At 57.7% G+C, this 54,955-nt stretch carries 60 protein-coding genes, 1 tRNA gene and 1 pseudogene (2 of these 62 running past the window's edge); 33 read left to right on the top strand and 29 right to left on the bottom strand.

Translation table 11 applies throughout. The features are described from left to right. On the bottom strand, positions 1-234 hold the 5' portion of the coding sequence (gene ndk / locus DHN10_RS14460; RefSeq protein ID WP_108816037.1) for a nucleoside-diphosphate kinase. 189 nt of this gene lie to the left of the window's left edge; 234 of the gene's 423 nt are visible here — the first part of the coding sequence; its start codon is at positions 232-234; the stop codon falls past the left edge of the window. A gap of 92 nt (positions 235-326) precedes the next feature. Beyond that, entirely contained in the window at positions 327-1,547 is a 1,221-nt protein-coding gene (locus DHN10_RS14455) for an MFS transporter (RefSeq protein ID WP_108816036.1), read from the bottom strand. A gap of 103 nt (positions 1,548-1,650) precedes the next feature. Here DHN10_RS14455 and DHN10_RS14450 point away from each other — a divergent pair, with 103 nt between their 5' ends. The 3 genes from DHN10_RS14450 (at position 1,651) to DHN10_RS14440 (ending at position 4,816) form a co-directional block, all read left to right on the top strand. Further along, on the top strand, positions 1,651-3,504 hold the full coding sequence (locus DHN10_RS14450; RefSeq protein ID WP_108816035.1) for an ABC-F family ATP-binding cassette domain-containing protein: 1,854 nt from the start codon (positions 1,651-1,653) through the stop codon (positions 3,502-3,504). An 87-nt stretch (positions 3,505-3,591) separates the two neighbouring features. Continuing rightward, positions 3,592-4,221 (top strand): MarC family protein, encoded by a 630-nt coding sequence (locus tag DHN10_RS14445; protein ID WP_108816034.1) that lies wholly within the window; start codon positions 3,592-3,594, stop codon positions 4,219-4,221. A 16-nt stretch (positions 4,222-4,237) separates the two neighbouring features. Next, positions 4,238-4,816 carry a retropepsin-like aspartic protease family protein gene (locus DHN10_RS14440; protein ID WP_108816091.1) on the top strand — a complete coding sequence of 193 codons (579 nt, stop codon included), beginning with the start codon at positions 4,238-4,240 and terminating at the stop codon, positions 4,814-4,816. 104 nt (positions 4,817-4,920) lie between these two features. Here the strand turns inward: DHN10_RS14440 and DHN10_RS14430 are convergent, their stop codons facing one another. Continuing rightward, on the bottom strand, positions 4,921-5,775 hold the full coding sequence (locus DHN10_RS14430) for an alpha/beta hydrolase family protein (protein WP_108816032.1): 855 nt from the start codon (positions 5,773-5,775) through the stop codon (positions 4,921-4,923). An 89-nt stretch (positions 5,776-5,864) separates the two neighbouring features. On the opposite strand from DHN10_RS14430, the gene DHN10_RS14425 reads away from it, so the two are divergent. Continuing rightward, entirely contained in the window at positions 5,865-6,398 is a 534-nt protein-coding gene (locus DHN10_RS14425; protein ID WP_234417145.1) for a TetR/AcrR family transcriptional regulator, read from the top strand. A gap of 5 nt (positions 6,399-6,403) precedes the next feature. Here the strand turns inward: DHN10_RS14425 and DHN10_RS14420 are convergent, their stop codons facing one another. Beyond that, positions 6,404-6,856 carry a DNA polymerase III subunit chi gene (locus DHN10_RS14420; protein ID WP_108816030.1) on the bottom strand — a complete coding sequence of 151 codons (453 nt, stop codon included), beginning with the start codon at positions 6,854-6,856 and terminating at the stop codon, positions 6,404-6,406. Positions 6,857-6,858: 2 nt separating this feature from the next. After that, positions 6,859-8,325: a leucyl aminopeptidase gene (locus DHN10_RS14415; RefSeq protein ID WP_108816090.1), complete on the bottom strand. Its 1,467-nt coding sequence runs from the start codon at positions 8,323-8,325 to the stop codon at positions 6,859-6,861. Positions 8,326-8,466: 141 nt separating this feature from the next. Between DHN10_RS14415 and lptF the strand changes: the two genes are divergently transcribed. The 6 genes from lptF to rsmA are packed head-to-tail and all read left to right on the top strand — an operon-like array spanning position 8,467 to position 15,814. Further along, a complete protein-coding gene (gene lptF / locus DHN10_RS14410; RefSeq protein WP_267895721.1) occupies positions 8,467-9,597 on the top strand; it encodes an LPS export ABC transporter permease LptF in 1,131 nt (376 codons plus the stop codon). Continuing rightward, the gene (gene lptG / locus DHN10_RS14405) at positions 9,594-10,688 is read left to right on the top strand and encodes an LPS export ABC transporter permease LptG (RefSeq protein WP_108816029.1); all 1,095 of its coding nucleotides are present in this window, start codon (positions 9,594-9,596) and stop codon (positions 10,686-10,688) included. Before lptF ends, lptG begins: the two co-directional genes overlap by 4 nt. Continuing rightward, positions 10,688-12,787 (top strand): LPS-assembly protein LptD, encoded by a 2,100-nt coding sequence (locus DHN10_RS14400; RefSeq protein WP_108816088.1) that lies wholly within the window; start codon positions 10,688-10,690, stop codon positions 12,785-12,787. The genes lptG and DHN10_RS14400 overlap by 1 nt, the downstream gene beginning before the upstream one ends. A 2-nt stretch (positions 12,788-12,789) precedes the next feature. Further along, the gene (locus DHN10_RS14395; protein WP_234417144.1) at positions 12,790-14,016 is read left to right on the top strand and encodes a peptidylprolyl isomerase; all 1,227 of its coding nucleotides are present in this window, start codon (positions 12,790-12,792) and stop codon (positions 14,014-14,016) included. Then, positions 14,016-14,978: a 4-hydroxythreonine-4-phosphate dehydrogenase PdxA gene (gene pdxA, locus DHN10_RS14390; protein WP_108816028.1), complete on the top strand. Its 963-nt coding sequence runs from the start codon at positions 14,016-14,018 to the stop codon at positions 14,976-14,978. Before DHN10_RS14395 ends, pdxA begins: the two co-directional genes overlap by 1 nt. Beyond that, positions 14,975-15,814, top strand: coding sequence for a 16S rRNA (adenine(1518)-N(6)/adenine(1519)-N(6))-dimethyltransferase RsmA (rsmA, locus tag DHN10_RS14385; RefSeq protein ID WP_108816027.1), 840 nt, complete (start codon positions 14,975-14,977; stop codon positions 15,812-15,814). Before pdxA ends, rsmA begins: the two co-directional genes overlap by 4 nt. A 48-nt stretch (positions 15,815-15,862) precedes the next feature. Here rsmA and DHN10_RS14380 read toward each other — a convergent pair whose 3' ends face one another. The 8 genes from DHN10_RS14380 to DHN10_RS14345 all read right to left on the bottom strand — a co-directional run bounded on the left by DHN10_RS14380 (position 15,863) and on the right by DHN10_RS14345 (position 22,545). Then, positions 15,863-16,408 carry a DUF4167 domain-containing protein gene (locus tag DHN10_RS14380; RefSeq protein WP_108816086.1) on the bottom strand — a complete coding sequence of 182 codons (546 nt, stop codon included), beginning with the start codon at positions 16,406-16,408 and terminating at the stop codon, positions 15,863-15,865. A 206-nt stretch (positions 16,409-16,614) separates the two neighbouring features. Next, the gene (gene prmC / locus DHN10_RS14375) at positions 16,615-17,484 is read right to left on the bottom strand and encodes a peptide chain release factor N(5)-glutamine methyltransferase (protein WP_234417143.1); all 870 of its coding nucleotides are present in this window, start codon (positions 17,482-17,484) and stop codon (positions 16,615-16,617) included. A gap of 33 nt (positions 17,485-17,517) precedes the next feature. Then, complete coding sequence (prfA, locus tag DHN10_RS14370) at positions 17,518-18,573, bottom strand: peptide chain release factor 1 (protein ID WP_108816026.1); 1,056 nt, start codon at positions 18,571-18,573, stop codon at positions 17,518-17,520. A gap of 19 nt (positions 18,574-18,592) precedes the next feature. Next, positions 18,593-19,030 (bottom strand): DUF1499 domain-containing protein, encoded by a 438-nt coding sequence (locus DHN10_RS14365; RefSeq protein ID WP_108816025.1) that lies wholly within the window; start codon positions 19,028-19,030, stop codon positions 18,593-18,595. Positions 19,031-19,090: 60 nt separating this feature from the next. Next, entirely contained in the window at positions 19,091-20,032 is a 942-nt protein-coding gene (gene speB / locus DHN10_RS14360) for an agmatinase (protein ID WP_108816024.1), read from the bottom strand. Continuing rightward, positions 20,025-20,369 carry a hypothetical protein gene (locus DHN10_RS14355; protein WP_108816023.1) on the bottom strand — a complete coding sequence of 115 codons (345 nt, stop codon included), beginning with the start codon at positions 20,367-20,369 and terminating at the stop codon, positions 20,025-20,027. Before DHN10_RS14355 ends, speB (DHN10_RS14360) begins: the two co-directional genes overlap by 8 nt. Beyond that, positions 20,369-21,337, bottom strand: a complete 969-nt coding sequence (speB, locus tag DHN10_RS14350; protein WP_108816022.1) for an agmatinase — start codon at positions 21,335-21,337, stop codon at positions 20,369-20,371. The genes DHN10_RS14355 and speB (DHN10_RS14350) overlap by 1 nt, the downstream gene beginning before the upstream one ends. A gap of 50 nt (positions 21,338-21,387) precedes the next feature. Beyond that, positions 21,388-22,545: a M20 aminoacylase family protein gene (locus DHN10_RS14345; RefSeq protein ID WP_108816021.1), complete on the bottom strand. Its 1,158-nt coding sequence runs from the start codon at positions 22,543-22,545 to the stop codon at positions 21,388-21,390. A gap of 63 nt (positions 22,546-22,608) precedes the next feature. On the opposite strand from DHN10_RS14345, the gene mazG reads away from it, so the two are divergent. Then, positions 22,609-23,439: a nucleoside triphosphate pyrophosphohydrolase gene (gene mazG / locus DHN10_RS14340; protein WP_108816020.1), complete on the top strand. Its 831-nt coding sequence runs from the start codon at positions 22,609-22,611 to the stop codon at positions 23,437-23,439. Positions 23,440-23,508: 69 nt separating this feature from the next. Next, positions 23,509-24,225: an SDR family NAD(P)-dependent oxidoreductase gene (locus tag DHN10_RS14335; protein ID WP_108816019.1), complete on the top strand. Its 717-nt coding sequence runs from the start codon at positions 23,509-23,511 to the stop codon at positions 24,223-24,225. Here the strand turns inward: DHN10_RS14335 and DHN10_RS14330 are convergent. Next, entirely contained in the window at positions 24,222-26,033 is a 1,812-nt protein-coding gene (locus DHN10_RS14330; RefSeq protein ID WP_108816018.1) for an ABC-F family ATP-binding cassette domain-containing protein, read from the bottom strand. The two genes, DHN10_RS14335 and DHN10_RS14330, sit on opposite strands and share 4 nt — an antisense overlap. Before the next feature lie 146 nt (positions 26,034-26,179). Here DHN10_RS14330 and msrB point away from each other — a divergent pair, with 146 nt between their 5' ends. Continuing rightward, complete coding sequence (gene msrB / locus DHN10_RS14325; protein ID WP_108816017.1) at positions 26,180-26,572, top strand: peptide-methionine (R)-S-oxide reductase MsrB; 393 nt, start codon at positions 26,180-26,182, stop codon at positions 26,570-26,572. Positions 26,573-26,659: 87 nt separating this feature from the next. Here the strand turns inward: msrB and DHN10_RS14320 are convergent, their stop codons facing one another. After that, positions 26,660-27,274 carry a LysE family translocator gene (locus tag DHN10_RS14320; protein ID WP_108816016.1) on the bottom strand — a complete coding sequence of 205 codons (615 nt, stop codon included), beginning with the start codon at positions 27,272-27,274 and terminating at the stop codon, positions 26,660-26,662. A 1-nt stretch (position 27,275) separates the two neighbouring features. Next, positions 27,276-27,533 (bottom strand): hypothetical protein, encoded by a 258-nt coding sequence (locus tag DHN10_RS14315; RefSeq protein ID WP_108816015.1) that lies wholly within the window; start codon positions 27,531-27,533, stop codon positions 27,276-27,278. 81 nt (positions 27,534-27,614) lie between these two features. On the opposite strand from DHN10_RS14315, the gene DHN10_RS14310 reads away from it, so the two are divergent. Beyond that, positions 27,615-28,478, top strand: a complete 864-nt coding sequence (locus DHN10_RS14310; protein WP_108816014.1) for a DMT family transporter — start codon at positions 27,615-27,617, stop codon at positions 28,476-28,478. A gap of 117 nt (positions 28,479-28,595) precedes the next feature. Here DHN10_RS14310 and DHN10_RS14305 read toward each other — a convergent pair whose 3' ends face one another. Continuing rightward, on the bottom strand, positions 28,596-29,072 hold the full coding sequence (locus tag DHN10_RS14305) for an outer membrane protein assembly factor BamE (protein WP_108816013.1): 477 nt from the start codon (positions 29,070-29,072) through the stop codon (positions 28,596-28,598). Positions 29,073-29,185: 113 nt separating this feature from the next. On the opposite strand from DHN10_RS14305, the gene DHN10_RS14300 reads away from it, so the two are divergent. The 8 genes from DHN10_RS14300 (at position 29,186) to DHN10_RS14265 (ending at position 34,426) form a co-directional block, all read left to right on the top strand. Continuing rightward, positions 29,186-29,701, top strand: a complete 516-nt coding sequence (locus tag DHN10_RS14300; RefSeq protein WP_234417142.1) for a YceD family protein — start codon at positions 29,186-29,188, stop codon at positions 29,699-29,701. A gap of 164 nt (positions 29,702-29,865) precedes the next feature. Further along, positions 29,866-30,072: a 50S ribosomal protein L32 gene (gene rpmF / locus DHN10_RS14295; RefSeq protein ID WP_108816011.1), complete on the top strand. Its 207-nt coding sequence runs from the start codon at positions 29,866-29,868 to the stop codon at positions 30,070-30,072. A gap of 20 nt (positions 30,073-30,092) precedes the next feature. After that, entirely contained in the window at positions 30,093-31,217 is a 1,125-nt protein-coding gene (gene plsX, locus DHN10_RS14290) for a phosphate acyltransferase PlsX (protein ID WP_108816010.1), read from the top strand. 2 nt (positions 31,218-31,219) lie between these two features. Beyond that, the gene (locus tag DHN10_RS14285; RefSeq protein ID WP_108816009.1) at positions 31,220-32,191 is read left to right on the top strand and encodes a beta-ketoacyl-ACP synthase III; all 972 of its coding nucleotides are present in this window, start codon (positions 31,220-31,222) and stop codon (positions 32,189-32,191) included. A gap of 100 nt (positions 32,192-32,291) precedes the next feature. Further along, the gene (ihfA, locus tag DHN10_RS14280; protein ID WP_108816008.1) at positions 32,292-32,594 is read left to right on the top strand and encodes an integration host factor subunit alpha; all 303 of its coding nucleotides are present in this window, start codon (positions 32,292-32,294) and stop codon (positions 32,592-32,594) included. A 3-nt stretch (positions 32,595-32,597) separates the two neighbouring features. After that, positions 32,598-33,152, top strand: coding sequence for a MerR family transcriptional regulator (locus tag DHN10_RS14275; protein ID WP_108816007.1), 555 nt, complete (start codon positions 32,598-32,600; stop codon positions 33,150-33,152). A gap of 55 nt (positions 33,153-33,207) precedes the next feature. Then, positions 33,208-33,284 (top strand) — tRNA-Pro (locus DHN10_RS14270). Between the two features lie 62 nt (positions 33,285-33,346). Next, positions 33,347-34,426, top strand: a complete 1,080-nt coding sequence (locus DHN10_RS14265; RefSeq protein WP_108816006.1) for a 2'-deoxycytidine 5'-triphosphate deaminase — start codon at positions 33,347-33,349, stop codon at positions 34,424-34,426. A gap of 26 nt (positions 34,427-34,452) precedes the next feature. On the opposite strand, the gene DHN10_RS14260 is transcribed toward DHN10_RS14265, so the two are convergent. The 9 genes from DHN10_RS14260 to DHN10_RS14220 form a co-directional block, all read right to left on the bottom strand. Beyond that, complete coding sequence (locus DHN10_RS14260; RefSeq protein WP_108816005.1) at positions 34,453-34,767, bottom strand: hypothetical protein; 315 nt, start codon at positions 34,765-34,767, stop codon at positions 34,453-34,455. A 126-nt stretch (positions 34,768-34,893) separates the two neighbouring features. Further along, positions 34,894-35,094 (bottom strand): hypothetical protein, encoded by a 201-nt coding sequence (locus DHN10_RS14255; RefSeq protein WP_159087007.1) that lies wholly within the window; start codon positions 35,092-35,094, stop codon positions 34,894-34,896. 38 nt (positions 35,095-35,132) lie between these two features. Next, entirely contained in the window at positions 35,133-35,780 is a 648-nt protein-coding gene (gene scpB / locus DHN10_RS14250) for an SMC-Scp complex subunit ScpB (protein ID WP_108816003.1), read from the bottom strand. Continuing rightward, the gene (locus tag DHN10_RS14245) at positions 35,773-36,567 is read right to left on the bottom strand and encodes a segregation and condensation protein A (RefSeq protein WP_108816002.1); all 795 of its coding nucleotides are present in this window, start codon (positions 36,565-36,567) and stop codon (positions 35,773-35,775) included. Before DHN10_RS14245 ends, scpB begins: the two co-directional genes overlap by 8 nt. A 6-nt stretch (positions 36,568-36,573) precedes the next feature. Beyond that, positions 36,574-37,557, bottom strand: a complete 984-nt coding sequence (locus tag DHN10_RS14240; RefSeq protein ID WP_108816001.1) for a glycoside hydrolase family 3 N-terminal domain-containing protein — start codon at positions 37,555-37,557, stop codon at positions 36,574-36,576. A 6-nt stretch (positions 37,558-37,563) separates the two neighbouring features. Beyond that, a complete protein-coding gene (locus DHN10_RS14235; RefSeq protein WP_108816000.1) occupies positions 37,564-38,424 on the bottom strand; it encodes an SPOR domain-containing protein in 861 nt (286 codons plus the stop codon). Between the two features lie 60 nt (positions 38,425-38,484). Then, positions 38,485-40,224, bottom strand: a complete 1,740-nt coding sequence (argS, locus tag DHN10_RS14230) for an arginine--tRNA ligase (RefSeq protein ID WP_108815999.1) — start codon at positions 40,222-40,224, stop codon at positions 38,485-38,487. A 65-nt stretch (positions 40,225-40,289) separates the two neighbouring features. After that, positions 40,290-42,122 (bottom strand): cation:proton antiporter, encoded by a 1,833-nt coding sequence (locus DHN10_RS14225; RefSeq protein WP_108815998.1) that lies wholly within the window; start codon positions 42,120-42,122, stop codon positions 40,290-40,292. Next, the gene (locus DHN10_RS14220; protein ID WP_108815997.1) at positions 42,112-43,284 is read right to left on the bottom strand and encodes a deoxyguanosinetriphosphate triphosphohydrolase; all 1,173 of its coding nucleotides are present in this window, start codon (positions 43,282-43,284) and stop codon (positions 42,112-42,114) included. Before DHN10_RS14220 ends, DHN10_RS14225 begins: the two co-directional genes overlap by 11 nt. A gap of 76 nt (positions 43,285-43,360) precedes the next feature. On the opposite strand from DHN10_RS14220, the gene DHN10_RS14215 reads away from it, so the two are divergent. The 5 genes and pseudogenes from DHN10_RS14215 to DHN10_RS14185 all read left to right on the top strand — a co-directional run bounded on the left by DHN10_RS14215 (position 43,361) and on the right by DHN10_RS14185 (position 48,349). Then, on the top strand, positions 43,361-43,687 hold the full coding sequence (locus DHN10_RS14215) for a HesB/IscA family protein (protein WP_108815996.1): 327 nt from the start codon (positions 43,361-43,363) through the stop codon (positions 43,685-43,687). Between the two features lie 289 nt (positions 43,688-43,976). Next, on the top strand, positions 43,977-45,092 hold the full coding sequence (locus tag DHN10_RS14210; protein ID WP_234417141.1) for a Hint domain-containing protein: 1,116 nt from the start codon (positions 43,977-43,979) through the stop codon (positions 45,090-45,092). Positions 45,093-45,542: 450 nt separating this feature from the next. Continuing rightward, the gene (gene xth / locus DHN10_RS14200) at positions 45,543-46,343 is read left to right on the top strand and encodes an exodeoxyribonuclease III (protein WP_108816083.1); all 801 of its coding nucleotides are present in this window, start codon (positions 45,543-45,545) and stop codon (positions 46,341-46,343) included. A gap of 57 nt (positions 46,344-46,400) precedes the next feature. Continuing rightward, the gene (locus DHN10_RS14195; protein ID WP_108815995.1) at positions 46,401-46,721 is read left to right on the top strand and encodes a hypothetical protein; all 321 of its coding nucleotides are present in this window, start codon (positions 46,401-46,403) and stop codon (positions 46,719-46,721) included. Positions 46,722-47,044: 323 nt separating this feature from the next. After that, positions 47,045-48,349, top strand: a pseudogene (locus DHN10_RS14185) (PepSY-associated TM helix domain-containing protein). A gap of 177 nt (positions 48,350-48,526) precedes the next feature. Here DHN10_RS14185 and DHN10_RS14180 read toward each other — a convergent pair. Beyond that, on the bottom strand, positions 48,527-49,696 hold the full coding sequence (locus DHN10_RS14180; protein ID WP_108815992.1) for an FAD-dependent monooxygenase: 1,170 nt from the start codon (positions 49,694-49,696) through the stop codon (positions 48,527-48,529). After that, a complete protein-coding gene (dksA, locus tag DHN10_RS14175; RefSeq protein ID WP_108815991.1) occupies positions 49,671-50,093 on the bottom strand; it encodes an RNA polymerase-binding protein DksA in 423 nt (140 codons plus the stop codon). Before dksA ends, DHN10_RS14180 begins: the two co-directional genes overlap by 26 nt. Before the next feature lie 180 nt (positions 50,094-50,273). Between dksA and DHN10_RS14170 the strand changes: the two genes are divergently transcribed. Further along, complete coding sequence (locus DHN10_RS14170) at positions 50,274-51,113, top strand: AAA family ATPase (protein WP_108815990.1); 840 nt, start codon at positions 50,274-50,276, stop codon at positions 51,111-51,113. Here the strand turns inward: DHN10_RS14170 and DHN10_RS14165 are convergent. Next, positions 51,110-51,316, bottom strand: a complete 207-nt coding sequence (locus tag DHN10_RS14165) for a hypothetical protein (protein ID WP_159087006.1) — start codon at positions 51,314-51,316, stop codon at positions 51,110-51,112. The genes DHN10_RS14170 and DHN10_RS14165 overlap by 4 nt on opposite strands. Positions 51,317-51,485: 169 nt before the next feature. Here DHN10_RS14165 and DHN10_RS14160 point away from each other — a divergent pair, with 169 nt between their 5' ends. The 5 genes from DHN10_RS14160 to DHN10_RS14145 form a co-directional block, all read left to right on the top strand. Further along, positions 51,486-51,713 (top strand): hypothetical protein, encoded by a 228-nt coding sequence (locus DHN10_RS14160; protein WP_108815988.1) that lies wholly within the window; start codon positions 51,486-51,488, stop codon positions 51,711-51,713. 156 nt (positions 51,714-51,869) lie between these two features. Then, entirely contained in the window at positions 51,870-52,328 is a 459-nt protein-coding gene (locus DHN10_RS14155) for a GNAT family N-acetyltransferase (RefSeq protein WP_108815987.1), read from the top strand. Continuing rightward, positions 52,325-53,668, top strand: coding sequence for a DUF2927 domain-containing protein (locus DHN10_RS14150; RefSeq protein ID WP_108815986.1), 1,344 nt, complete (start codon positions 52,325-52,327; stop codon positions 53,666-53,668). Before DHN10_RS14155 ends, DHN10_RS14150 begins: the two co-directional genes overlap by 4 nt. 14 nt (positions 53,669-53,682) lie before the next feature. Next, positions 53,683-53,853, top strand: a complete 171-nt coding sequence (locus tag DHN10_RS19760) for a hypothetical protein (protein WP_159087005.1) — start codon at positions 53,683-53,685, stop codon at positions 53,851-53,853. 4 nt (positions 53,854-53,857) lie between these two features. After that, on the top strand, positions 53,858-54,955 hold the 5' portion of the coding sequence (locus tag DHN10_RS14145; RefSeq protein WP_108815985.1) for a vWA domain-containing protein. The gene runs 90 nt beyond the window's last position; the window shows 1,098 of its 1,188 coding nt (coding positions 1-1,098); it begins with the start codon at positions 53,858-53,860; its stop codon lies beyond the right edge, outside the window.

Below are 54,955 nucleotides of genomic sequence, written 5' to 3'. Positions count from 1 at the left end.
TTCCAGAACCTGTACAACGATCGGCTCAGAGATCATGAATTCGCACAGCTCACCAAAGAACGGGCGCTCGGCGTGTACGCCGTAGAATTGCTGCGCTTGCGCCAGTGTCAGCTGGATGCGCTTTGATGCAACGATACGCAGGCCTGCTTCTTCGAATTTAGCCACGATCTGGCCGGTCAGGTTACGCTTGGTTGCGTCGGGTTTGATGATAGAGAATGTACGCTGAATAGCCATGTGGAGCCTCTTGGATATGACGGGCCTTTGGCCCCGTGAAATGATGGCTGCGCCCTACCATGCCGCCCCAAACATGAAAAGCGATGATTTGATCACTCTTGGATGGGCAGGCGGCGGGCAAAGAACGCCAGCAAAGTGATGGCAATCACACCAGCCGCGACATAACCGCCAAGGACCATCTGAATATCGGCATATGGCATCGTGTCCGCGCTTTGCGTGGCACCCGAGGCAACAAAGAGCGTCGCCGCAAACAGGACCCGCCCACACAGGCTTTGCAGTGACAGATAGGTCGCCCGTGCTTCATCTCGCAACAATGGTTGGATACGGGCGGTGACAAAGGGCTTCGACAGGGCGTCCGGCACCATGCGCAATAGCAAAACAGCAATGACAATCGGCGCATTGGTCAGCGCCAGCACACCTGACAGCGTGATCTGCATCCCAAACGCCAGCAGCAGGATCGCCACCAGCCCGACGCGATGCCGCAACCGCGTGGCAAAGAACGAGGCCACAACAGACAACAGCATCATAACGGTGGTCACCAACCCGCTGAACATCGGCGCATCCTGCGCCAGCCCAACGGATGCCAGCGCCTCTTGAATGAAGGGTTGACCAAAGACAAAGGGGATATGGCTGAACCCATACATCAGCACCGCCAGCGCAAAGAGCCAGATCAGCACTGGATTGCGCAGCGCATCACCCAAGGCACCCAACCGCATGACCTCGCCTGCTTGCGGGGCGGTGTCCTGTCGGGGTGGTTCAACAAACCGCAAGCTGATGATGATCCCCGCAAAAAGCGCCACAGCCGACAGAACGAAGGTCAACGGGAAAGAATAAAGCGCAACCGCGCCCCCAGTGACAGCCGACATGGCAAGGGCCGCAAAGGTAAAGCGCCAGGCTTTGACCTCTTGTGCTTCGACATCATCCGCACGTCCGGCGGCAGAGAGGGATTCGTACAAAAACGCGCTATCGGTGCCCGACAAAAAGGCACCCCCTGCCCCCATCATGATCTGCCCTGCCGCAAAAATTGCAAAACTGTCACCCACCGCCAAAAGGCCTGCACCAATCGTGCTGCAACACCCTGCAATGATCAGCGTCACCCGCCGCCCGAACCGGTCAGAGGCATAGCCCGATGGCACCTCCAGAACGGTTGTTGCAAGATCTGCGATGGCATAAAGCATGATCGCTTCTGCCGCCGACAATTTGGCCTGAAAATACAAGAACCACACGGCCTGCGCAAAGATCAGACTCTGTAACAGTTTGAACCAAGGGTAGAGGGCAATATTGCGGTTTGCCGTGGCGATCTGGCTAGACATGCGGTGATGCTATGGGCTTTGTTGCGGGCTGACCAGACTTGTCCAACAAAACGCAGCGCATCCCCCCATTGACCCCGCACCAGCGATCAATCATAGCCGCCCCATGCTCAAGATTTCAGACATCACATACTCTGTCGATGGCCGTACGTTGGTCGAACATGCGACAGTCACCATTCCCACCGGTCACAAGGTAGGGTTAGTCGGACGCAACGGATCCGGCAAGACGACGCTATTCCGGGTGATCCGGGGCGAGATGGTGCTGGACACCGGCAGTGTGAGCATCCCCAAAGGCTGGAAAATCGGTGGCGTCAGCCAGGAAGTGCCCGGCAATGAGGTGTCGCTGATCAACACAGTTCTGCGCGCTGATACAGAACGCGAGGCGCTGCTGGCCGAGGCCGAAACCGCCACTGACCCCGCGCGCATCGCCGAGGTGCAAACCCGCCTTGCCGATATCGAAGCATGGTCCGCCGAAGCCCGCGCTGCCACTATCCTGCGTGGTCTGGGCTTTACCCATGAAGAACAACAGATGCCATGCTCTGCGTTTTCTGGCGGCTGGCGTATGCGTGTGGCTTTGGCTGCGGTCCTGTTCAGTGAACCTGACCTGTTGCTGCTGGACGAACCGACCAACTATCTGGACCTTGAAGGTGCGCTTTGGCTTGAGAATTATTTGGTCAAATATCCGCACACGGTGCTGATCGTCAGCCACGACCGCGAACTACTGAACCGCTCTGTCGGGGGCATCCTGCACCTCGAAGACAAAGGGCTGATCTATTACACTGGCCCCTACGATACATTCGCCAAACAACGTGCCGCCAACCGGGCGGTTCAAGCGGCAGCGGCCAAAAAGCAAGACGCGCAGCGCCAGCATTTGCAGGCCTTTGTGGACCGTTTCAAAGCGAAAGCATCGAAAGCCAAACAAGCGCAATCGCGCGTCAAGATGCTGGAAAAGATGGAAACCATCCGCGCGCCCGAAGATGCGGCACGCACTGTCTTTACCTTCCCCGAACCTGAAGAGCTTTCACCGCCCATCATCGCCACCGAAGGGGCGGCTGTGGGTTACGGGAACACCATCGTTTTGCACGACTTGAACCTGCGGATTGATCAGGACGACCGCATCGCCTTGCTGGGGCGCAACGGCGAAGGCAAATCGACGCTGTCGAAAATGCTGTCCAACCGTCTGCCCATATCACGCGGCAAAATGGTGACCTCGAACAAACTGCGCATCGGTTTCTTTGCGCAGCACCAAGTGGACGAATTACGCATCGAAGAAACCCCGCTTGACCATCTGTTCCGCGAACGGCCAAAGGAAGGGCAAGCCAGATTGCGCGCCCGCCTTGCTGGTTTCGGTCTGGGTGCGGACCAAGCTGATACCGAAGTCGGGCGTCTGTCGGGTGGGCAAAAGGCACGTCTTTCACTGTTGCTGGCCACCCTGCCCGCGCCGCATTTGCTGATCCTTGATGAGCCGACAAACCACCTTGATATTGAAAGCCGCGAAGCGTTGGTCGAAGCGCTGACCGCCTATTCGGGTGCGGTGATCCTCGTCAGCCACGACATGCACCTGCTGTCGATGGTGGCCGACCGGTTGTGGCTGGTCAAAGACGGGCATGTGAAACCTTACGATGATGATCTGCCCGCCTATCGCAAAATGCTGCTGACCCCGGAAAAACCGCGCGAAAAGGAAAAACCAGCGGCACCAAAACCGGTCAAAGCTTCGCGGGAAACCGTGATGGCGCTCCGCTCTGATGCTCGCAAGGCCGAAGAACGAGTCAATAAAATCAATGACATGCGCGACAAACTTGCCAAGAAACTTGCTGATCCGATCCTTTACGAGGACGGCAAAGCAGGCGAACTGGCCACATGGAACAAGAAATACGCCGAAGTCATGGACGGGCTGGAGCGGGCAGAAACCATGTGGATGGCGGCATTGGAGAAGCTGGAAAAGGCCCAAGGCAAATAACCGAGATCTTTTCAGCTTGGCCAAAAATTTGACGCAGGCGGCGGCAAACCCTTCTCATTTGCACCAGAGCCTGCCAAACAGAATACCATGACCGAACTCCCTGCCCTGATCGCCGCCTTCACCACGATGTTTATTATTCTGGACCCGCCGGGGCTTGCGCCTGTGTTCATTGCCCTGACCCAGGGAATGACCGCCGCACAACGTCGCACCATCGCGGTCCGTGCATGCATCGTTTCAGCCGTTCTGATGATCCTGTTTCTGTTTCTGGGCGAGGCGGTGCTGGGCTTTATCGGCATCTCGATGGACGCGTTCCGCATTGCCGGTGGTATTCTGCTGTTCCTGACAGCGCTCGACATGTTGTTTCAGCGGCGACAGGCCCGACGCGAGGATAGCGCCGCAGAGGGACAGGCCGAACACCATGACGACCCATCCGTTTTCCCACTTGCCCTGCCGCTGATCGTGGGGCCCGGTGCGATCACCACGATTATCCTGCTGGCAGGCGAAGCACAGGGTGCGGCGGATGTCGGGGCCATCGCTGCCGTCTTGATGGCGGTGCTGTTAATCACCTTTCTATCATTTCTTGCGGCCCCCGCGATTGAACGGATCTTGGGCAAAACTGGCCTCAACATCGTCACCCGCGTGTTGGGCATGCTGCTGGCTGCTTTGGCCGTGCAATTTGTGCTCGACGGGTTGCGGGGTTTTGGGATCGGCACCTAGTGCCTATATCAATGCCATGACAACAGACCAAATCATGCGACTTACATATCTGGTACTGCTGGGGGTCGCGATTGGCGGCTCTGCCATTCTAGCAGGCCGCACTAATATGGGAAAAATGGCGCAACAGGCGGCGATCTGGGCGCTGATCTTTATTGGTGTGATCGGGGCTTATGGGCTGTGGGAGGACATCAGCAAGGATGTGAACCCGCGCCAATCCTTCGTAGACGCCACTACCGTCCAAGTCCCACGCGGCCCTGATGGGCACTATTACCTGACGCTCCAGATCAACAATACGCCCGTCGATTTCGTGGTGGACACAGGCGCCAGCCAAATCGTGCTGTCACAGCAAGATGCCAAAAGGATCGGGATCGACCCTGCCGGCCTGCGCTATTCGGGGTCGGCAAATACCGCCAACGGCGTTGTGCGCACGGCCCCGGTTGTGCTGGATCAAACAGTGCTGGGCGAGATGGTAGAACGGGGACTGCCCGCAGTGGTCAATGGCGGTGCCATGGACGCATCCTTGCTGGGTATGACCTATCTGGGACTTTTTGACCGAATCGAGATTTCAAACGGCATGTTGGTGTTGAACAGATGATCAGAGCATTCGCCTTACTTGTGCTTCTGGCAGCTTGCAGCCCCCCTGCCGACTTGCCCGAGGATTTCGATCCAACCTTCCAGTTTTTCTTACCGGTCGAGTAATCAGGCTATCAGCGCAGGCCAAATCGCTCGGTTGCGAGCCGCAAATGGTGCGATGTGCCCAATATGGTCCAGCCCAAAGTCTGCCGGAACAATTGTCAGCTGTGATTTGGATGCACGGCGGTGAAACTCCATCACCCGCCAGACGCAATGCGGCGGCACCAGCGTATCATCGGCAATGGCGACCAGCTTCAAGGGTGCTTTCAGCCCACCAAAATCAGGGACCGGTAGCGGATCACCCATGTCGGCCATAAACGCCCCGCGATTGCTGCACCAGCGCCGCCACTGCCAGTAGACGCCAGCGGGGATATCTTCACCAAGGCGCAGACGCTTGCCGGGCATATAGCCTGCCAGCCATGTGGCCAGTGGCCCGACAGCAAACCAATAGGCAGCGGCAGTCAGCCGGTAGGGAAACGGATGGTCCGACAGGTTCACTGGGCCAGAAGCCACGGTGATCACGCGATCAATCTGGTCAAGGTCGCGTTGAAAGGCCAGCATCAGCCCGCCCAACGAATGCCCAATGACCCAAAGTGGTAGATCGGGGAACATCTGTGACAGGTGATCCCGCGCCGCTTGCTGATCGTGTACACCCCAATCCGCCATAGTCGCATCGGACGATTTCACCGTCTTTGTCGAGGCACCGAAATCACGGTAGTCATAGGTCATGCAGATGATGTCCTGTGTGTCTGCCAACCATTGAGCGAAAGCGGTGTAGTAGCCCTGAGGTACACCGGTTGCCCCGTTTAACAAAACGACTGCCTTGGCAGGCAGCTTGGTTAGATACAGCCTCGCGCGCAGACGCCGCCCCCCGGAATAGAACCGCTGATCACGAAATTCGGCTTGCGCATGCATATTCATGGTGCTCTCCCAATATAATAGACCGGTCGGTCTACTGGCAGTGCTAGACCAACTGGTCTATTTCTGCAATATCTATTTTCATGACGGACATGCGCACCAAATTGGCTATCGAGGCAGGCTACCTTTTTCAGAAAAAGGGTTACAACGGGACAGGAATTTCGGAAATTCTTGCAAAGGTAGGCGTGCCAAAGGGTTCGCTTTACCACTACTTCCCCAATGGAAAATCTGACCTCGCCCTCGCCGCCGCCGAGATTGCGACAGCCGAGGTGTTGCGTATCATCGATGCCTCATTTGCGAACGCAAAAGACTACAGCGACGGCGTGACAACCTTTTGTTACAAGCTAGCCAAATACTTCGACATCCATAAAGGCGATATCGGTTGCCCTGTCTCGGCCACATTGCACGGCGGGCCAGACAATGCCATTTTCAAATCTGCACTCGACAAGACATTTACCCAATGGATGGATCGACTGGCCGCCTACGCCACCCAACTTGGGCAAAACGAAAAAGACGCGATGTTCAACGCGCAGCGTCTGTTCTTGTCGTTAGAGGGCGCATGGACGTTGGCCCGTGCACGTCGCGATTCCGATGTCATCAGAGAATTACCAGCCTTTGTGACCTGATCTGCCTACTTCTCTGCCTTCTTCACCCAGCGCCCGTCCTCTTGCGCCCAGTATTGCGCGGCACAGCCCGCGTCGGTCAGCGTTTTCCATTGCCCTCGAGCATGATCCAGCGCTGCCCCGTCATGTCCATCAAACAGGATACAGGTCCGCTCTGTCGCGGTCACCTCATCTGCCGTCACATCGGCCCCGGCCACGCTTATCACGCAGGCGAACCCGTCGCTTGGCACGTTGCCCAGCAGTACGGGTTGATCCGCGTCATGCGCCCCGCCAGCCAGCCCGTGCGGCACGAACCCATCGTCGGGGCCCTGCCACAGCACATCATCAAGCCGTTTCAGCAAAGCCGCGTCTGTTCCGCGCACCAGCACCCGCCACCCGGCCCCTTGCGCCTTACCGATCAACATCGGCAGGGTCGCCTCAAGCGGGCTTTCGGTCAGGTGATAGAAAAACGCAGCCCCCATGCTCAGCTCTCGTATTGATCGGCAATCAATCGGTTAAGCGCCATCACGCCCCAGCCGGTTGCGCCTGCTGGCGCAAGCGCTGTTTCTTTCTTCACGCTGGCCGTGCCTGCGATATCCAGATGCGCCCACGGCACATCGTCCTTTACAAACCGTTTGAGGAACTGCGCCGCCGTAATCGACCCCGCCATGCGCCCGCCGACGTTTTTCATGTCAGCGATCCGCGATTTGAGCAGATCATCATAGGCCGGGCCCATCGGCATCCGCCATGCGCCCTCGCCTTCGGCACTGGCGGCCTTGATAAACGCATCGCTCAGATCATCGGAGTTTGAGAACACGCCGGCGTTCTCATGCCCCAAGGCCACCAGTACGGCGCCAGTCAGGGTGGCCAGATTGATCATGCCGACGGGCTTGAACCGCTCTTGCGCATACCAAAGCACATCAGCCAGTACCAAACGCCCTTCGGCGTCAGTGTTGATGATCTCGACCGTGTCACCTTTCATCGATTTGATCACGTCGCCGGGACGCGTCGCCGTGCCAGACGGCATGTTTTCCACCAGACCAACAAGGCCCACCACATTGGCCTTGGCCTTGCGCAGCGCCAGCGTACGCATCACCCCGGACACAACGCCTGCACCGCCCATATCCATGGTCATATCTTCCATGCCACCAGCAGGTTTGAGGCTGATACCGCCAGTGTCAAAAACAACCCCCTTGCCGACCAGTGCAAAGGGGGCTTCGTCACCGCCGCCATTCCATGTCATGACAACAACTTTGGATGGGCTGGCTGATCCCTGCCCGACGCTAAGCAAGGTCCGCATGCCCAGTTTGGCCAGTTCATCCTCTTCAAGGATTTCAACATCAAGGCCAAGGTCCTGCATCGCGGCCAGCCGTGCGGCAAAGTCATCCGTGGTCAGCACATTGGCCGGTTCATTGGTCAGATCACGGGTAAAGAACACACCTTCGGCAATGGCGGCCATCGGGGCGGCCGATTTGGCAACCTCTTCGGGTTTTGAGACCATAAAGGCGATCTTGCCTGCTGGTTTGGCATCTGCCGTTTTATGGGCATCGAATGTGTAGCCGCGCAGGGCAAGGCCCAGGGCAATCTCATCCGCACGCGCGATGGTACCGCCAAGGATCAATAAATCCTTACCGCCCTGTGCCTTGGCCAGTTGCGCGCCCGCCTTGCGGGCCTCTTGGTTGCTGGGGCGACGGCCCAGTTTGACCACACAGACGGCCTCTGCCACCAATCCCGCGGGATAACCCAGCGATGCCAGATCACCTGCGGCCATCTTTTCAAACGCTGCACTTTCCACAAACCGCGCCAACGCCTTGCGTGTCAGCGTGTTCACCTTGCGCGCGCCTGCGTCCAGCTTGCCGTCATCGCCGATAAAAACAACAACCTTGCCCGGCGCATCAGCGACAGCATCAAGATCAACGGATTTGAACTGGATTTCAGCAGGCGTCGTCATCAGCATTCCTTTAGTAAATAAAAGCGTTGCGCCAGTCCTAGCCTGCCGCCACGACAATGACCAGATAGCGGTTCAATCCACGCCGCGCATGCGCTAGTTTGCCCCAAGACAGGCAGGCAGCCATCACCGAAGGAAAGCGTATTGGCACGATTTGACAGATATCTGCTGTCGCAATTGATGGTGCTCTTTGGCTTTTTCAGCCTTGTGCTGGTGCTGATCTATTGGATCAACCGGGCCGTTGTGCTGTTTGATCAACTGATTGCGGACGGCCAATCAGCGGGTGTTTTCCTAGAGTTTACTGCGCTTTCGTTGCCGTCTGTGATCCGCCTTGCCCTGCCGCTCGCAGCCTTTGCCGCGGCCGTCTATGTCACCAACCGCATGTCCACGGAATCAGAGCTGACCGTGGTACAGGCCACTGGATTTTCCCCGTTTCGGCTGGCCCGCCCTGTGGCCTATTTTGGGCTGATCGTGGCGGCGATCATGTCGATCCTGATGCATATCCTTGTGCCGCTCAGCAGTGCTCGTCTGGACGCCCGCGAAGCGGACATCGCCCAGAACATCACAGCCCGCTTATTGACCGAAGGGCAATTCATTGAGCCGGTCAACGGCGTCACCTTCTATATCCGCGAAATCACCCCCGCGGGCGAGCTGCTTGATATCTTTCTGGCCGACAGCCGAAACCTGCGCGACGAAGTCACTTATACCGCTGCCAAAGCCTTTTTGATCCGCGAAAACGACACCACGCAATTGGTGATGATTGATGGCATGGTGCAGACCCTGCGCAATGAAGATCAAAAGCTGTTCACGACTACCTTTGCCGATTTCGCCTACAACATCAGCAACCTGATTGGCGAACGCAGCACAACCCGCAGGCGCGACTCGCATGTATTTACATGGGAAATGCTGAACCCGACGCCAGAGTTGATCGCGGAAACGCGCCGTTCCAAAGCGCAGCTTTTGGCCAAAGCGCATGACCGGTTCAGCCAATCGATCCTTGGCATGGTTGCGGCATTGCTAGGTTTTTCCGCCCTGATGGTCGGTGGCTACAGCCGCTTTGGCGTCTGGAAACAGATCATGGCCGCCATTGCCCTGATCATCGTCGTCAAAGCTTTTGAGACAACCGGCCTGCGGATCGCCCGCAACAATGAGGCCCTTTGGTTTGCCACCTATCTGCCCAGTTTTGTGGGCTTTCTTATTATCTGGTTCCTGTTGTTTTGGGCAGGCCGCCCCACCCTGTTCAAACGCCAGATCAGCGGGGCGGCCTTGTCATGATCCTGCACCGTTACTTTGCCCGCCGTTTCCTTGTGACCTTTCTCGGGGTGGCGACGATCTTTTTCCTGATCATGCTTTTCATTGATCTGATCGAGCAATTGCGGCGCTATGCCAGTGCCGAGGCAAGTTTTCTCAATATCCTTGCGCTCAGCTTGCTGAATATTCCCAAAGGGATTTATCAGATCATGCCACTGATCATGATCCTTGCAGCGATTGCCCTGTTCCTCAGCCTTGCGCGATCATCCGAGATGGTTGTGACCCGCGCCGCCGGGCGGTCCGCGATGCGCTCGCTCATGGCTCCGCTCGTGGTGGCCTTGATAATTGGCCTTGTCGCCGTGGCCATTTTGAACCCAATTGTGGCCAGCACGTCCAAGCAATTCGAGGCCCGCAGTGACGCACTGCGCGGCAATGCCTCTGTCCTGTCCATTGGGTCGACGGGTCTTTGGTTACGGCAAGGTAGCGACGCCGGGCAAACAGTGATCCGGGCGCAGGGCGCCAATTTGGATGGCACATTGCTGGCAGACGTGACCTTTCTGACGTTCGGGCCTGACGGAAACCCTGCACAGCGCATTAATGCAGCATCTGCGGAACTGACAACCGGTGCTTGGCTTTTGCGCGATGCCAAATCATGGGCACTGGGCGATGAAACCACGCCCGAGGCGTCGGCGGTCACCCAAGCAGAGTTATCCGTGCCCTCCACTCTTACCCCGGATCAAATCCGCGACAGTTTCGGCACCCCGTCCTCGATCCCGATTTGGGAACTCCCCGCCTTTATCGAGCGGCTGCGCGATGCAGGATTTTCGGCGCAGCGCCATCTGGTCTGGTTCCACGGTGAACTGGCGGTGCCGTTCTTTCTGATGGCAATGGTCCTGATTGCGGCCAGTTTTACACTGCGCCACCAGCGTGGTGGGCGCACGGGGCTGATGGTGACAAGCGCGGTTCTGCTGGCCTTTGTGATCTATTTCATCCGCAACTTTGCCTTGGTTCTGGGCGAAAACGGGCAATTGCCTGCACTACTGGCCGCATGGGCACCGCCTCTTGCCGCGATCAGCCTGTCGCTGGGCATCCTGCTGCATAACGAGGACGGATGATGCGCGCGCTGTTCCTTTGTCTGCTGTTGCTTTTGCCGGGCATGCTTGCCGCCCAAGGGGCCGCGACGCTTGTGGCTGACACCGTGGAACTCAACGGTGAAGATCAACTGGTTGCATCCGGCAATGTCGAAGTACTGTTTGATGGCAGTCGTCTTACCGCAAGCCAGATCATCTTTGATCAGCCAAGCGACACCCTGCAGATCACCGGCCCGATCTTCATTCGATCCGCAGACGGCACGATCCTGACTGCGACCGCGGCCACTCTCGACCCGCGCCTTGAAAACGGCATCCTGCAAGGCGCGCGCATTGTGCTGGACCAGCAGCTGCAACTGGCCGCCAATCAGATCGACCGGCGCGACGGGCGCTATTCCCAGCTTTACAAGGTTGCGGCGACCTCTTGCCGGGTCTGTGGCACCGGTCCCGCACTTTGGGATATTCGGGCAGAACGGGTCGTTCACGACACGCAGGAACGCCAGCTTTACTTTGAAAATGCAACTTTTCGCCTGCGTGGCGTGCCGGTGATCTGGCTTCCCCGTATGCGCCTACCCGATCCGACGCTGGAACGTGCGACAGGTTTTCTGATCCCGGAACAACGCAATACCAACCGGCTGGGCACTGGTATCAAGGTTCCTTATTTCGTGACATTGGGTGACCATCGCGACGTCACCCTCACCCCCTATTTGTCTGCGGAAACAACCACGCTTGAAATCATCTACCGCCAAGCTTTTACCAATGGCGACCTTAGGATTGACGGAGCCATCAGCAACGACACGCTTCAACCGGGCAGCCGGTCTTACATCTTTGCCGAAGGCAATTTTGAGCTCAGCAATGACTATCAGCTGAGTTTCGATATCGAAGCGGTGAGCGATGACGCATATCTGGTGGATTATGATTATGCCGATAAAGACCGCCTTGATAGCGCAGTAACCTTGCTACGGGTTATGGATACATCGCTTTATCAGGCGCGGTTCACCTACTATCAGACCCTGCGTGATGATGAATCGAACGCCTCGCTCCCTCCCATCATCGCTGACCTCAGCTATGAACAGCGTTTGCGTCCGGGGTTCGGCGGCACGCTCAGCTATGGCGCTGATATAGACGCTGCCCATCGCTATAGCGATGTGGATGGTGATCGGGGCCGAGACGTCACACGGGCGGGTGCCAATGGCACTTGGCAGGACAGTTGGATCCTGCCTGCCGGTTTCCTAGCTGAGGCGCAATTTGGCGCGCGTGCGGACCTCTATGTGATTGGCGATGACAGTGCTTTTGAACAAGAAGACCTGCGGTTCATCCCCTACGGCGGTGCTGTGCTGCGCTGGCCCTTGGGGATGCAAGGACCATGGGATGCCACGCATCTGCTTGAGCCCGTGATCAGTGTCTCTTGGGCCGAAGCCTTTGGTGGCACGCCACCCAATGAGGACAGCACCCGTACCGAGTTGGACGCGGCAAATCTTTTTGCCCTGTCGCGCTTTGCAGGCGAAGATGCATTTGAAACCGGGGCGCAGCTCGCGGCCGGATTGGTCTGGACCCGCAGCGGTGCTGCGGGCGGGTCATCGACGCTGGGGTTTGGGCGTGTGGTACGGCAGGAGGCACCAAGCGGGTTCACCCGATCATCTGGTCTGGATAATGCGCGATCTGATTGGCTTCTGGCCGGGCAGTTGACGCTGCCGGATGGGTTTCTCTTTGATGCGCGCAGCCTTTGGGATGATACCGACGGGCTGACGGTGGCCGACAGCCGCCTTGCATGGAGCAGTGACCGGTTTTCGCTGGGGGCCAACTATATCTGGCAACGGCGCGATGCCGCCGAAAACCGCCCCAATACAGTGTCAGAATGGTCCTTTGACAGCGCCTTTGAACTGAGTGATGCATGGACGCTTTCGCTTGACGGGCGCTATGACGTGGCCGCTGACAGACCTGTGCGCGGCGACATCGGGCTGAAATGGCGAAACGAATGCGTGACCATCGACGTTTCGGCCTCGCGCCGCTACGCGTCTTCCGATACGGTTGCGCCAACAACAACTTTTGGCTTAAGCGGCTCTATCAGCGGCTTTTCAACAGGACGGGCTGCAGGCGGCATCGGTACGGGTTGCAGGAATTGATGATGACAAGATTTTTCAAGATTGGTCAGGCTTTGATGGTGGCTGTGGCGCTTGTCGCTACGGCAGGCACGCAGGGTGTCGCACAAGGCCAACTGGCCCCCGCAATCACAGTCGATGACCGCGTGATCACCCAATATGAATTGAACCAGCGCGCCCGCCTTTTGCAGGTCTTCCGCACGCCGGGCGATGTGACAGAGGCCGCGCGCGAGGCGCTGATAAATGATCGCCTGAAGGAAAAGGAAATGGCGCGGTTCGGCGTCGAGCTGTCAGATTCTGCGTTGCAACAAGAGCTTGAGGCCTTCGCAGGCCGCGCGAACATGACCTTGCCTGAATTCACCCGCATGCTGAACCAGAATGCGGTAGATATCAGCGCTCTAGAGGATTTTGTGCGGATCGGCGTGCTGTGGCGCAATTTCATCCGTGGCCGTTTTGGCCGTGAAGTACGAATTTCGGATACGGACGTTGAACGCGCCTTGGCCCGTCAGGGGGCATCCCCGACGCAGCTTGAGGTGCTGTTGAACGAAATCATCATCGCAGCTCCGCCTGATCGAGCCGCGCGCGCGGCTCAGGTCGCAGCTCAGATCGCGCGGCTCCGCACGTTTGCTGAATTCGAAGACGCCGCTCGTCAGGTCTCTGCCTTGCCGTCACGCGAAAATGGTGGGCGTCTGGACTGGTTGCCAGTGGACAACTATCCACCACAGCTGCGCCAGCTTTTGCTTGATCTTGAAACAGGCGAGATCACGGAACCCATCGAGATCCCCAACGGCATCGCGCTTTTTCAAAAACGTGGCCAACGCGAGGCGCGCCGCCCGGTGCAGGCCCCGGTGAGCATCGACTATGCTGCCTATTATATTCCCGGCGGTCAAACCGACGAGGGCCGCACCTTGGCCACAGAGGTGCGTGATCAGGTGGACACCTGTGACGACCTATATGGGGTCGCCCGCAATCAACCCCAAGAGGTTTTGGATCGCCAGACGCTGGCGCCATCCGAGATTTCACAGGACATCGCATTGGAACTGGCGCGGCTGGACCCCGGTGAGATCTCCACCAACCTTACCCGGAACAACGGGCAGACGTTGGTGTTTTTGATGCTTTGCGCACGCAACAACGTTGATACCGGCACAACCAACCGGGAAGCCATTCGCGGGCAAATTCGCAGTCGGCGTCTTGCGGCACTGGCAGACGCTCTGCTGGAAGATCTGCGTGCCTCGGCCATCATCCGGCCCTGATGAAACCGATTGCGATCAGCTGCGGTGAACCGGCAGGGATCGGGCCTGAAATTGCTGTCGCCGCATGGGCAGCGCTCAAATCCGAAATCCCGCTGTTGTGGATCGGCGACCCGCGCCACCTGCCCGATGGCACACCTGTGCATCAGGCAGTGGATCCCAGCGATATTCACCTTGCCAAACTGACCGTGCTGGCACGCGATTTTGGCGCGCCCGCCGTGGCAGGCACACCCAACCCCTTGCATGCTCAAGGGGTCATCGACGCCATCCGCGACGGGGTTGATCTGGTCCGTGCTGGGGCCGCTCGGGCGCTTTGCACCGCCCCCATTCACAAGGCCGCGCTGATTGATGGGGCTGATTTTGCCTACCCCGGCCATACTGAATATCTCGCTGCCTTGGCAGGCACCTCGCAGGTTGTGATGATGCTGGCGTGCCGCGCTTTGCGCGTTGTCCCGACCACGATCCATATTCCACTGGCCGCCGTGCCCAATACGCTCACGGCCAGCCTGCTGACCGATACGCTATTGATCACCCATGCCGCGTTGCGCCGGGATTTTGGCATCGCAAATCCACGTATCGCTGTGGCTGGCCTGAACCCCCATGCGGGCGAAGACGGCAAGATGGGCGGCGAAGAAGGCGAGATGATCGGCCCGGTTCTGGACGCCCTGCGCGCGCAGGGTATGGACATTGCGGGGCCGCTGTCAGCGGACACGATGTTCCACGCCGGTGCGCGCCAGCACTATGATGTGGCAGTCTGCATGTACCATGATCAGGCACTGATCCCGATCAAGACGCTGGATTTCTCTGGCGGGGTCAATGTCACGCTTGGCCTGCCTTTCATCCGTACCTCGCCCGATCACGGCACGGCCTTCGATATCGCAGGCAAGGGCATCGCCGATGCCACCTCGATGATCGCCGCAATCCGCATGGCCGCCCAAATGGCCGATGCGCACGAGGGCACATGAGCATCGACGCCCTGCCCCCCTTACGCGAGGTGATCGCGACGCATGATCTTGCGGCCAAGAAATCCCTTGGGCAGAACTTTCTGCTTGATCTGAACCTGACTGCGAAGATCGCGCGCCTGGCCGGAGATCTGACGCAAGCGGATGTGCTTGAGATTGGCCCCGGCCCCGGTGGGCTGACGCGCGGATTGCTGGCAGAGGGCGCGCGCCGGGTGCTGGCGATTGAGAAAGACCCGCGCTGCATGGCCGCACTGGCCGAGATTGCGGGCGCTTATCCGGGACGGCTGCAAACGATCAACGGTGACGCGCTTGACGTGAACCCGCTTGAACACCTTTCAGCCCCGATCAAGATCGCTGCCAATCTGCCCTACAATGTGGGCACTGAACTGCTGGTGCGCTGGCTGACCCCGCCCGCATGGCCACCTTTCTGGGACAGCTTGACGCTGATGTTCCAACGCGAAGTCGCGCAACGGATTGTGGCGCAACCGGGCAGCAAAGCCTACGGGCGGCTGGCCCTGCTCGCGCAGTGGCGAACGGACGCGCGGATTGTGCTTGAGCTGCCACCAGAGGCCTTCAGCCCACCGCCCAAAGTCAATTCTGCCGTTGTGCATCTGACGGCCCTGCCCGCACCGCGCTATCCGGCCAATCCGGGTACATTGAACAAAGTCGTGGCTGCGGCCTTTAACCAAAGGCGCAAGATGCTGCGGTCTGCGTTGAAATCGGTCAGCCCGGATATCGAGGATCACTTGACCGGTGCGGGGATCAAACCAACCGAACGGGCCGAACAGGTAGGGCTAGAGGCATTCTGTGCGCTGGCGCGTAGCCTTGATGGTGGCTAAAGCCACTTAGGCAAAAACAAAGCCCTTCGTAATCGAAGGGCTTTGTGATTATTCAGCGGCCTCTGGGGTGTTGCCTTTATCGGGCGCGTTGCCTTCATCAGCGTTGGCGCGCGGCTTGCGTGGGGCACGTTGTCTGCGCGGGCGCTGGGGTTTTTCCTCGGGTGTTTCCACCAGACCGGACCCCTGATCATCACTGCGGGCATCCTGACCGCTATCCGGTTGATCCATGCTGGCAGGATCATTCGCTGCGGCCTCTTGCGCTTTCAGGCGCTCCTGACGCTCGCGGTCACGCTCTGCTTGGCGTGCGCGGTTTTGCTCTTCTTGCTCTTCGCGCTTGGCGTCAACTTCACGCTGCGCTTCGGCCAGCAGGCGGGTGTAGTGCTCTGCGTGTTGCGCAAAGTTTTCGGCATCCACGCGGTCGCCCGACAAAACGGCGTCACGATGAAGCTGATTGTATTTCTCGATAATTTGCTGCGGCGTGCCGCGCACTTTGCCATCAGGACCGGAGCTGTCAAAAACCCGATTGATGATGTTGCCGCCCGAGGGTCGGTTGTTGCGGTTCTTATTCCGCGACCGTGACTTCGATGATCTCATTGATATGCTTTCAAGCCTTTGGCTGTCGTTGCGCTGGCCGCTCTCGCGCATGTTTCGCGCGTCTGTTGTCTATGGCCTTGCGATGTTTTGGCGACTGATCGGGGGGACATCCAAACCGGGCCTCACCCTTCCGATACGCATGATAAAACACGCAGGGGGCGTCAAAACAAGACCAAATCGCCAAATCACCGCGTTTTTGAGCCTGATCAGCGGGGGATGGCCTGAATTCGGGGCATCTGCCCAACCACAACCCTGTCGCGACCATCAAGGTCGGGGATCACGCGAATCTGCGTCAGCCCCACATTTTGCATCATAGTGACGACCGCCTGCGCTTGCGTGGGGCCAATCTCGACGATCAGACGCCCACCAGCGCTAAGGTGTTCCGGCGCGCCCGCGGTGATCTTGCGATAGGCAGACAGGCCATCGGCCTCGTCTGTCAGTGCAACGCGGGGTTCATAAAGGCGGACCTCGGGTTGGAGGCCATCCATTTCATTGACGGCGATATAGGGGGGGTTTGAGACTATGAGGTCAAATTTACCGCCAATTGCCGCATACCAATCAGAAACCTCCAAATGCAGGCGAGCTGTCACACCAAGCGTCGCTGCATTTTTGGCCGCTACAAGCAGAGCCGTTTCCGATACATCGCCAGCAATCCCAGTTGCTTTGGTTCGTTCTGCGAGCAGTGTGACGATGATCGCCCCTGACCCGGTTCCTAAATCAAGCACCTTTCCGAAAGGAGCTGACAGCGCCTCTTGCACAAGCATTTCGGTTTCAGGGCGTGGATCAAGGACCGTTTCATCAACCGAAAAACGTCTGCCAAAAAACTCGCGATAGCCAAGAATATGGCTCGTGGGTTCTCCAAAAGCCCGTCTCCGGGCGAGGCAGAGCGCCTGATCAAAGGTTTCTTCGTCGATCTCATCATAGGCAAGTAGCGTCAGCCTATCGACCGCAACCTTCATTGCGTGGGCAAGCAGCAGCCTTGCTTCGCGCGCAGGGTTGGGTACGAACACGTTTCCAAATTCGACATTGGGTTCCTGCTTTAGGTATTCAACAAGGTCGCTGATTGCCTTTTGCACAGTTTTCTTAGCGTGGCCTCGAAAACCCAAAACTCACGCGCCCATCTCTGCCAGCAACGTCGCCTGCGCATCGGCCTGCAAAGCGCCAACCACCTCTTCCAGATCGCCCTGCATCACCTGCCCCAGAGAATAAAGCGTCAGGTTAATCCGGTGATCCGTCATGCGCCCCTGCGGGAAATTATAGGTACGGATGCGTTCAGACCGATCCCCCGACCCCACCTGAGACTTGCGATCAGCTGAACGTTCATCATCCACCCGCTGCCGTTCCAGATCAAACAGGCGTGTTTTCAGCACCTGCATCGCGATCTCGCGGTTGCGGTGCTGCGATTTTTCGGAACTGACAACGATAATCCCGGTGGGTTCATGCAGGATACGCACGGCGGAATCAGTTGTGTTCACGTGCTGCCCACCGGACCCTGACGCGCGCATCGTATCAATGCGAATATCGGCTGGATTAATCTCGATATCGACGTCTTCGGCCTCGGGCAGCACCGCAACCGTGGCGGCAGAAGTATGAATACGCCCGCCGCTTTCGGTTTCCGGCACGCGTTGCACCCGGTGTACGCCGCTTTCGTATTTCATCTTGGCAAAGACGCCCTCGCCCGCGATGCGTGCAACAACTTCTTTGATGCCGCCCAATTCGCTTTGGGTTTCTTCCAGAATCTCGAACCGCCAGCCCTGCGCATCAGCGTAACGTTGGTACATGCGCAGCAGATCGGCAGCAAACAGACCGGCCTCATCGCCCCCGGTACCGGGGCGGATTTCCAGCAAGGCTGGCCGCCCATCCGCTGCATCCTTAGGTAGCAAGGCAAGCTGCACGTCATGTTCAGAGGCCGCAACCTGTGCCCGCAGTCCGGGCAATTCAGCTTCTGCCAGTTCTTTCATCTCGGGATCAGACAGCATCGCCTCGGCCTCGGCAATCTGATCAACCAGCGCCTTATAGGCCGTGACAGTCTCGACCACCGGGCGCAGGTCGGCATACTCTTTACCTAGCTTGGCAATATCGCTGCCCACACTGCCGTCCGCCATTTTCGCTTCCAGAAACTGAAACCGATCAATCAACTGTGCTATTTTATCTGGAGCAATCATGGTTAACGGCTGTGGCCGATCACAGCGGTTCGGTCAAGGGGCCAAGTGCTACGAGCCACGCCTGAATGCGGGCTTTGTTGACGCCTAAGTCAGACTGGCCAAAACGCAAGCGGCCATGAATAATCAGCAAATCTCCCTGCGTGCCGATGGTGGTATGGTCAGGAAACCCCCACAGCTTTGACCGCGTCTGATAGGTGATTAGTCCCTCGGCGATGCTGCCTGCCATCACATCGGTGCGTGGCGTTGCACCTGCGACACTATCCAGCGCCGCGAGGACCTCTTGGCGGGGCACTGTCATCTTGCGAACGGCGAGAAAGCCACCTGTGGTTGACGTGTCGCCGGGGCCTTCGACGTTGGGCAGACGGTGCCACTGTGCCACGGTCTGCGGCGCAAACCGCACAAAAAGCCACAACCCCAGCGTGATCACGATAAGAATAAGGAAAATGCGATTGATCATGTTGAACCTTGCCACGTTGCTGCATGGCTTTATTTAAAGGGTATGTCCGGTATGTGTACCTTAACGGTACGGCACCCCCGGCAGAATTGAGAGCATCTCGAACATCAGGTTGGCACCCGTTAGCGCAGTATTGCCGGACGTGTCATAGGGAGGTGAGACCTCCACCAGATCACAGCCCACAATGTTCAGCCCGCGCAGACCCCGGATCAACTCCATCGCTTGCGGTGTCGTCAGCCCGCCAATTTCCGGCGTACCAGTGCCGGGGGCATAGGCGGGATCAAGACTGTCGATGTCATAGGTGATGTAACAGGGCTGATCACCGATCTTGGCTTTGATATCAGCGGCCAATGGCGTCAGTGATTTGTGCCAAAGGTCCGGGGCAAGATACTGGTTGAAGCCCCATCCTGCGGCTTCGGTAAAGTCATCTGCCGTATAGCCAGTGCCACGCAACCCGATCTGAAACACCTTGTCAGCGGTGATGATCCCCTCTTCATAAGCCCGGCGAAACACCGTGCCGTGGGTTTCACGCTCGCCGAACATCTCGTCATTCACATCTGCATGGGCATCCACATGCACCAATGCGACAGGCCCATGTTTCGCCGCCACCGCCCGCAGCACGGGTAAGGTCAATGTGTGGTCGCCACCCAGCGTCATTGGGATGATGTCATGCTTGAGGTGTGAAGTGTAAGTTTCTGTAATTAAACGAATACTGTCACTCAGGGAAAACGTATTGATTGCCACATCGCCAAGGTCGGCGCATTGCAAAGCATCAAAGGGTGCCGCCCCTGTCTGGATATTATAGGGCCGGATCATCGCTGATTGTTCGCGCAACTGCTTCGGCCCCATCCGTGTGCCCGATCGCCAAGAGGTGCCGATATCCATCGGAATGCCAATAAAGCCCACATCAAGGCCCGCCGCATTGGGAACTTCAGGCAAACGCATGAAGCTCTGCGGCCCAGAAAACCGGGCAAGATCATTGCCGGAGATTGGTTGATTAGGCATCGTGTGTCTCTATCTCCACAATCTTTGCAACGACTATCAACAGGCTTCCAATCGCAAAAATTGCAAATCTGACATTTGTGGCCCAAGCCAAGTCTTCGTGAATATTCTCAGCAGAGCGGTAAGCATCGAAAAAGGGTCCGCTATTTTCCGCTCGGAACTCGACTACATCAACAGCGCCGAGTGATGACCAAATAAGGTACAGTTGCTCTTTAACCCCATAAAACTCACCCCGTATCGCCGCGCCACTAACCGTGCCCTCTATGAACACTTCCCAACCGACAGCCACAAGAATCAGAAATAGGCCCACCGGCTCAAAATAGCGGATACGATTTAGCATCAATTAGCCCTCCGGTTCCACAGTGCCAGACAGCACAATTCCATTGCCACATGCGCACCAGCAATCGCAGTGGCACCTGTTGTATCATAAGGCGGCGACACCTCAACGATATCGCCACCCACCATATTGATGCCTGCCATATCGCGCAGGATCGCCGCTGCTTGCCATGATGCCAACCCACCCCACACAGGCGTTCCGGTGCCGGGGGCAAAGGCGGGATCAAGCGCGTCGATATCAAACGTCACATAGGTTGGGTGGTCGCCCACCCGCTCCTTAATCTGCCCGGTCACCCAAGCGGTGCCCTTCTCGTGGCATGTCCGCGCATCAATGTAGGGCATGCCCAGATAGTCCGCGCATTCCGTGCGAATCCCCACCTGAACAGAACGGGTGACATCCACCAACCCAAGTTTCACTGCCTTATACATCATGGTGCCGTGGTCGATCCGGGCCATATCATCGTCGGGCCACAGATCGGAATGGGCGTCAAACTGGACCACGGACATCGGCCCGTATTTTTCAGCATAGGCCCGCAGGATCGGCAGCGTGATAAAGTGATCACCACCCAAGGTGATCGCCGGACAGCCCTGCCCCAAAATTCCTGCGATATGCGCCTGCACCAGCGCAGGGACTCCGGGCACATCGGCATAGTCAAAGGCCAGATCGCCAAAATCAGCAATGGCGAATTCGCTTAGCGGGTCAAAGCCATCCCAACCATAAGGCGGGTCATAGGGTTGCAAGCTTGACGCCTCGCGAATGGCGCGCGGTCCAAACCGTGTTCCGGGGCGATGTGTGACCGCCTGATCAAAAGGCACGCCGGTGACGGCCAGATCAAACCCGCTCAGATCCTTGGTATAGGTCCGGCGCAAAAACGAGGTGGCCCCACCAAAGGCGTTCTCATATGCCAACCCACGCCGGTCCTTGCCCGCAAAGGCCCCATCCACCGCTTCTTTCGCTTTATCGAGTGTCACCAGACCCTCTCTTTCTATGTCCAATCAAACTTCACGCGGCCGTGGCAACCTTAGCCGACAGGTAAGGCCCGTTCGACAAGCCGGGCAAAAAACGATGCCCCCGCTGGGGCTGCATTATCATCAAAATCGTAACCCGGATGATGTAGACCGGGCGTATCACCGTTGCCGACAAACAGGTATGCGCCGGGGCGTTCCTCTAGCATATAAGCGAAATCTTCGGCCCCCATGTCGCGTTGACGGTCCGGGTCAACGTTGTCGGAAACCTCGCCTGCCACACTGGCCGCAAACGCGGATTTCTTAGGATCATTGATCGTCGCGGGATAGCCCACGTCATAGTCCAGCTTGGCTTTGACACCAAAGGCCGCCGCCTGCCCCGCCACGATATCTGTCAGGCGTTTACGCACCATGTCTTGGGTTCTGGATTTGAACGTGCGCACGGTGCCGTTGATATAGGCCTTTTCGGGGATGATGTTGTCGGCGGTGCCTGTGTGGATCTGGGTGACCGAAACAACCAAGTCGTCTTGGGCAAAGTGATTGCGGCTAACAATCGTCTGAATTGCGTTGGCCATGCCAACAGCCGCCACCACCGGGTCAACCGTTTCATGGGGGTATGCTCCGTGACCGCCTTCGCCAGTGATATGGATATGAAACGTATCAACCGCGGCCAGAATCGGCCCCGACGTGGTGTAGAAATCGCCCACCGGCGTGCCCGGCGCGCTGTGCAGCGCATAGACCTCTGCGATGTTAAACCGGTCTAACACACCTTCCTGCACCATCACCTGTGCGCCGCCGCCGCCTTCTTCGGCGGGTTGAAAGATAAAGGCCACGCGGCCCGCAAAGTTCCGGGTTTCCGCCAGATAACGCGCCGCACCCAACAGCATGGTCGTATGCCCGTCGTGCCCGCACGCATGCATCTTGCCCGGAATAGTCGAGGCATAGTCTAGGCCTGTTTCCTCATCCATGGGCAGCGCGTCCATATCAGCGCGCAGACCAATTGTGGGGCCCTCTGCCGCACCATTGAGGATGGCCACCACACCAGAGGTCGCTATCCCTTCGTGGATTTCATCCACGCCAAATTCGCGCAAACGCGCCACGACAAACTTCGCAGTCTGATGGCAGTCGAACTGCAATTCTGGGTGTGCATGCAGATGCCTGCGCCACCCGGTCATATCCTGGGCAAAATCGGCGATACGGTTGATGACGGGCATCTCTGGCGCTCCGGGCTGTCTATCCTTAAGTTCGCAGTTGACCGTAACAAGGGGCCCTGTGCAATGGCTGATAACACATTGATTCTTGATCCCAATGGCGGGATGCCGCGCCTGCTGGAGATCATGCGCCGCCTGCGCGATCCCGATACCGGCTGCCCCTGGGACATCGAACAGGATTTTGACAGCATCGCCCCTTACACCATCGAAGAGGCCTATGAGGTTGCCGATGCCGTCGCCCGCAGCGACTGGACCGAGTTGGAAGGTGAGTTGGGTGATCTGCTGCTCCAGACCGTTTATCATACTCAAATGGGCGCAGAGGCCGGGCATTTCACCTTTGAAAGCGTCGTCAAAGCGATCAGTGACAAAATGGTGGCGCGCCATCCGCATGTGTTTGGCAGCGAATCCCGCGACAAATCCGCCCAACAGCAGACCGCCGATTGGGAAAAGATCAAAGCCGCAGAGCGTGCAGGCAAGGCCCAGACCCGCACGCTTGACGGTGTGGCAACGGGACTGCCCGCATTGACCCGCGCTGTGAAACTGCAAAAGCGCGCAGCGCGGGTTGGCTTTGACTGGCCTGATACGTCCCATGTCATTGACAAGATTGTCGAAGAGGCTGGTGAACTGGTCGAAGCACGCGATCAGCTGTCGCAGGTTGAGGTCGAAGAGGAATTTGGCGATCTGCTGTTTGTAGTGGCCAATCTGGCCCGGCATCTGGAGATCGATCCCGAAGCAGCTCTGCGTGGCACCAACGCCAAATTCACCCGCCGGTTTGAGGCAGTGGAAGATGCCCTTGCGGCACGTGACAAGACCCCTGCAATGAGTGATCTGGTCGAAATGGATGGCTTGTGGGATCAGGTGAAAGCCGCAGAGAAACATGGGCAAAACGGATGTTGAGGGGGCTGTCTGCCCCCGGCCTGACGCCCCCCCCGAAGATATTTCAGAACAAAAGAAGATGAGGGTGAGATGCAGATAAGCGATGGTGTTGCAGTGGTGACAGGTGGCGCGTCGGGCTTGGGGGCCGCGACGGCGCGTGCTTTTGCGGCGGCGGGCGCGCAGGTAACGATCTTTGATCGTGATCCGGCGGGTGCTGCATTTGCAGCCGAGATTGGTGCCGGGTTTGCCGTGGTCGATGTGACCGATGAGGCCAGCGTGGCCGCCGGATTTGATGGGGTCACCGGGTTGAATGTGGTGGTCAACTGCGCCGGTATCGCCACCACTGAAAAGACACTGGGCCGCGATGGTCCGCATGATCAGGCCAGCTTTGCGCGGACGATTGGCATCAACCTCTCTGGTACTTTCAATGTGGGCCGTCTGGCTGCGGCCCGCATGCAGGACGGGGGTGTGATCATCAATACCGCCTCTGTGGCGGCTTTTGACGGGCAGAAGGGTCAGGCGGCCTATGCCGCCTCAAAGGCGGGCATCGCTGGATTGTCCTTGCCCATGGCCCGCGATCTGGCCCGCAATGGCATCCGCGTTATGGCCATCGCACCGGGAATTTTCCGCACGCCGATGTTGGAAGGTCTGGGCGAAGAGGTCATGGCGGGGTTGGCCAAGGACGTGATCTATCCGGCCCGTTTGGGTGATCCGGCAGAATTTGCCGCATTGGCACAGTTCATTGTGGAATGTGACTACTTGAACGGCACGACCATCCGGTTGGATGGGGCGTTGCGGATGCCTTAGCCTGCTGCTTTCTCTTCCAGCATCAACCACTCGTCTTCGGCGTCGGACAATGTGTTTTGCCGTGCCACCAGCGCGTCGCTCGCCTTTTGGAATTTCACTGGGTTTTCGGTGAAAAGTGCGGGGTCGGCCAACAATTGTTCCAGCTTCCCGATCTCGGCTGTGATCTTGTCGATCACGCCGGGTAATTCTTCCAGGCGGTGCTTTTCAGTAAAGGACAGGCCCGTAGTGGCGGCCTTCCTTGCCTCTTGCTTTGCCTTCTTGGCCAAAGGCTTGCTCGCGGTTTTTGCCTCGACAAAATCGCCACCGCGTTGCGTCCGGTAGTCCGTCCAGCCACCGGCATAGACCACCGCCTGCCCGTTGCCTTCCATCGCGATGGTTGTCGTTGCAACCCGGTCCAGAAAATCCCGATCGTGGCTGACCAATAGCACCGTGCCGTCGTAGTCACCCAGAATATCCTGCAAGAGATCCAGCGTTTCGATGTCCAGATCGTTGGTCGGTTCGTCCAGCACCAGCAGATTGCTTTCCCGTGCCATCAGACGGGCCAGCAGCAGCCGCGCTTTTTCACCGCCGGACAGCGCGCGAACCGGTGCCCGCGCCTGCGCTTCGTCAAAGAGGAAGTCCTTGAGATACCCCACCACATGTTTCGGAGTGCCCCGCACCATGACCTGATCAGACTTGCCCGACACCCCTAGTTCGGGATCATTGGCAAGGTTTTCCCATAGCGACATATCAAGGTTCAGTGCTGCACGGGTCTGGTCAAAGACAGCGATATCAAGGTTTGTGCCCAGTTTCACGGATCCCGCGTCAGGCACCACCTGCCCCAGCAACATGTTGATCAGGGTTGTTTTGCCTACCCCGTTGGGGCCGACAAAGGCAATGCGGTCACCGCGTTGCACGGTCAGGTCAAAGTTCTTGACGATGGACTTGCCATCAAAGGATTTGGACAGACCAAAGGCCTCCATCACCTTCTTGCCGGATGTTGAGCCCCCGTCAAAGGCCATGGCGGCAGTGCCTTGCCGCGTGATCTGTGCGGCCCGTTGCGCCCGTAATTCTTGCAACGCCCGCACCCGGCCTTGGTTACGCTTGCGGCGGGCCGAGATGCCCTCGACCGCCCAGCGTGCCTCGGCCTTGATCTTGCGGTTCAGCTTGTGGCGTTGCTGGTCTTCTTCATCCCAGATCTTGTCGCGCCATTCTTCGAACCGTTCAAAGCCCTGTTCGGCCCGACGCACCTGCCCCCGGTCGATCCAAAGCGTGGCACGGGTGAGCGCACGCAGAAATGCCCGATCGTGGCTGATCAGGACAAAGGCCGCGCGGGTTTGTTTCAGCTCTGCCTCAAGCCATGCAATCGCTTCGATATCTAGGTGGTTTGTCGGCTCATCCAGCAACATCAGTTCCGGCGCTTCGGCCATCAGCTTGGCCAGGGCAGCACGGCGGCGTTCCCCGCCAGAGGCGGTATTCACATCACCTGAGGGGTCAAATTTCAGGCCCTCTGCTACCATCTCGACCTTATAGGCCTCTTCTGGGTCCAGCCCGCTGGCGGCATAGTCACCCAAGGTCGCATAGCCGGCCATCGACGGGTCTTGTTCCATGTAACCGACTTGCACGCCCGGTGTGGCCACACGCGTGCCGCTGTCAGCCTGCACCAGCCCCGCCATGACCTTCATCAGGGTCGATTTGCCCGATCCGTTACGCCCCACAAGGGCCACACGGTCGCCAGGCTGAATGACCAACGAGAGGTCCTCGAACACAGGGTCGCCGCCGAATGTCAGGGCAATATCAGAGAGCTGGAGTAAGGGTGCTTTGGCCATATCCGCCTGCTATGGCAGTGCGCCGATGTGTGCAAGAGTGTCAAATGCTTCAACAGCGTCGCGGGAATGTCATGGCAGCTTCTCTTGGAGAATAGGCCACGCTGCCCTATTTCTGGATAGAGCACTTAGAAAGGACACCACGACCCATGGATAAGATCATCAAAACAGATGCCGAATGGCGCGCGCAGCTTTCCGATATGGCCTATAAGGTCACGCGCAAACATGGGACCGAACGGGCCGGCACGCATGAGGATTTCCCAAAGGAACCAGGCACTTACATGTGTGTGTGCTGTGGTGCACCCTTATTCGATCAAGGGGCAAAGTTCGAAAGCGGCACCGGATGGCCGTCTTTCTATCAGCCTGTCGATGCCGAACAAGTCGGCGAAACCGTGGACCGCAGTTTTTTCATGAAACGGACCGAGGTGCATTGTAACCGCTGCGAGGCGCATCTGGGACATGTTTTCCCTGATGGGCCACAGCCGACAGGGTTACGGTATTGCATCAATGGGGTGGCGTTGGAATTTGAGGCGGAGGAGTAGTTACAGCGGTTTGCGCGCGTGTACTGTGGTGGGAATGGTTGGTTTGAATCCATCATGCCCGAATGCTGCGTGACGCACGAATGTCAGCTATCTGGTGGCGATCCAGGCCGCAGCACCGCCCAAAGCTGTCCCTGTAATGCGGTTAAAGGTTTTGATCGACTGACTGCTGGTCATCGCACTCCTCGCTTTATCAGCGGCATATAGGTAAACCGCCAACACGGTGCCGAGGACAATGATCACAGCCACAGACAAAGCCGCCACCATTTGAGCATCCAAGCTTTCGGGCGTCACAATGCTCGGCAACAGCGCCAGATAGAATAGCATGGCCTTAGGATTGCCCATTGTAATCGAAAGCCCAGATAAAACCCGTGCGAATGCACCTCGTTCCCTTGATCTTGTTGAAATTTGAGCAGCATCTTTCGTGTTCATCCACAAACCAATTGCCAGATAGACCAGATAGATTACGCCTGCCCACTTGATGACAGAAAACACAAACGGCATCTGTTGCGCGATCATGGCTAACCCACTGAGTGATAGGGCGAGCCAAATCAGATCACCAAAAACGATACCAACGCAAAACCAAACAGACTTGCGCGCACCATTTGCAAGGACCGTTGCGACCAACGCGGCAAGACCGGGTCCGGGCGAAAATGCGGCGATACTAAGTGCGCCTACAAATACGACAAAACTCCAATCAAACATCTCATTCTTCCTCGGACAGCAAATGACTATCCTCCGCTGTAAGCTCTAAGTTGTAAGCCGTTCTCATCTGAGAAATAAAATCCATTGTCTCAGCGTCAAAGGGTGGTTTGCCTTCAAAGCTATGCAGCACGACCCCTTCAATCAGATCACCCAGACCCATTTCGTTGCGAGCCGCGATGGATTTGAGCACCTTGAGCACGCGCTTTTCAATTCGAACCCCCGTTTGAACTCGCTCGACCTTTTTCGTGGATTTGGTCATTTTTTGACTCCAATTGTTGGCCTTTACATCGAATTGGTACTTTGGTACCGGCGCACCTTACCTAATTCAAGGGCCGTCTTCATGTCAGACAACACCAAAGGAATTCTCTGGGCGCTACTCGCTGCCGCGCTTTTTGCAGTGGTGATCGCAATGGCGAAGATGGCTGTGGTTGACTACCATGTTCTGCAAATCCTTTTTTTCAGGCAGATGGTCGTCTTCCTGTCTTCGCTGCCTGACATATCAAAATCGTTCCCCGAGAGCCTAAAGACTCAGCGACCGGGCATACATGCAGCGCGTTTGATCGGTGCATTCACAGCACTATCCTGCGGAATTTGGGCCGTTTCTGTTCTTCCTTTATCTATGGCAACCACGCTTGGGTTCGCACAGGTGTTGTTTGTTGCACTCTTGGCATTGGTTTTCCTGAAGGAACCAGTCGGAGCGCACAGGATTGGAGCAGTCATTGTCGGCTTCATCGGTGTGATCGTGGTGATGCGTCCGGGCGTAGAAGGCCTAATCGACGTTAATACTCTTATCCCCTTGCTTGGTGCGGCAGGTGCAGCGGTCGCAGTAACTTCGGTTCGGAAACTCTCGCAGACTGAATCCACAGCAACCTTACTGGTGTATCAATCTGTGTTTGTCGGTGCTCTGGCGGGCATCCCATTGATGTGGCTATGGGTAACACCGGATTTCTTTGGGTGGGTTTTCCTGCTTGCGATGGGTGTTCTCGCAACATTGGGGCAGTGGGTCGGTGTTCTTGCTTTGCGGCTTGGGGAAGCAAGCGTTGTCGGCAATATCGAGTACAGCAAATTGATTTACGCAGCCGTCTTGGGGTTTGTTCTCTTCAATGAACGACCCGACAGCTATACGATTCTCGGAGCTTGCATCATCATCGGGTCATCCATCTACATATTCCGACGTGAGCAACTGCGGCCGTCTGCTCACTAAGACCTAAAACGGACATTGAATGTCACAGTTCAGACGGCAGTTTTGTTCGCACAAAAGACCCTTAACCCGACCAAAGTGAACCTCAGCGAGCCCTACCTTTTCCGCGGCAGCATCACTTTACCCGTCTTCACCCAGCAACTGACCTGCATCAATCCGGCCCAGTGATCCCAAAAGCTGGCTCAGGAAAGTCACGTCGTTGATGCCGTCTTCGGTCACCCGGCGGTCAAGTACCACCACACGCCCGTCGTCCAGCGTGTAGCTGGCGACGTTGCGCAGCCGATCGTTTGCATCGAAATCAATCGCCAGAACTTCGCGGCTCACTTCCTCGGGCGCATAGGGGCCGAAGTTGCGGAAGTGGCTGGCGGCATAGTAGATCGTGTTGTTCTGCAGACCGCGATCGGCAATCGGCGTGCCAAACAGCGCGATCACTTCATCCTTGCTGGATTGCCCGACCTGTAGCGTCTCGATCTCTTCTGTGGGTGGGATAAAACCGTGAAAACGGTCAATCGGGGTGCAGGCGGTTGTTGCGCCGACAAGGGCGACCATCCCCAACATACGCAGGGTATTTTGCCAATGGCCTGTCTTCACACTCATTCCTGCGCCCTCTTGCCTTGGCGCCGCGCGCCTTTTATCCCCGATACAGCACCCCCCGCCCCGGTTCAAGAATGGAAGCTGCTTTGCCTCAACTACCCAAATCACAGTTACGTTTGTCTGATCTTGCCACACGAAAGGCGACCACATTCGCGGTTGAGCCCACGGCCGATGAACGCAAGGCCGTTGCGGCGGAACTTGGGATCATTGGCATCAAGAAGCTGCGCTTTGTCGGCACGCTCGCACCGCAGGGCAAAACCGATTGGCAGTTGCAGGCCATCCTTGGGGCAACTGTGGTTCAGGCCTGCGTGGTCACCCTTGACCCGGTCACGACCCGGATCGATGAGCCGCTCAACCGTGCCTATATCGCAGAAGTAGAAGAACCAGATGCGTCAGAGGTTGAAATGACCGCGGATGAAAATCGCGAACCGCTGCCCGCCACGCTTGATCTGGCGCAGGTCATGATCGAGGCGCTGGCGCTTGCCCTGCCGCTTTATCCACGCGCCGCAAATGCCAATCTGGGTGAGGCAGTGTTCGCCGCCCCCGGTGTGGCCCCGATGCGTGATGAGGATGCAAAGCCCTTTGCAGGGCTGCAATCACTGCGCGAAAGCCTTGAAAAGAAAGGCGAATGACGGCGCGTTCAACGCAGGCGAAAAAGGGTTGCACATCAAGGGAATCGCAGTATGTTCGCGGCCTCTTTTACATCGTGTCTCGACAGGGCTGCCACAATGGCGTAGGACCCCGCCAGACACGAAAGAAATCTGGGCCACGGCCCTTTATATCATAGGGTTGAGACATGGCTGTCCAGCAGAACAAAGTATCCAAATCCCGCCGCAACAACCGGCGCGCACATGACGCACTGGTCGCGGCAAACCCCAACGAGTGTGACAACTGTGGTGAGCTGAAGCGCCCTCACCACATGTGCCCCTCCTGCGGGCATTATGCGACACGCGAAGTGATCGCAGACACTACCGAAATCGACCTCGACGACGACGCTGCTTAAGCACTGAAGGCCCTGTTGGCATGACAACACCCCAGACGGACACCGCTCCGATGCAGGGACATGCTGCCAGTCAAGTGCTTTCCGTTGACGCCATGGGCGGAGATCAGGGGCCTGCAACTGTTGTTGCGGGCCTTTCGAAGTTTCTGAGTGACAAACCTGACGCCCACGCGATTCTGCACGGCCCTCAGACAGAGCTTGCACCGCTTGTCGCCAAACAGGGCATCACTGATCGTGTGACGATTCACGACGCCGCCGAAGTCGTCAAAATGACCGACAAGCCCAGCCATGTGCTGCGCAACGGCAAGAAAACCTCAATGTGGTCCGCGATCGAGGCCGTCCGCGCCAATCAGGCAGCGGTTGCGGTCAGTTGCGGCAACACTGGCGGGCTGATGGCCATGTCAATGCTGCGCCTGCGCAAGGCCGAAGGTGTGAACCGCCCCGCCATTGCCTGCCTCTGGCCCTCGCGCAACCCCTCCGGCTTTAACGTAATGCTGGACGCGGGCGCTGACATCCGCGCCGATCAGGATGATTTGCTGACCTATGCGCTGATGGGTGCGTCTTACGCCCGCAACGGCCTTGATATCGCCCGTCCCCGCGTTGGCCTGCTGAATGTTGGCACAGAAGAACACAAAGGCCGCGCCGAATTGAAGGTCGCCCACGAAATGATCGCCGATGCGGCTGTCATTGGTGATTTTGAGTATGTCGGTTTTGTCGAAGGCGGCGATCTGCCTTCGGATATGGTGGATGTGATCGTGACCGACGGCTTTACCGGAAATGTCGCGCTGAAGACCGGCGAAGGCACCGCCACGCTGATCAGCGAATTTCTGCGCGGCGCCTTGCTCAAGAACCCTTGGTCCATGCTGGGTGCCCTGCTCGCCCGTGGATCATTGCGCAGTCTGCGCAAGCGGATTGATCCGCGTCGGGTCAATGGCGGTGTGTTCTTGGGGCTGAACCAAACCGTGATCAAAAGCCATGGATCGGCTGACGCCACAGGCGTGGCAGCGGCATTGCATTTGGCGTATCGCCTCGCGCAAAGCGGATTTTCCGATAAACTCGCCGCACGGGTTGCATCGGCCGCTTCGCTTGCCCAAGATGCGGGACAAGAAAGCGAGACAGCGGGTCTCAAAACAAAAACGGGCAAATAGGCATGATGCGTCGCGCAGTCGTCAAAGGGGTTGGTCATTACCTGCCCGAACGTGTAGTTCCAAACGCCGAATTCGAAAAAACGCTTGAAACGTCAGACGAGTGGATCAAAGCCCGCTCTGGCATTGAGCGTCGGCATTTCGCGGCACCGGGTCAGACAACATCGGACCTTGCCACCAACGCCGCCAAGGCGGCCCTTGCCATGGCAAGCATGGAAGGCGAAGACATCGATGCGATTGTCCTTGCGACCTCTACTGCTGACCTGACATTCCCTTCTGCGGCCACCATGGTGCAGCACAATATCGGCAACACCAGCGGCTATGCCTTTGATGTGCAAGCGGTTTGTGCTGGCTTCGTCTACGCCCTGTCCAATGCCAACGCACTGATCATGTCCGGTCAGGCTGACCGCGTGATGGTCATCGGTGCCGAGACATTCAGCCGGATCATGGATTGGACGGACCGGTCGACCTGCGTGCTTTTTGGGGATGGCGCGGGCGCGCTGATTCTCGAAGCCGAAGAAGGCGATGGTGATACCTCAGATCGGGGGATTCTTTCGACCGATCTGAACTCGGACGGGCGCTATAGGGACCTGCTTTATGTGGATGGCGGTGTCTCGACACAGAACACCGGCATGCTGCGTATGGAAGGCAAAGAGGTATTCCGTCACGCTGTCGAAAAGCTGGCGAAAACTGCCGATACCGCGCTGGAAAAGGTCGGGCTGGGCCCTGACGATGTGACATGGGTTGTGCCCCATCAGGCCAATATCCGCATCATCCAATCAACCGCGAAAAAGCTTGGGGTTGAGATGGAGCGCGTCATCGTGACCGTGCAAGATCACGGCAATACGTCGGCCGCATCGATTCCCTTGGCGCTCTCAACGGGGGTCGCAAACGGGCAGATCAAGCAAGGGGATCTTGTCGTGACCGAGGCAATCGGCGGTGGATTGGCCTGGGGGGCCGTGGTAATCCGCTGGTAATCGCTGGAAACGGATTGTTAACGTCATTGGCCAAGCCGTTGTTATTGACTCTGAATTTGGCTGGCGCATATGCTCTGCGCTAATTGTGAGGGGTTTTTTGATGACTGATAAGACTTTAACGCGGATGGACCTGGCAGATGCGGTTCATTCGCAAGTTGGGCTTTCCAGAAACGATAGTGCAGATCTGGTGGAAAGTGTGCTCAGTCATGTGTCTGACGCGCTGGTTGCTGGAGAGGCCGTAAAAGTTTCATCATTTGGCACCTTCTCGGTGCGCGAAAAGGCGGCCCGCGTGGGCCGTAACCCCAAAACCGGCGAGGAGGTCCCAATTCACCCCCGCCGCGTGCTGACGTTCCGCCCGTCGCACTTGATGAAAGAACGCGTGGCGGCGGGGAACAAACGCTAGGTCATGGCCAAAGCCAAAGACGCTTTTCGTACCATCAGTGAAGTCGCAGAGTGGTTGGACACCCCAACCCATGTGCTGCGCTTTTGGGAAAGCAAGTTCACCCAGATCAAACCCGTCAAAGGCGCTGGCGGCCGCCGCTACTATCGCCCTACCGACATGGATTTGTTGGGCGGAATCAAAAAGTTGCTGCACGAAGATGGTCTGACCATCAAAGGCACCCAAAAGCTGTTGCGCGAAAAAGGCGTCAAACATGTGGCGGGGCTTGGCCCTTCGATGACCGGTGACGCGGACCTGTCGCCCATCGAAATAGCCGTCAAAGCCAAGCCGCAACCCGCACCTGTCGTCCCCTCTCAGGCTGATCTTCCGCTGGACGGCCCACCGGTTGAGCCCAAGATCAAGATCGACCTGCCCCTGCCCCCCGCAGGCCTGCCCAATCTGCCTGCCCGTCTGATCGGCCGTGCGCCGATTGATCCCGCAGCCCTGCAAGACCGCGCTGCCCAGATCGCGCCGCTTCTGGCGCGCCTTGAAAACCTGCGCACCCGGATGCAGGAGGCCTAAATCAGTGCTTTTCGGGCTTGCCCTTGCGCGCATTTGGGGTATGAACGCGGCCAGTCGGGCTATGGCGCAGCCTGGTAGCGCGTCCGTCTGGGGGACGGAAGGTCGCAGGTTCGAGTCCTGCTAGCCCGACCAAACATAACCGCCCGTCAGTGCAACCGCACGACGGGCGTTTTTGTATCCCAAGGGGGGATGAGATGAACACAACAGGCGTCCTGGCCGACCACCAGATCCGCGAGATGATCGCAGAGGGGCGCATTGCGTCGGATCAGCCTGTCACCGACGGTCAGGTTCAACCCGCGTCACTTGACCTACGCCTTGGTGATGTGGCCTACCGCGTGCGTGCATCCTTCCTTGCCGGACGTCAGCGCACCGTCAAAGACCGCCTGGATGACTTCAAAATGCACGAGGTACCGCTAGAAGGCGGTGCAGTCCTTGAAAAGGGCTGCGTCTACGTCGCGCCCTTGATGGAACGGCTGTCCCTGCCCCAAGGCATGACCGCTGCTGCCAGTGCGAAATCCTCTATCGGGCGTCTTGACCTGCTGACCCGTATTATCACCGATCATGGCGTCGAATTCGACCGCGTGCCCGAAGGGTACGACGGCCCGCTTTATGTCGAGATTTGCCCACGCTCTTTCTCTGTTGTGGCGCAGCCCGGCCAGATGCTGAACCAGATCATCTTTCGCCAAGGCAAGACCCTGATGTCGGACGAGGAATTGGCCGCCCTGCACGCGCAAAACCCCATCGTGTCGGGCGATCCTGTGATCTCTGACGGATTGGGTTTCTCTGTCGATCTGCGCCCAGCCAAGGGCACCTTGGTTGGCTACCGGGCCAAGCCGCACACCGGCGTTGTCGATCTGTCCAAACTGGATCACTACGACCCGACCGAGTTTTGGGAAGAAGTGCATGCCAAGGACGGTTGGATCATCCTTGATCCGGGTGCCTTCTATATTTTGGTCAGTCGCGAAGCGATTGTGATCCCCCCCATGCAAGCCGCCGAAATGGCCCCCTATCTGGCGATGGTCGGTGAATTCCGGGTGCATTATGCGGGGTTCTTTGACCCCGGCTTTGGCTATGCCGAGGCAGGCGGCGCCGGATCACGCGGTGTGCTAGAGGTGCGCTGCCACGAAGCCCCCTTTGTGCTGGAGCACGGGCAAGTCGTGGGCCGTTTGGTATATGAACATATGGCGGCCATGCCAGCAGCGCTTTATGGGCGCGAGATCAAGTCGAATTATCAGGGGCAAGGGTTGAAGCTGTCCAAGCACTTTCGGGGGTGAATGGCTGGTTTGAGCCCAGAGTGGCGTCACTGATTTTCTACCAAAAGCACAATTACCAACCAAATCGGAAATACAATGAAGGCCGCCAAGCAAACTTTCTTTGAGCCTACATAGTACTCTGCGGATATCACTAGCAGCGAGCAGATTGCCCAAATGAGCGTTATGAAGAGCGGAAATTCAAAAGAGCCGAACACATTCAGAAAGCTAGCGATGGAGACCAAAACGCCTGTAAAAGCGACAGTCCGAACGCTATTTCTCCATATTGGGTGCTTTGGTTTTTCTTCGGTGCCGTAGATGGCAACAGCCACAAACGCCAAGATGAGTTCAAGTATTTCAGCCATATCACTTCTCGGTTCTGAGAAATTTGTCTGTAGCAACGTAGTTTGTGCGTGTGGCTGAATATTGGCGGAAACTAGCGACGGCAGCAAAGTCCTGCGCAGCTGGCAAACCCCTGCGCAAATGTGCCTCTACCGCAAAAACCGACGCGCGGCTCGCATCCCCTTTTGCGCCTTCTGCGCGGTCTGCTTGGCGGATTTCGCCTGCTCACGCTCTTGTGGTGTCATGTCCTCGGGCGCTTTGCCCTGACGTGCGGCCAGATCAATGCCTTTGTTGATCCCGCTGCGCATCAGCTTGCGCATCATCATCTGGATCAGTCTGTCAACGTTCATGCGATCCTCTCCTTGTTCTGCGACATGATGACAGAACACTATTCTTCAAACATCTCGCTTTGGTTTTCATCGTCGTCCTCTTCGGCATCGCCCAGAGCATTGGCCCCCGGCGGTGGGCGGCTTTCCAGCAGGCCGGCAGAACGCAATTCTTTCAGCCCCGGCAGGTCGCGGGCATTCTCTAGCCCGAAGTGATCAAGGAACCCCGATGTGACCACAAAGGTCACAGGCCGCCCCGGTGTCATCTTGCGACGGCCAAAGCGAATCCATTCCAGCTCGATCAACTGATCAATTGTACCACGGCTGACGCTGACGCCCCTGATTTCTTCAATCTCGGCGCGCGTCACCGGCTGGTGATAGGCCACGATGGCCAATGTTTCGATCGCCGCACGGGATAGTTTGCGGGTCTCGACGGTTTCCTTTTGCATCAGGAACCCCAGATCGCCCGCCGTGCGGATCGCCCAAGCATCACCCACCTTGACGATATTCACCCCGCGCCCTTCATAGCGCTTGCGCAGGTTTGCCAGCGCCTCTGCTGGGTCACAGCCGTGGGGCATGCGCCCGGTCAGTTCGGTGATCGACACCGGGTCAGCAGTGGCAAAAAGAATCGCCTCAACCATGCGTTCCTGCTCGCCCATGGGGGGTGCTTCGAACAGGCTGTCGTTGGCGGGTGTTTGCGGTTTACTCATCACCGGGGACTTTCTTGCGAATTTGGATGGGGGCGAAACTTTCACCCTGCCTGATTTCAATCTTGCCCTCTTTGGCCAGTTCCAGAGACGCGGCAAAGGTCGAGGCCGTCGTTGAACGGCGGCGTTGCGGGTCAGCGTCCCAGCCATCGGGCAGATAGGTGTGGATATCGGTCCAATCACCGGCAAAGCCGATCAGCCCGCGCATCCGTTCCAGCGCCTGCTCCATCGTCATGACGTGCTGACGGTCCATCACGAAGGGGCGGAAATCATCGCGGGTACGAATACGGGCATAACCCTGCATCAGATCCAGCAATGTGGCGGTGTAAGTCACCTTGCGCACGCGCTGCACGTCTTCGGTGATCCCACGGGCAAAGAAATCACGGCCCAGCTGGTCGCGCGCCATCAGTTTGGCTGCGGAATTGCGCATCGCCTCCAACCGTTCCAGTTGGAACGCCAGATGTGCGGCGAGTTCTTCGCCTGAAGGGCCTTCCTCGGATGGATCGGGCGGCAGCAACAGGCGGGATTTGAGAAACGCCAGCCATGCAGCCATCACCAGATAATCAGCCGCCAATTCCAGCCGCAAACGCTTGGCCTGTTCGACAAAGGCCAGATATTGTTCGGCCAGTGCCAGAATGGAAATTTGCCGCAGATCGACCTTCTGCGTGCGTGACAAGGTCAGCAACAGATCAAGCGGGCCTTCATAAGCCCCCACATCCACGATCAAAGCCTCAGCGGCCACGCGCGCGCTGACACTGGTCGTGTCTTCTTGGAATTCTTCGCCTTGCATCTGCCCTCAGCCTAGTAGCGCTTCAAACTCTGCTTCCAGACGCGGGATGTCAATATTTTCAGGGGGTTTTCGCATGGCAAGCGCACGTTTGCCGCGTTGCATGGCCACCGCTGACATATGACCGCCCGCATCAGCGACTTCCACCATCTCTCCGGCTTTCCCATTGCAATGCAGGATCAGGTCACATCCCGCCTTGCGGGCTGCGATGGCCCGTTCACCAACGGTGCCCGAAAGCGCCTCCATCGACAAATCATCCGTCATCAAAAGGCCATCGAAACCGATCTCTTCGCGGATCAGTTTCATCATTGTAGCGGATGTTGTGGCCGGGCCACTTGGGTCAATCTGGGAAAAGACGATATGCGCGGACATGCCCAAAGGCAGGTCGTTAAGCGCCTTGAACGTCGCAAAATCGCGGGCGGCGAGCGTGGCGTGCGAAGCATCTACGCGAGGCAGTTCAAGGTGACTGTCCAAAGAGCCCCGACCAAGCCCCGGAATATGTTTGAGCACAGGCAAGACGCCGCCCGCCAAATGCGCCTCGGCACAGACGCGGGCCGCGGCAATCACCGTATCAACATCGTAACCATAAAGACGGTTCTGCAAGACCGGATGCGTCGTCGCATCCGCGATATCACCAAGGGGCGCACAGTTCACATCGATCCCCACGTCGCGCAGCTCTGCCGCGATCAACCGGTTGCGGATCCATTGCGCGCGCAGCGGGTCACTGGCCTGCGCCATCTGATCAAGTGCGGGCAGGTATTCGCGCCAATGTGGGCTGCGCATGCGTTGCACCCGCCCGCCTTCCTGATCAATCAGGATTGGCGCATCACGCCCCACGGCCTCGCGCAGGGCCGCTGTCAAGCGGCGCAGTTGGTTGGGGTTGTCGATATTGCGGGCAAAAAGGATGAAACCAAAGGGCTGTGTTTCGGCAAAGAACCCTTTTTCCCATGCGGTGATTTCCGGCCCCTCGGAGCCAAAAATCGCAGCTGTCATAGGCACTTAGTTTACCACCACAGCGATGCAGTTGGCCCCTTCGGCTTGCAATGCAGCACATAGGCGGCGCGCATCGGCCCGATCGTCAAAGCCGCTAGCCCGCAGACGGTACCATGTGCCGCCGCTTTGATTGCTCACTTCAATGAAATGCGCGCGATCTGCGATCAACTGGCCAAAGCGGGACTGCAGACGCTCCCATTCTTGCGCGGCAAGGGTTGGGGATTGGAATGCGCCCAGTTGCACCAGATCGGTGCCGGTGGGGAAAGACGTGGTTGTGACGGCAACTTCGTTTGAAGGCGTTGCTGTCGTTGCAGGCACCTGAAAGCGCGCAGGCCGCACCGTTGGACGCGGGGATGCGGCCACACCGGGCACGGTTGCTGGAATAGCATCGGGGTTCACCGCAGCGGGTGTGCTTTCGGGCGTTGTGGCCGGAGCAATTGATGCAAGCTGTGCGGCCAATGCCGCGATCTCATCTGCCGGGACGGCATTTTCGACCACTGGGGCAGCTGCAGGCGTTGCAGCAACAGGTTGCGCCTCAAGATCTTCGGCAGCCAAACCAGCGGTACGCGGGGCCAGAACCAGCGTATCCTCAGGGGCACCTGCCTCGCCACTTGCGGCAACTTCGTTCACGGCCAATCCGGTGTGGGCTGCAACTGCGCCGCCGGGATTGTCGGGCAGCACGCGCATATCGCCTTCCATCGCGCGGACCACAGGGATGCCGCTGACGTCACGCACGATCAGCTTGTACCCCCAGAACCCAACGCCAAGGATCAGGGCCAGCGACATCGCAGCCCCTGCAAAATTCACTAAATTGGTAACACGCGGCACACCTGCCGCAGGGGCGAACCCCTGATCGTATACTGCCATCTTCGCCTCTCGCGCGCCCCTTTGCGGGGTCGTCGTTTGCTCAAACCGGCAGATCGTGCGTTAGCGCATCTCTTCCGCCGGAGTGACACCAAGAATACCCAAACCGTGCAAAATAACAATTGCTACGGCCCGGATCAGGGCAATTTTCGCCTGTGTGGTATCTGAGTCACCCTCTTGCACGAACCTTAACGCCTCATCCGCGTTGCCTTGGTGGTAAAGCGCGTGGAAATCCGAGGCCAGATCATAGAGGTAAAAGGCGATCCGGTGCGGCTCGTGCCCCTTGGCTGCGATTTCGACCAACCGGGGCCATTCAGCAAGCTTTTTGATCAGCGTCAATTCGGCGTCATGCGTCAGACCAGACAGGTCTACGCCCGCCAACGTTGCGTCAGACACATCAGTGAATGCCCCCGCCTTACCCACAGCAGAGTTCACCCGCGCATAGGCGTAGTTGACGTAGAACACCGGGTTGTCCTTGGACTGTTCCAGCACCTTGTCGAAATCAAAATCCAGCGGCGCGTCGTTCTTGCGCGTCAGCATGTGGAACCGGGTCACGTTGACCCCAACCTGATCGACCACATCGCGCAGGGTGACAAAGGTCCCTGCCCGCTTGGACATCTTGAACGGCACGCCGTTTTTATACAGCTTCACCAGTTGCGTCAGCTTTACATCCAGCGGCACTTTGCCATCTGACAGCGCTGAAACAGCGGCCTTCATCCGTTTGACATAACCACCATGATCGGCCCCGAAGACATCGATCAACTGATCAAAGCCGCGCTGCACCTTGTCGTAGTGATACGCGATATCGGGCGCGAAATAGGTCCATGACCCGTCCGATTTCTGCACAGGCCGGTCCACATCGTCGCCATGTTCGGTGGATTTGAACAGGGTCTGTTCGCGTGGTTCCCAATCTTCTGGCATCTTGCCTTTGGGTGGTTCCAGCACACCACGATAGATCAACCCTTTTTCGTCCAGCTCTGCGATGGATTTTTCAATCAAACCAGTGCCATAGAGCGACTTTTCGGAAAAGAAGTTATCCATGGTCACGCCAAGCTGGGCGAGGTCTTCGCGGATCAGATCCATCATCGCTTCGGTTGCGAATTCCCGGATGTCTTCCAGCCAGAACTGCTCGCCTTTGTCGACGAAAGCGTCGCCAACCTTGTCCTTCAGCGCCTTGCCCACCGGGATCAGGTAATCGCCGGGATAGGTGCCATCCTCAAATGCGACCTCTTGCCCGTGCGCCTCCAGGTACCGCAGATACACTGACCGGGCGAGCACATCGACCTGCGCGCCGCCATCATTGATGTAGTATTCTTTGGTCACGTCAAAGCCAGAATAGTCCAGCAACCGCGCCAGCGCGTCGCCAAATACAGCACCACGCGTGTGGCCGACGTGCAGCGGGCCCGTGGGGTTAGCCGAGACATATTCGACCATCATCTTTTGGCCCTGCCCCAGCGTGGATTGCCCATAGGTCGGGTCTGTCAGCGCGGCCTTGACCACACCTTGCCACACCTGCGGCACCAGCCGCATGTTCAGGAAACCGGGACCTGCAACCTCTGCCACCGCAACCTGCGGATCGGCCAGCAGCTTGGCCGCCAGCGCCTCTGCAATCACCCGTGGGTTCATTTTTGCAGGCTTCGCCAGCACCATCGCGGCGTTGGTTGCCATATCACCGTGGGCTGCATCGCGCGGTGGTTCGACCGACACAGCAGCGGTGGCAAGGCCGTCGGGCAGCGTGCCTTCAGCGACCAATTGGTCAAGGCAGTTCAGCACCAAGGCGCGAATATCGGCAAAAAGGTTCATCGGATCGGTCCAGATTAAGTGTTCTGGCGGTTTACCACCCTACATGGGCAGGGCAACAGAAAAACCTATTTCGCTGGCGCTTGCCCGTCTGTCGCACCCTCTGGCGGGCACAAAGCGATCAGACGCACGTCAGGCGCGGGGTTCACGTCTTCATCCTTGCGGATCAGTTTGATCGTCCCATTGGGTGCAATCCTTGCGACCAGATGTGCCTCGGGGTGTTCCGCGCGCCAATCCTCAGCCGAGAATTCCTCGCTCAGCCGTGTCGTGCGGAAGGCCCAGCCCTCGCGGATCAATCGTTCTAATCCGTCGTGGGTCATTTCAGGCCCAAACCAACGCCCGCCCAAGGTGCGCGGCAGTTGATGGCGCGCGCTATCGCCCTTTTCGCGCATCACCTGAAAGACGTTGTCGCGTCCGAATTCCGGGGCCAGATCAGTTGCCACCAGCGTATTATAGGCGTCATTGTCAGTCGCGGCGACGATGGTCGCATAGCTGACCAGTTCCACCCGCTGCTCTGCCGCCTCGGACAGGATATCGCCGGAGAATGTGCTGATCCCTGCCGTGCGTGCCGCCCGCAAGTGGCCAAAGTTCGGATCAGTCATCAGCACCGGGATTTCCGCCTTTTGCAGCGCTTCGGCAAAGGCGGTCGTCCAGTTTGACCCACCTATGATCACAACACCCGGCGTGTCCGCGCCGGTCAGCCCCAGCCAACGGGCAAAGGGTTTGAGCGTGAAACCGTGCAGCACTACGGTAAAGGACACCAAGACAAAGGCGAGCGGCGCAATCAGGCCCGCATCCGCAAACCCAAGGTTCAACAGTCGGTCACCGAACAGACCTGCCACTGCCACTAAGACCACGCCGCGTGGCCCGGTGAATGCCACCAGTATTTGTTCGCGCCACGGCACGCCGGAGCCAAGCAATGACACCAGCACCGTCAGGGGGCGTGCAACAAAAATCACCAACGCCACAAATAGCAGCGCGCGCCAGTCGAGGCCCCAAAGCGCGTCAACATCCAAGCCCGCTGCCAGCAAGATAAATACACCTGAAACCAACAAAACGGTCGCATGTTCCTTGAACCTGCGCAGTTCCTCGTAACTGGGAAGGTTCGCATTTGCGATCACGATGCCCATGATCGTCACGGCAAGCAGTCCGCTTTCATGCAGCACCATGTCAGAGACGGCAAAGACCGCGACTAGCAAAGCAAAAAGCACCGGCACTTTCATGTATTCGGGCACTGCGCCGCGTTTGAAAGCACGCGCCAGACCCCAACCTGCGGCCACGCCAAGGAGTGTGGCCACTACGATCCCAATCAGCAGTTCCACCATTGCAGCACTGAATGTTGTGGCGGTGTTCAGTACCAGAACGACCGAAAACGCAAGGACAGCCGCCAACGCGCCAATGGGATCGTTTACGATCGCCTCCCATTGCAGCAAGGCCGCCGGGCGTTTGGACAGGCGTGCAGTGCGCAGCAATGGGGCGATCACGGTTGGCCCGGTCACAATCATAATGCCACCAAAGACGGCCGCGCTTTCCCAGCTCAGACCAGCGCCATAGCGCAAGGCCAGCGCCGAGGTCAGCCAGCCCAGCGGCGCGCCGATAAACACCAGCCGTTTCACGCCTTTGGCCGCGTCCTGTAACGAATGAAAGTTCAGCGTCAGCCCGCCTTCAAACAGGATAATCGCCACCGCAATTGAGATGATCGGCGCCATCAACGGCCCGATGTCGCGCGCGGGGTCGAACACACCAAAGACCGGCCCCACCAGCACCCCCGCCACCAGCATCAGCACAATCGCGGGCATCCGCAGCCGCCAGGCCAGCCATTGCGACCCCACACCCAGCGCGCCCACCAATGCGATTGCCATCGCGGGCTGCATCGCTCCTGCTGCGGTTTCAACTGCCATCGATCACTCCTGCTGGTATCTTTTCGCCACCAATCAGACGCTTATGTTCCTGAATGGCAAAACGGTCGGTCATCCCAGCAATATAGTCCGCCACAATACGTGCCAAGGCCACCGCGTCCGTGGCATCGGCCACGTCCTTGCGCCATTGCTTGGGCAACTCATTGGTGTTGTTCATGAAAAACGGGAACAGATCGTTGATCATCTGGGTGACAACAACCCGCATTTCGACAACCGCAGGCGCGCGATACATCCGTTCAAACAGGAATTTTCGGATGACTTTCAGATCGGTCCAAAGTTCTGGCGAAAACTGCACCATCATGCGGCCCGCGTGCCGGATGTCATGCACAGATGCCGGGGCCAGCTCCGTCAGGTTGCGGCGGCTGACGGTAATCACATCTTCGACAAGGATGCCAAAGAAGCGGCGCAGCGCCTCATGCCTGCGGCGGTAATAGTTCAGGTCTGGGTATTTGGCATCCACACGGGCAAAGCAATCCTGCAGGATTGGCATTTCGGCCAGTTCATCGGTGCTGAACAATTCGGCGCGCAGCCCGTCGTGCAGATCGTGGTTATTGTAGGCGATGTCATCGGCCAGTGCTGCCGCCTGCGCTTCGGCACTGGCATGGGTGTGCAGTTCCAGATCGTGGCGGGCATTGTATGCCGCAAGCGCCCAAGGGATATGTCCCGTCACTGGGCCATTATGCTTGGCGATGCCTTCAAGACTTTCCCATGTCAGGTTTAGCCCATCCCATTCGGCATAGTGCCGTTCCAGATTGGTCACAATATGCAGCGCTTGCGCGTTGTGATCAAAGCCCCCGTAGGGTTGCATCAACGCATCCAGCGCCTCTTCACCGGTATGCCCAAACGGTGTATGCCCCAGATCGTGGGCCAAGGCGACAGCCTCGGTCAGTTCCACATTCAGGTCCAAAGCAGCGGCCACAGTGCGGGCCACCTGTGCGACCTCAATCGAATGGGTCAGCCGGGTGCGGAAATAATCGCCTTCATGTTCAATGAACACTTGGGTCTTATGCTTGAGCCGCCGAAAGGCGCTTGCATGGATGATCCTGTCCCTGTCGCGCTGAAAGGGCGAACGGAAGGTACTTTCTTCTTCCGCGTAAAGCCGCCCGCGCGGGTTCGCGGGGTCGGTCGCATATGGCGCTGCCATTGTTATCTTGCCTGTCTTGTCGTGTTTGCCTGACACACCTATATTGGAACAGTAACAGAACCGATAGGTCTAGCCGATGTTCACCGTCCCCCCCAAAGTGACCCCGCGCGCGTTTGAGCGTCTGGCCGAGATCGGCGCATCCGCCCAAGGCAAAGCCCTGCGGGTCGCGGTCGAAGGCGGCGGCTGTTCGGGGTTTCAGTATGAAATTGATCTGGATGAGGCCAAAGACGACGATCTGGTCCTGTCGGAACACGGCGAGACGGTCGTGATTGATTCCGTGTCCCTGCCCTTTCTTGCAGATGCGGTGATTGACTTCGCCGAAGAACTGATCGGCGCACGCTTTGTGATCAACAACCCAAATGCCACGTCATCCTGCGGCTGCGGGACGTCTTTCTCGATGTAGGCAGGCTGGGCTGTTGTAGACTGCAATGGCTGCATAGAGCCCGATCTGCCCAATGTGCAACGCACGAAGGTCCGGAAATGTAGTTGAGGCCAAAAGTGCCCGACAACAGCTCGGGTTGTTGGTGATGAAAATATGACCCCCTCCACTTGTTCCAAAAAAAGGGGTTGTCGATCGGCATAGAGAGTTTACTCAGTGCGCACACCGGACCCAATTGCTACGGCAATCTGGCTCCAGATGATCAACAGTTAAGTTCTGTATTTAGTTTCGAAGACGACAAGGTATCCAACTAGTGCCAACTTTTAGCATCAACGACGGCGATTCCACTACATTCACAGATACGACACCAGGTGGTGGCTTTGTCATCGACTTCATCACGCTGGACAACAGCCTCAGTGTTCAAATCAATGGTGTTGACCTGTTTGTCGGCGGGCCTGCCGGAGCACCAAATGAACTGGAGTTCCAAGCGCCTGCAACCGCTGGCCAAACCGTCCGATTTTCTGATGGTGATATGTATGAGGCCGATACACCAGCCATTTGGCAACTTGAAAACACGAACGGTGGTTCGGTTTTCCGTTTGGAGGTTGACCCAGACGGTACTGTCACACTCTCTGGCGCCAAAACAGATAATGGGCCACTCGAACCGCTTGAGCTTTTTAACGGACTATCTGTAAATACAGCAGCGATTGATGCGGCTTGGAACGAGAGTGGTCCAAATACGATCGTCGTGGATCAAATTGTGACTGGACCCACAAACGCAAGTGGCGATTTTACGGACGTACCTTGCTTTGCTTCGGGAACAATGATCGAAACTTTGCAAGGACCAGTACGCGTAGAGGACCTGCAAATTGAAGATCAGGTGCACACCTACGACCATGGCTATAAACCAATACGCTGGATTGGTTCCTGCGATTTAAGTCAGAGCCAGCTACAGGCTAACCCTAAACTCAAACCCATAGTAATACGCGCAGACGCATTGGGAGCCGGATATCCTAAGCAGGATTTGATTGTATCGCCACAGCACCGTGTTCTTGTGTCGTCTGTGATTGCTATGCGGATGTTTGATTCCAGAGATGTTCTGATTCCTGCGAACAAGCTTCTTTCATTGAGCGGCGTTGAAATATCAGAAGACAGCCCTGATGGTGTTGAATATTGGCATATCCTGTTTGATGACCACGAGGTCATTTGGTCGAATGGTGCTTCAACAGAAAGCCTGCATTTAGGGCCAGAAGCGCTGAAGGCCGTCTCCCTTGATGCACGTGTAGAAATACAATCACTATTTCCAGAGATATGCAGCGCAGACTTCAAGCCGGTTTCTGCTCGCCATATACCGGAAAAAGGCAGGATGATGAAACAGCTGGTTCAGCGACATCAGGCGAACAACAAACCGTTGTTTTGCTCAATGTGAAAAGTGAACTGCGGGCGTTGGTTGGTGCAAAAACATCCTGTTTCTCAGTTCACCTTCCGGAACCAGTCCTTGGCGCTTGCACAGTGAAAAGGTGCTTTGTCCGTACGCCCAACATGCGGACAAGCTGATTTGAAAATCGCCCTCTCACACAATATGTCTTATCGTTCCTCCCAGAAAAGCGCAGTCAATGCCCCCTAAACCGGCCGATCACCCTTTACGGTGACACGCCGCCCTTTACGCACTTCCGGCCAATAATCCCAGATCGCGCGATGCATGAAGCAGCGGTTGGCATGCTGATCGAGCCGTGATGCCGCCGTCGGAGCGGATCATAGGCAATCTCCCTTGGGCAATGCCTTACCCTAGCAGATTGCACGCGTCCGCGTGAGGGAAAGGTTGCGTTTTGGTCGGCCCTTGGCCACAACCAAAGCCAAGCACAAGAAGGGCCGGCCCATGAAAATCGCGACATTCAACATCAACGGCATCAAGGCCCGGATCGGCGCGCTGACGGATTGGCTGGATGAGGCGCAGCCCGATGTTGCCATCCTGCAAGAGATCAAATCAGTTGATGAGAATTTCCCCCGCGAGGTGTTGGAGGACAAAGGCTATAACGTCGAAACCCATGGCCAGAAGGGGTTTAATGGGGTTGCCCTGCTGTCCAAGCTGCCATTGGAAGACGTCACACGCGGATTGCCCGGCGCGACAGGGGCCGGGCGTGAGGGCGTGGATGACATCGAGGCCCGCTATATTGAAGCAACGGTTGTGGGCGAAAAAGCAATTCGCATCTGCGGTCTTTACCTGCCCAACGGTAACCCCGCACCGGGGCCAAAATACGACTATAAGCTGCGCTGGATGGAACGCCTGCACGCCCGCGCATCCGAGTTGATGGCGGCAGAAGAAACAGCGCTAATTGCTGGGGACTACAACATCATCCCCCAGCCCGAAGACGCCGCCCGCCCCGAAGTCTGGACCGATGACGCGCTCTTCCGCCTCGAAAGCCGCGATGCGTTCCGGCGTATCCAGAACCTTGGTCTTACAGAAGCCTTCCGCGCGTGTCAGGCCGGTGCAGGCCATTATTCGTTCTGGGATTATCAGGCTGGCGCTTGGGACAAGAACGACGGCATCCGCATCGACCACTTCCTTCTCACCCCGCAATGCGCCGATCTATTGAACGATTGCTGGATCGAAAAGGACGTGCGCGGGCGGGAGAAACCCTCTGACCACGTCCCCGTCTGGGTTGACCTGGCGGCCTGAACCCCTGATATTCAAAGCCACTCAAGCAAGCGGCAACAATGATCGGGGAGCATCTTCATGCTCAACAAATTGCTATTGGTGACAGCGCTTTTGGTTTTCCTGCCCGCAGCAGTCACGGCGCAATGCCGCATCGCCGTGGCAGGCACCGCTTGTGTTGCCGTCCCCAAACCGCTGGTGCCGGAACCCGACCCGGTCGCGATTGGGCAGACGCTTGAGCGCGGTAAATACTCTATGCTGATGAACGCACGCTATTATGGCCTGCCCACGGTCAGTGAGGGCTGGGTCTATATGCGGATTGAGGAAGAGATCTATCGTGTCGATTGGCGCAGCCATGAGGTGCTGGAAAAGGTGACGCATCTGGCAAGCCGGAATTGGTAGCAGCGCAGGGACTGGCAATTGTCAGCACAGCGGGACGAACCAGGCCTTGAAACTACATCATTCAACGGCTGCAATGCTAATTTGCCCCCGCAACCTGGATCCGCTTAGAAAAAAGTCCGATATAGCGCGCGTGCAAGGTGTTTAAAATCACCTGTATTCGCACTCAAATAGCAGCTTCGGCGCGCATGCTTTGGTGAGCGCATCACCCAAGATTTCTGGGTGACAACCATTCCGTCCAATTGCATATACGGGTTTCCACCTCATCCAGCAATCTACCATAAGTTGTTGTTACACCAAAATCAAAAAACCACAGGACTCTCAGAATGACTGATGCAACGGCATCGGCACCCACGGCGTCGAAAATGACCGATGGTGCCTTCTATCGCCTCGTATGGAAATGGCGTTTTTTTGCCTCGCTTTATGTGCTTCCCTTTATGGCCATGCTCGCCATCACTGGCGGGATTTATCTTTATAAACCGCAAATTGAAGAAGTGCTCTACGCGGACCGGCTTAACGTCGCTGTTGGCGCTGAACGACAACCCTACGAGGCGCAGCTTGCCGCCCTTGCCGACACCGCCGAGGTGACCCGTATTCGCGGCATCGAGATTGAAGATCAGCCGGGGCGCGCAACCCTTGTCACTTAAGACGACGCCAACAAGATCCGAAGCTATGCTTGGATTGATCCCTACACTGCTGAAGTCCTCGCCACCCAACCGCGTGATGAAACCGCGATGCGGGTTCTGCGCAAATTCCACGGAGAACTATTGTTGGGCGATGTGGGCACCAAATTCGTCGAACTTGCCGCGCATTGGGCGATCGTGATGTTTATTACCGGGCTTTATCTGTGGTGGCCGCGCGGGCAGCGGACGGTAAAACAGGCTTTTACACCGCCCAGCGGCAAAGGCCGCAGCTTCTGGCGGCAAACACACCTGTTCACCGGCATTTTGGCGGCCGTTCTTGTTGTCCCAATTATCGTGGCGGGCCTGCCATGGACGGACGTGTGGGGCGGTGGGTTGAGTCTGGTGCAAGAACAGACCGGCACCAAATCCAATAGCTTGCGGTTTGGCGGCGATGTACCCAATTCCACCGCGTCGGAAGGCGTGCCGATCCCTTACGCAGAGGTCTTTGCCGTGGCAAAGGCCGAAGGGCTTGTTGCCCCATATGAGACCCGGCCACCAAAGGACGCCGATGCCGCTTATTGGATCCGATCAGCCAGTGTAAACCGGGCGGAGCAGACCGAACTGATTGTAGATCAATACTCCGGTGATGTGCTCAAGCGGCAGGATTTTGCAGATAACCCCGGATTGGCGCGGTTGGTGTCACAAGGCATCTCGTTTCACCAAGGTGAGCTTTACGGCTGGCTGAACCTCGCCCAAAACACATTGGCGGTTATCTTAACGTTGGTCTTGTCTGTGTCGGGTTTCGTGGCCTGGTGGATGCGGCGCCCAGCCGGATCATTGGGCGTCCCTGCAGCCCCTGGGGCCTCGCTTGGTACTGGCATGATCGTCTTGGTCATCGGGCTTTGCATCCTGTTCCCGCTGGTCGGTGTGTCACTGATCGTGGCGCTGCTACTTGATTGGGCTCTGTTCAAGCGTTTGGGATGGTTCCAAAGCCACCCCACGACGTAACCGACTTGGGCGGCAGGATCGTCTGCCGCCCACATTTGAAAATAACGTCCAATAGCCCAGATAGATGTGGCGCACTGCTCTTTGCCCAATCAAATACCCGGTTTTACTGAACCACATCGTAAAAGCTGTCGTTCGTCCATCCTGCAGCACCGATCAGTAAAGGCTCAAAGCAGCCATTCACCCAGTCACATCATGATCATAGAGCCACGCCAACCGACCCAAAAACGCACCCGGCGCCACGGCACCCATCGCCCTCAACCCGGTATGCGCGACCATCCGCGGCACACCTGACAGGTGATAGTTCCGCGCATTGCTGTTGGCCGCTGCAATCGCCTTGACCACCCGCGCCCGACGTAGCCCCTGATAGGCCTTCAGCCCGGCCTCTACCGACGATGCCTCCCCACAACAGCGCGCCAGAACATAGGCGTCCTCGATCGCGAGGTTCGCCCCTTGGGCCAGAAACGGCAGCGTCGGATGCGCTGCATCCCCCAATATCGCAATTGATCCGACATGCCAGTTGGGCGCCACAGGATGCCGGAACAGCCCCCAGAGGTTCACATTCTCCACTGCACCCAGAATGGATTTCACCTCCCAGCTGCAATCGGCAAAGACCTGACGCAGGTTGCCCGGATCATCGGCATGGTGCCAGCCTTCGGCGGCCCAGGCGATGCGTTCCTGCACTGCAACGATGTTCAGTCGGTCCTTTGACAGCGGATAGGTGACCATATGCCGACCGGGTGCCATCCAGATACGGGCGACCGGCGGCGCGGCATCGGTCTTGATCATCGCCCGCCATGCAACCTGACCGGTAAAGAACGGTGCGGCGGGTTTGTTCAGGTGCGACCGCACGACCGAGTGCAGCCCATCCGCGCCAATTGTCAGGTCCGGCCTGACCCGCGCACCGTCCACACTAAAAGACCCATCCGCTTGCAGATCAACGATACGCATCCCCAATCGGACGGTCACATTGGCCGCCGCACAGCCGCGCGCCAGTATGTCGATCAGGGCGGCCCGGTGGAAAAAACGATATTGTGGGGTTTGGGTGGACAAATCAAAGCGGGTGATGCGTTGACCCGACAACGCGTCCATTGGCGCAACTGCCTGCGCGACAAGGCCAGTGGCGGCGAGGGCTTTGTCGATCCCCAAAGCGTTCAACGCGCGCGCACCATTGGGTGTGATTTGCAGGCCTGCGCCCACTTCAGTGAGCGCGGCGGCCTGTTCGTAAACGGTAACGTCTGCGCCGCTGCGGGCAAAGGCAAGCGCCGCGGTCAGGCCGCCGATGCCGCCGCCGATGATGGCAACGTCGCGGCCTTTGTTATGCTCATTCGTCGCGATGAACCTTCTCACGGCGCTCGTGGCGTTCCTGTGCCTCAAGGCTCATTGTCGCGATTGGACGGGCATCGAGCCGTTTGAGAGAAATCGGCTCGCCTGTGATTTCGCAATAGCCGTACTCACCCTCGTCAATGCGGCGCAAGGCGGAGTCGATTTTGCTGACCAGCTTGCGCTGGCGGTCGCGGGTGCGCAGCTCAAGCGCGCGGTCGGTTTCTTCGGAGGCGCGGTCAGCGACGTCTGGGATATTGCGGGTTTGGTCTTTCATGCCAGCGACAGTATCGCGGCTGTCTTCCATCAGATCTGACTTCCAACTCAGAAGCTTGCGGCGAAAGTATTCGGTCTGCCGCTCGTTCATGAATGGCTCATCATCGGCCGGGCGATAGTCATCTGCGAGAAAAACTTCAGCTTTCATAGTCATACCCTTAATGCTCTCGACCTCGCTTGGCTCACCCTACGGGCCTTAACTCCCTAATTGGCGCCGGGTTTACTCCGCAACGTCACGGGTGTCACCCCCTCATTTTGCCTCAATCGCGGGGTGTTGATGATCATGCATGACCTGCTAGGTTGCCGCGGAAATGTAAGGGAAAAAGCGATGCAATTTACCGGCACAGACAGTTATGTCGCCACCGATGATCTGACCATGGCCGTGAACGCCGCTGTGACGCTTGAGCGTCCGCTGCTGGTCAAGGGCGAGCCGGGCACGGGCAAGACTGAATTGGCCCGTCAGGTCAGTGCCGCGCTGGGTTTGCCAATGATCGAATGGCACATCAAATCCACCACAAAAGCCCAGCAGGGTCTTTATGAATACGACGCCGTCAGCCGCTTGCGCGACAGCCAGTTGGGCGACGAGCGGGTGCATGACGTGGGCAACTACATCAAGCAGGGCAAACTCTGGCAGGCCTTTGGGGCTGCGGGCAAAGTCGTGCTTTTGATTGATGAGATCGACAAAGCCGATATCGAGTTTCCAAATGACCTGTTGCAGGAGCTCGACCGGATGGAATTCCACGTCTACGAGACCGGTGAGACCGTCAAGGCCATCCACCGCCCTATCGTGATCATCACCTCCAACAACGAAAAAGAACTGCCCGACGCCTTCCTGCGCCGCTGCTTTTTCCACTACATCCGCTTTCCTGATATCAAGACCATGCGCCAGATTGTCGAGGTCCATCATCCTGGCATCAAAGAGCAGTTGCTGACCACAGCTCTGACCCAGTTCTACGAAGTCCGCGACACAGCCGGGCTCAAGAAGAAGCCATCGACGTCAGAAGTGCTGGACTGGCTCAAGCTGCTTTTGGCCGAAGATTTGTCCCCCGAAGACCTCAACCGTGACGGGGCGAATGCGCTGCCGAAATTGCATGGCGCCCTGCTCAAGAATGAGCAGGACGTGCATTTATTCGAGCGTCTGGCGTTTATGGCGCGGCGCGGAGGTTAGCGCGACCGGCGCACATTGCCGTGCCAGTCTTCAGTCGTGGTTTCCGCAGGTAGGATGCGTTCGCTTTCAACTGGCAGCGTCACGCGCGCCGTCCCGATCAAGAACCCCAAACCAACCAGTGCAACCACCCAGAACACCATCAAGAGCGCCTCTTTTGGCGCGCGGTGGGTGCTGTAGCCACCTATCATCATCTGATTTTGCATTGCTCTCTCCGATATACGCATTGAAGCCTGCTGATGAGATAGCGGATATTGGATCATTCTAAAAACGAATGATTCAACTATTTAAAATCACATTTGTTGATGTATTGAGTTCCGCCTGTTCCTTTGGCTCGCAGCTGCGCCGCCCAAACTGTGCAAAGAGCAATAGCGAATGGGATATCGTCAAGGAGAGCCATTGACCTGGGAGGTGATCCCAACCCGCCTGAATGCGCTGGGAAGCGTTTTGTTCATGACCTGGGCGTCAAGTTGGTTCTTTGCAACCGCAGTGCTGGCATGGGAAGACGTGGTGGCGCGGCAGATAGCGGATGTTGAAAGACAGCGAAATGCAGGGCGCCTGTCAGTGGAAGATATCCGCGCGTTGCGCCGATCCCGCATGTAGCTGGGGTCAGGGCAAGGGCGAAGCGCACAGTCCGTCATGGGTTGAAATGATGCCATGCGGGCGCGATATGGCCCGCATGTTACACCCTAAGGCGAATTAACTGGCCAAGCCCCCAAACCCCGCTATTGTCAGCCAAAGTCGAACACGAGCAACCATATGTCTGCCACTACTTCCGTTACAATTCGCCCACTGGTGGCCGAGGACGAAGCCGTTTGGCGCGATCTTTGGACCGCCTACCTGACATTCTACAAATCCGGCGTAGCCGAGGCCGTCCATCAAAGTACATTTGCGCGCTTGCTGGGCTGCGACAGTGCAGATTTCAACGCCTTTGTTGCCGAACAGGACGGGCGCGTTGTTGGGCTGGTCCATTATCTATTTCACCGCCATTGCTGGCGCGTCGAAAACGTCTGCTACCTGCAAGATCTCTATGCCGACCCTGCCGTGCGCGGTACAGGCATCGGGCGCAAGTTGATCGAGGCGGTTTATGCCGCCGCTGATGACGCGGGCGCACCTGCTGTCTATTGGCTAACCCAAGATGACAACGCGGCAGGCCGCAGGCTTTATGACCGGGTCGGCCAGCACACCAATTTCATCAAATATCAGCGCCCCGCATGAAGCATCTTATTGTCCTCGCCTTTGCCGTTCTGGCCGCTTGCGCACAGACGCCCACAGGGCCGGACCCGATCCGCCTTGATTTCCCTCAGGCCAGCCGCTTTAGCGCCGCCAGCCCCGGCCCATCCACGCGGCCCAATTCCGAAATTGCGCTGGATTTTATTGACCTTTCCTTTCGGATGGAAAGCGGGCGCAAGCTGCCGGTGCTGTCGCGGTTCGAAGGCCCCATCACTGTGCGCGTCAAAGGGCCTGTCACCCAGACAACCGTCAATGATCTGACCGATCTGCTCAACCGGCTGCGCCGCGAGGCGCGCATCGACATTCGGTTCACCTCTGAAGATGACGCCAATATCGTGATCGAGGCCGTGCCCAACCGCACCTTGCAACGTGTGGCCCCCAACGCCGCCTGCTTTGTGGTGCCCCGCGTGCAAAGCTGGGCCGAATTGCGGGCCGCCCGCAACACCCCAACGCTGGATTGGACAACGCTGCGGCAACGCGAAAAGACCGCGATTTTTCTGCCCTCAGACGTAACACCACAGGAAATCCGCGATTGCCTGCATGAGGAACTGGCACAGGCGCTGGGGCCGCTCAATGATCTTTACCGCCTGCCCGACTCTGTCTTTAATGATGACAATATCCATGCCGTGTTAACCGGCTTTGATATGCTGATCCTGCGGGCCTACTATTCCCCTGAATTGCAAAGCGGGATGTCTGAACAACAGGTCGCCGAACGCCTGCCCCGCATCTTGCGCCGCCTGAACCCGCGCGGCCAGCGGCGCGGCGGACAAATCCCGTCTGATACATCGCGCGAATGGATCAACGCGATGGAGCTTGCCCTAAGTGAGACCTCCAACAGCCGCCGCAGACAGGCCGCGAGCCGGGCTATTGCCATCGGGCAATCACTGGGCTGGACCGGCCCGCGCGAAGGGTTTGCCAATTACGTCTATGGGCGACTGCAAATCGGCAATGACGCGACACTGGCATTGGGGGCCTTCAATGCCGCGCGCCGGGTTTACGGGCAAAGCCCTGTCACCGATATCCACTCTGCCCATATTGCTGTGCAATTGGCGGCCTTCACGCTGATATCCGGCAATGCAGAGGCCACAATTGCCATCACAGATCGGGCCATCCCGATTGCTGACAAACACGAGAACGCAGCCCTGCTGGCGCTCTTGATGATGTTCAAAGCCGAAGCATTGGACCTACAAGGTGATACCGACGCAGGCATGGCGCTGCGACTGGACAGTCTGGGATGGGGGCTTTATGGGTTCGGCAGCCGCGACGAGGTGATTGACCGCCTTAATGAAATCGCCTCATTGCCACCGGATATTCCGCCTAGCTAACAAGGGCTTACGAGATGATCTTTCCACTAACAGGGTTTGTGATTGGTGCCATTCTTGGGGCGTTCCGGGCCAAAGTGCGCGGTGGCAAGCCGCTCGATATGCTGCAATGGGGGGCTGCTTTTGCGATCCTCTTTGGGGTGATTGGGCTATTTGTTCTGATCTTCATCGAACGCAGCTACGTCTGACGCGATGTTCCTGCCGTTCTTCGACAACTTGCGTAGCAACGGTGTTCCGGTTTCCCTGCGCGAATTCCTGTCGTTTCTGGAAGGCATGAAGGCGGGGCTGGCAACCTATGATGTCGAGGCGTTCTATTTTCTGGCCCGCACCATCATGGTCAAAGACGAGCGCCATCTGGACAAATTTGACCGCGCCTTTGCCGCCACCTTTGAAGGGCTTGACCGGATCCCGGACGAGGCAGTGCTGAATGCGGTCGATATCCCCGCCGACTGGCTTGAAAAACTGGCCGAGAAGCACCTGAGCGACGCAGAAAAGGCCGAGATTGAAGCGCTGGGTGGCTTTGACAAGCTGATGGAAACGCTCAAGAAACGGCTCGAAGAACAGAAAGGCCGCCATCAGGGCGGCAGCAAATGGGTCGGCACCGCTGGCACGTCGCCGTTTGGGGCCTATGGCTATAACCCCGAAGGCGTGCGCGTTGGTCAGAACGAAAGCCGCCACCAGCGCGCGGTCAAGGTCTGGGACAAGCGCGAATTCAAGAACCTTGATGACACGGTCGAGTTGGGAACGCGCAACATCAAGGTCGCGCTGAAACGCCTGCGCCGCTGGGCGCGCGACGGGGCACATGAAGAACTGGACCTGAACGGCACAATCCGGGCAACTGCCGAACACGGCTATCTGGATGTCCAAACCCGGCCCGAGCGACGCAATGCGGTCAAAGTTCTGCTATTTCTCGATATCGGCGGGTCAATGGACCCGCATATCAAAGTGGTGGAAGAACTGTTCAGCGCCGCCAAGTCCGAATTCAAACATTTTGAGTACTTCTATTTCCACAATTGCCTTTACGAGGGCGTGTGGAAAGACAACCGCCGCCGCTGGAACGCGCAAACACCGACATGGGACGTGCTGCGCACCTATGGTCCTGACTACAAATGCATTTTCGTGGGCGACGCCAGCATGTCCCCTTACGAAATCGCCTTTACTGGTGGGGCCAATGAACATTGGAACGCAGAGGCGGGCCAGACATGGCTGGAACGCGCCCGCGACCAATGGCCAAACCATCTGTGGATCAATCCGCTCGATCAGCGCTATTGGCCCCACACCCAATCGATC

The sequence above is a fragment of the Loktanella sp. Alg231-35 genome, assembly GCF_900143545.1.
GTDB lineage: Bacteria > Pseudomonadota > Alphaproteobacteria > Rhodobacterales > Rhodobacteraceae > Yoonia.
Note: the sequence above shows the minus strand (reverse complement) of the source record. Positions and strands in the feature narration are given on the sequence as shown.

What these genes read in the sequence shown, in the direction of transcription:
- DHN10_RS14455 (WP_108816036.1), bottom strand. Translation starts at nt 1,547, where the DNA reads ATGTCTAGCCAGATCGCCACGGCAAACCGCAATATTGCCCTCTACCCT.
- DHN10_RS14450 (WP_108816035.1), top strand. Translation starts at nt 1,651, where the DNA reads ATGCTCAAGATTTCAGACATCACATACTCTGTCGATGGCCGTACGTTG.
- DHN10_RS14445 (WP_108816034.1), top strand. Translation starts at nt 3,592, where the DNA reads ATGACCGAACTCCCTGCCCTGATCGCCGCCTTCACCACGATGTTTATT.
- DHN10_RS14440 (WP_108816091.1), top strand. Translation starts at nt 4,238, where the DNA reads ATGACAACAGACCAAATCATGCGACTTACATATCTGGTACTGCTGGGG.
- DHN10_RS14430 (WP_108816032.1), bottom strand. Translation starts at nt 5,775, where the DNA reads ATGAATATGCATGCGCAAGCCGAATTTCGTGATCAGCGGTTCTATTCC.
- DHN10_RS14425 (WP_234417145.1), top strand. Translation starts at nt 5,865, where the DNA reads ATGCGCACCAAATTGGCTATCGAGGCAGGCTACCTTTTTCAGAAAAAG.
- DHN10_RS14420 (WP_108816030.1), bottom strand. Translation starts at nt 6,856, where the DNA reads ATGGGGGCTGCGTTTTTCTATCACCTGACCGAAAGCCCGCTTGAGGCG.
- DHN10_RS14415 (WP_108816090.1), bottom strand. Translation starts at nt 8,325, where the DNA reads ATGACGACGCCTGCTGAAATCCAGTTCAAATCCGTTGATCTTGATGCT.
- lptG (WP_108816029.1), top strand. Translation starts at nt 9,594, where the DNA reads ATGATCCTGCACCGTTACTTTGCCCGCCGTTTCCTTGTGACCTTTCTC.
- DHN10_RS14400 (WP_108816088.1), top strand. Translation starts at nt 10,688, where the DNA reads ATGCGCGCGCTGTTCCTTTGTCTGCTGTTGCTTTTGCCGGGCATGCTT.
- DHN10_RS14395 (WP_234417144.1), top strand. Translation starts at nt 12,790, where the DNA reads ATGACAAGATTTTTCAAGATTGGTCAGGCTTTGATGGTGGCTGTGGCG.
- pdxA (WP_108816028.1), top strand. Translation starts at nt 14,016, where the DNA reads ATGAAACCGATTGCGATCAGCTGCGGTGAACCGGCAGGGATCGGGCCT.
- rsmA (WP_108816027.1), top strand. Translation starts at nt 14,975, where the DNA reads ATGAGCATCGACGCCCTGCCCCCCTTACGCGAGGTGATCGCGACGCAT.
- DHN10_RS14380 (WP_108816086.1), bottom strand. Translation starts at nt 16,408, where the DNA reads ATGAGATCATCGAAGTCACGGTCGCGGAATAAGAACCGCAACAACCGA.
- prfA (WP_108816026.1), bottom strand. Translation starts at nt 18,573, where the DNA reads ATGATTGCTCCAGATAAAATAGCACAGTTGATTGATCGGTTTCAGTTT.
- DHN10_RS14365 (WP_108816025.1), bottom strand. Translation starts at nt 19,030, where the DNA reads ATGATCAATCGCATTTTCCTTATTCTTATCGTGATCACGCTGGGGTTG.
- speB (WP_108816024.1), bottom strand. Translation starts at nt 20,032, where the DNA reads ATGCCTAATCAACCAATCTCCGGCAATGATCTTGCCCGGTTTTCTGGG.
- DHN10_RS14355 (WP_108816023.1), bottom strand. Translation starts at nt 20,369, where the DNA reads ATGCTAAATCGTATCCGCTATTTTGAGCCGGTGGGCCTATTTCTGATT.
- DHN10_RS14345 (WP_108816021.1), bottom strand. Translation starts at nt 22,545, where the DNA reads ATGCCCGTCATCAACCGTATCGCCGATTTTGCCCAGGATATGACCGGG.
- mazG (WP_108816020.1), top strand. Translation starts at nt 22,609, where the DNA reads ATGGCTGATAACACATTGATTCTTGATCCCAATGGCGGGATGCCGCGC.
- DHN10_RS14335 (WP_108816019.1), top strand. Translation starts at nt 23,509, where the DNA reads ATGCAGATAAGCGATGGTGTTGCAGTGGTGACAGGTGGCGCGTCGGGC.
- DHN10_RS14330 (WP_108816018.1), bottom strand. Translation starts at nt 26,033, where the DNA reads ATGGCCAAAGCACCCTTACTCCAGCTCTCTGATATTGCCCTGACATTC.
- msrB (WP_108816017.1), top strand. Translation starts at nt 26,180, where the DNA reads ATGGATAAGATCATCAAAACAGATGCCGAATGGCGCGCGCAGCTTTCC.
- DHN10_RS14320 (WP_108816016.1), bottom strand. Translation starts at nt 27,274, where the DNA reads ATGTTTGATTGGAGTTTTGTCGTATTTGTAGGCGCACTTAGTATCGCC.
- DHN10_RS14315 (WP_108816015.1), bottom strand. Translation starts at nt 27,533, where the DNA reads ATGACCAAATCCACGAAAAAGGTCGAGCGAGTTCAAACGGGGGTTCGA.
- DHN10_RS14310 (WP_108816014.1), top strand. Translation starts at nt 27,615, where the DNA reads ATGTCAGACAACACCAAAGGAATTCTCTGGGCGCTACTCGCTGCCGCG.
- DHN10_RS14305 (WP_108816013.1), bottom strand. Translation starts at nt 29,072, where the DNA reads ATGAGTGTGAAGACAGGCCATTGGCAAAATACCCTGCGTATGTTGGGG.
- rpmF (WP_108816011.1), top strand. Translation starts at nt 29,866, where the DNA reads ATGGCTGTCCAGCAGAACAAAGTATCCAAATCCCGCCGCAACAACCGG.
- plsX (WP_108816010.1), top strand. Translation starts at nt 30,093, where the DNA reads ATGACAACACCCCAGACGGACACCGCTCCGATGCAGGGACATGCTGCC.
- DHN10_RS14285 (WP_108816009.1), top strand. Translation starts at nt 31,220, where the DNA reads ATGATGCGTCGCGCAGTCGTCAAAGGGGTTGGTCATTACCTGCCCGAA.
- ihfA (WP_108816008.1), top strand. Translation starts at nt 32,292, where the DNA reads ATGACTGATAAGACTTTAACGCGGATGGACCTGGCAGATGCGGTTCAT.
- DHN10_RS14275 (WP_108816007.1), top strand. Translation starts at nt 32,598, where the DNA reads ATGGCCAAAGCCAAAGACGCTTTTCGTACCATCAGTGAAGTCGCAGAG.
- DHN10_RS14265 (WP_108816006.1), top strand. Translation starts at nt 33,347, where the DNA reads ATGAACACAACAGGCGTCCTGGCCGACCACCAGATCCGCGAGATGATC.
- DHN10_RS14260 (WP_108816005.1), bottom strand. Translation starts at nt 34,767, where the DNA reads ATGGCTGAAATACTTGAACTCATCTTGGCGTTTGTGGCTGTTGCCATC.
- DHN10_RS14255 (WP_159087007.1), bottom strand. Translation starts at nt 35,094, where the DNA reads ATGAACGTTGACAGACTGATCCAGATGATGATGCGCAAGCTGATGCGC.
- scpB (WP_108816003.1), bottom strand. Translation starts at nt 35,780, where the DNA reads ATGAGTAAACCGCAAACACCCGCCAACGACAGCCTGTTCGAAGCACCC.
- DHN10_RS14245 (WP_108816002.1), bottom strand. Translation starts at nt 36,567, where the DNA reads ATGCAAGGCGAAGAATTCCAAGAAGACACGACCAGTGTCAGCGCGCGC.
- DHN10_RS14240 (WP_108816001.1), bottom strand. Translation starts at nt 37,557, where the DNA reads ATGACAGCTGCGATTTTTGGCTCCGAGGGGCCGGAAATCACCGCATGG.
- DHN10_RS14235 (WP_108816000.1), bottom strand. Translation starts at nt 38,424, where the DNA reads ATGGCAGTATACGATCAGGGGTTCGCCCCTGCGGCAGGTGTGCCGCGT.
- argS (WP_108815999.1), bottom strand. Translation starts at nt 40,224, where the DNA reads ATGAACCTTTTTGCCGATATTCGCGCCTTGGTGCTGAACTGCCTTGAC.
- DHN10_RS14225 (WP_108815998.1), bottom strand. Translation starts at nt 42,122, where the DNA reads ATGGCAGTTGAAACCGCAGCAGGAGCGATGCAGCCCGCGATGGCAATC.
- DHN10_RS14220 (WP_108815997.1), bottom strand. Translation starts at nt 43,284, where the DNA reads ATGGCAGCGCCATATGCGACCGACCCCGCGAACCCGCGCGGGCGGCTT.
- DHN10_RS14215 (WP_108815996.1), top strand. Translation starts at nt 43,361, where the DNA reads ATGTTCACCGTCCCCCCCAAAGTGACCCCGCGCGCGTTTGAGCGTCTG.
- xth (WP_108816083.1), top strand. Translation starts at nt 45,543, where the DNA reads ATGAAAATCGCGACATTCAACATCAACGGCATCAAGGCCCGGATCGGC.
- DHN10_RS14195 (WP_108815995.1), top strand. Translation starts at nt 46,401, where the DNA reads ATGCTCAACAAATTGCTATTGGTGACAGCGCTTTTGGTTTTCCTGCCC.
- dksA (WP_108815991.1), bottom strand. Translation starts at nt 50,093, where the DNA reads ATGAAAGCTGAAGTTTTTCTCGCAGATGACTATCGCCCGGCCGATGAT.
- DHN10_RS14170 (WP_108815990.1), top strand. Translation starts at nt 50,274, where the DNA reads ATGCAATTTACCGGCACAGACAGTTATGTCGCCACCGATGATCTGACC.
- DHN10_RS14165 (WP_159087006.1), bottom strand. Translation starts at nt 51,316, where the DNA reads ATGCAAAATCAGATGATGATAGGTGGCTACAGCACCCACCGCGCGCCA.
- DHN10_RS14160 (WP_108815988.1), top strand. Translation starts at nt 51,486, where the DNA reads ATGGGATATCGTCAAGGAGAGCCATTGACCTGGGAGGTGATCCCAACC.
- DHN10_RS14155 (WP_108815987.1), top strand. Translation starts at nt 51,870, where the DNA reads ATGTCTGCCACTACTTCCGTTACAATTCGCCCACTGGTGGCCGAGGAC.
- DHN10_RS14150 (WP_108815986.1), top strand. Translation starts at nt 52,325, where the DNA reads ATGAAGCATCTTATTGTCCTCGCCTTTGCCGTTCTGGCCGCTTGCGCA.
- DHN10_RS19760 (WP_159087005.1), top strand. Translation starts at nt 53,683, where the DNA reads ATGATCTTTCCACTAACAGGGTTTGTGATTGGTGCCATTCTTGGGGCG.